Below are 57671 nucleotides of genomic sequence, written 5' to 3' on the forward strand. Positions count from 1 at the left end.
ATAATCGGCTTGATCGGCTCCGACACCAACGCTTGCAGCGGGTGGGATTCGATCGGCAGGCGGAAACCGGCGAGCGAAGCCATGTGACCGGAGTTACCGGCGGTGACCACACCGACGCGCTTGGCGCCGATAAAGCCCTTGTTGGTTTCCACACCGATGCACACGCCGTTTTCCTTGCGGAAACCGATCACTTCGGTCTGCTGGATCAAGTCCACGCCGAGTGCGTCGGCCGCACGGGCAAAGCCCCAGGCCACGGCATCGTGACGGGCCACGCCGCCGCGCCGTTGCACGGTGGCGCCGAGTACTGGGTAGCGGGTGTTTTTCGAGCAGTCCAGGTACGGAATCTCGTCGGCCACTTGCTTGGCATTCAACAGCTCGCCATCCACGCCGTTAAGGCGGTTGGCGCTCACACGGCGCTCGGAATCACGGATGTCCTGCAGGGTGTGGCACAGGTTGTAGACGCCACGCTGGGAGAACATCACGTTGTAGTTCAGGTCCTGGGACAGGCCTTCCCACAGTTTCATCGCGTGTTCGTACAGGTGCGCCGACTCGTCCCACAGGTAGTTGGAACGTACGATCGTGGTGTTGCGCGCGGTGTTACCGCCGCCCAGCCAGCCTTTCTCGACCACGGCCACGTTGGTGATGCCGTGCTCTTTGGCCAGGTAGTAAGCCGTCGCCAGACCATGCCCGCCGCCGCCGACGATGACCACGTCGTAGACCTTCTTAGGGGTCGGCGTGCGCCACATCTTCTGCCAGTTTTCGTGGTGGCTGAGGGAGTGCTTGAAGAGGCCGAAGCCCGAGTAGCGTTGCATAGTCATTACTCCAAAACCGCGCTCAGCGATAAACCGGGAAATCAGCGCACAGGGCAGACACGTGCTTGGCCACGTTGGCCTCGACGTCGGCGTCGCCGAGGTTGTCGAGGATGTCGCAGATCCAACCGGCCAACTCGATGCACTGCGGCACTTTGAAACCGCGCGTGGTCACCGCCGGGGTGCCGATGCGCAGGCCCGAGGTCACGAACGGCGACTGCGGGTCATTCGGCACGGCGTTCTTGTTGACGGTGATGTGGGCGCGACCGAGGGCGGCATCCGCTTCTTTGCCGGTGAGGCCCTGACGAATCAGGCTGACCAGGAACAGGTGGTTATCGGTGCCGCCGGACACTACATCGTAGCCGCGTTTGATAAACACACTGGCCATGGCCTGGGCGTTATCGATCACTTGCTGCTGGTAGGCCTTGAAGCCTGGCTCCTGGGCTTCCTTGAAGCACACGGCCTTGCCGGCGATCACATGCATCAGCGGGCCGCCCTGGGCGCCAGGGAATACGGCGGCGTTGAGTTTCTTTTCAATTTCTTCGTTGGCCTTGGCCAGGATCAAACCGCCACGCGGACCGCGCAGGGTCTTGTGGGTGGTGGTGGTGACCACATCGGCGTAAGGCAGCGGGTTCGGGTACAGGCCGGCGGCGACCAGGCCGGCGACGTGGGCCATGTCGACGAACAGCAGCGCACCGACCTTGTCGGCGATCGCGCGAAAGCGTGGGAAATCCAGGGTCTTGGAGTAGGCGGAGAACCCAGCCACGACCATCTTCGGCTTGTGCTCCACGGCCAGGCGCTCGACTTCGTCGTAGTCGATCAGGCCGGTGTCGGTGTTGATGCCGTATTGCACCGCGTTGTACAGCTTGCCCGAGGACGACACCTTGGCACCGTGGGTCAGGTGACCACCGTGAGCCAGGCTCATGCCGAGGATGGTGTCGCCGGCGTTCAACAGCGCCAGGTACACCGCGCTGTTGGCGGAGGAGCCGGAGTGCGGTTGCACGTTGGCGTAATCGGCACCGAACAGTTGCTTGGCGCGCTCGATGGCCAGGGCCTCGACCTTGTCCACGTGCTCGCAGCCACCGTAATAGCGCTTGCCCGGGTAGCCTTCGGCGTATTTGTTGGTGAGGCCGCTGCCTTGGGCTTCCATCACGCGCTTGCTGGTGTAGTTCTCCGACGCGATCAGCTCGATATGATCTTCCTGACGCTGCTCCTCGGCATTCATGGCTGCCAGCAGTGCGTCGTCATACCCTTGGATCTGGTCTTGTTTGCTGAACATCGCGTCTCTCCCAGCCTTTCGTATTGTTGAGGCCCATGCAGGGCCCTTTGATGCGATGGTAGGGCTGGCGCAGACAGGCCAAATGCCTACGGACGCCACGCAAAGGTGCGTTTACGACATTGCCGAAACAACACCGAACAAATGTGGGAGCAAGCCCCCTCCCACAGGGGTTAGGCGATGATGTGGCGGAGCAGTAGCAGCAGGAGGAAGTGCATGGGATACAGGGCATACGCCCAGCGGCGCATGGCTGGTGGCCCAGCGCTTTTTGCGTGTCGCAACAAGACCATACCGAGCAATGGCGCAATCAGGCAGGTCGCCAATCCCAACAACGCCACCGGCGTGCCGCTATTGAGCAGGACCTGCCATTGGTTGGCGGCCACGCAGACCAATCCCGGCAACACACTGAAATACCAAGGCCGACGAAACACCAGCAGCATCGCCAGTGGCAGCAATACCCCAAAGAAACCGAACATTAACTGCGACGAAAATACCGCCGCCATCGTGACGGCGATCAACGCCAATCCTCGATCAATAAACGTCTTCTGCTGCCATCCTCGGGCAACCAGCAGCCCCAACGCCAAGGTGGGCAGCACGTTCAACGTATCGGCATCCTCGATAAACAGCCGATACGGCACCTCGCTGATCACGCTGAACAGCAACAGCCAGCCCAGGTAGCGCCACCGGCCGCTCACCGCCAGGTCTCTGGCCCGGTGCAGGTTCGCCGCAATCGCCAGGCAAAACCACGGGAACGCCAGGCGCCCCGGCACATACAGGCCATCCAGGTCCAGACCGACATAACGCAGGTGGTCCAGCACCATGCTCAGCAGCGCCAGCCACTTGAGCAAATCCAAAGCGCCATCACGGACGCGTCCGACAGGCATCGTTTCAGAACCGTGCATAATTCCCCAGTGACTTTGCATTTACAGTGCGTGCGCACGCCCGACAATCTTGGTTAAAGTGCGCACCAACATCGACCACAGGAATGGGCCATGACCGACAAGAGCCAACAATTCGCCAGTGACAACTATTCGGGCATTTGCCCGGAAGCCTGGGCCGCCATGGAACAAGCCAACCAGGGTCATCAACGCGCCTACGGTGATGATGAATGGACCCACCGCGCCGCCGACGGTTTCCGCAACCTGTTCGAAACCGACTGCGAAGTGTTCTTCGCCTTCAACGGTACGGCCGCCAACTCCCTGGCGCTGTCCTCCTTGTGCCAGAGCTACCATAGCGTGATTTGCTCGGAAACCGCCCACGTCGAGACCGACGAATGCGGCGCGCCGGAGTTTTTCTCCAACGGCTCCAAGCTGCTCATCGCGCGCACCGAGAACGGCAAGCTGACCCCGGAATCGATCCGCGAGATCGCCCTCAAGCGCCAGGACATCCACTACCCCAAACCCCGCGTAGTGACCCTGACCCAAGCCACCGAAGTCGGCAGCGTCTACACCCCGGAAGAAATCCGCGCGATCAGCGTCACCTGCAAGGAGCTGGGCCTGAACCTGCACATGGACGGCGCGCGCTTCTCCAACGCTTGCGCGTTCCTCGGCTGCTCGCCGGCCGACCTGACCTGGAAAGCCGGAGTGGACGTATTGTGCTTTGGCGGCACCAAGAACGGCATGGCCGTGGGTGAAGCCATCCTGTTCTTCAACCGCGCGCTGGCCGAAGACTTCGACTACCGCTGCAAACAGGCCGGCCAGCTGGCCTCGAAAATGCGCTTCCTTTCCGCCCCGTGGGTGGGACTGCTGGAAAACGACGCCTGGCTCAAACATGCGCGCCACGCCAACCACTGCGCGCAATTGCTCAGCAGTCTGGTGGCGGATATTCCGGGTGTGGAGTTGATGTTCCCGGTACAGGCCAACGGCGTGTTCCTGCAACTCTCGGAACCGGCGATTGCCGCGCTGACCGCCAAGGGCTGGCGCTTCTACACCTTCATCGGCAAAGGTGGCGCGCGGTTCATGTGTGCGTGGGATACCGACGAAGAGCGCGTGCGGGAATTGGCAGCAGATATCCGCGAAGTCATGGGTGACTGACAATGACTCACTGATGTACATAAAAAAATGTGGGAGGGGGCTTGCTCCCGATAGCGGTGGGTCAGCTTGCACATACAGTGGCTGACACTCTGCTATCGGGAGCAAGCCCCCTCCCACATTTGGATTGTGTTGTGCCTGCTCGAGCAATCAGAAATCGATGCGCACATCCCCCTTCGGCACACTGCAGCACGAGAGGATGTAGCCTTCGGCTTCGTCTTCTTCGGTGATCCCGCCGTTGTGCTCCATCTCCACCTCCCCGCCCAGCTTCATTACCTTGCACGTCCCGCAAATGCCCATGCCGCAGGCTTTCGGGATCATCAGCCCAAGCTTGGCCGCCGCTGCGTGGACGGTCTCGCCCGGCGCGACGCGAATGCTCTTGCCGGAGGCAAGGAATTCCACCTGGTGCAAATCCGCCAGGTCGATTTCCGGCGCATCCGCCGCTTGCTCGGCCTGCTCCACCGCGTCGGCGCGGGCTTCCGGCGGCGTGGCACCGAAGGATTCCTCGTGGTACCGCGCCATGTCGAAACCGGCCGCCTCCAGCAGGCGCTTCACCGCATTCATATACGGCGTAGGACCGCAGCAGAATACTTCGCGCTCAAGGAAGTCCGGCACCATCAGTTCGAGCATCTTGTGGTTCAGGTAACCGCGATAGCCGGCCCAAGGTTCACCCAGGCCGTGTTTTTCGCAGATCAGGTGCAAGCTGAAGTTGTCGATCCGCGACGCCATATGCTCCAGCTCGCGGTGGTAGATGATGTCTTTGGGCGAACGCGCGCTGTGGATAAACGTCATGTCGACATTGGCGTTGGTGTCGTAGAACCAGCGCGCCATGGACATCACCGGGGTGATACCGACACCGCCGCTGAGGTACAAGACTTTCGGACTCGGGAAGTCGATGGCATTGAACAGCCCGACCGGCCCGTGCACCGCCAATTCCTGCCCTTCGTGCAGCGTGTCGTGCAGCCAGTTGGACACCTTGCCGCCCGGCACGCGCTTGATGGTCACCGAGAAGCTGTAGGGCACCGACGGCGAACTGGAAATGGTGTACGAGCGCATGATCGGCTGGCCGTCGATTTCCAGCTCAAGGGTGACGAACTGCCCCGGCTTGAAAAAGAACAGGATCGGCTGGTCGGCCATAAAGCAGAAGGTGCGCACATCCCAGGTTTCCTGGATGACTTTGACGCAACGGACGATGTGCCGACCATTGGCCCAGGTCTGGGTGGTTACCGGATTCAGGAAGCTGTTGGACATGCTGTTCTCCACCGCCGATAGTCGGCCTTATGGTGGCAATTCTGCGTAACGCGAGAACCACCCATTTACCTATCTGCGACATTCACATACTTATCGCGACCAGCCCCCATACCACGGGGGTTGCGCGTCGGGAACAGAGTGGGCCATGTCGCTCATGGATAAGGTTCCGTGCATCAGCAGCCCCACACTCGCTCCCAACAACGACGCTTTCTTTACGCCTTGCTGCAAACCTGATCAGCCACTATTCGCCGGCCACACAGAATGGCCATGAGGACACACACGATGGACGTCACCGCAACCTTAAGCTTGGGCGATCCGCTGGAACCCGCACGCAAGGCCACCGCGCAAATGCTCCAAGAGCGCGAGCGCACCTTTTCGCTGCCGCAGCCGTTCTACTCTGATGAGCGGTTGTTTGATATCGACATGCAGGAGATCTTCCACAAAGAGTGGTTGATCGCCGGCATGACCTGCGAAATCCCCACCAAGGGCAACTACCTGACCCTGCAAGTGGGCAAGAACCCGATCATCGTGATCCGTGGCGCCGAAGGCGTGGTGCATGCGTTCCATAACGTGTGTCGCCACCGGGGTTCGCGCCTGTGCACCAGCGACAAAGGCAAAGTCGCCAAGCTGGTCTGCCCCTACCACCAGTGGACCTACGAGATCGACGGCCGCCTGCTGTTCGCCGGCACCGAGATGGGCGCCGACTTCGACATGAAGCAATACGGCCTCAAACCGGTGAATGTGAAGACCGCCGGCGGCTACATCTTTATCAGCCTGGCCGAGAACCCGCCGGCCATCGATGACTTCCTGTCGACGTTGAACCATTACATGGAACCCTACGACATGGAAAACACCAAGGTGGCGATCCAGACCACCTTGTTCGAAAAAGCCAACTGGAAGCTGGTGCTGGAAAATAACCGCGAGTGCTACCACTGCAACGCGTCGCACCCCGAGTTGTTGAAAACCCTGCTGGAGTGGGACGACGTTACCGACCCACGCGCCGACCAGGCGTTCAAGGACCACGTCGCGGCGTCGGCCGCTGCCTGGGATGCCGAGAAGATCCCTTACGCCCATGCCAGCTTCGGCCTGCGTAACCGTATCGTGCGCATGCCGCTGCTCAAGGGCACCGTGTCGATGACCCTGGACGGCAAGCAGGGCTGCGCCAAGCTGATGGGCCGGATCAAGAACCCCGACCTGGGCTCGATGCGCATCCTGCACCTGCCGCATTCGTGGAACCACTGCATGGGCGACCACATTATCGTGTTCACCGTGTGGCCGATCAGCGCACAGGAAACCATGGTCACCACCAAGTGGATCGTGCACAAGGACGCCGTGGAAGGCGTGGACTACGACGTGGAGCGCATGCGCAAGGTGTGGGACGCCACCAACGACCAGGACCGTCGCCTGGCCGAAGAGAACCAGCGCGGGATCAACTCCACCGCCTACCAGCCTGGCCCGTATTCCAAGACCTATGAGTTCGGCGTGGTGAACTTTGTGGACTGGTACAGCGAGCGCATGTTGAACAACCTCGGTGCAGCCCCGGCGCCTTACCTCAAGGGTGTGGCCGCCCACGAATAACCGATACCCACAGCTCAAAAAATGTAGGAGGGGGCCAGTCGCATCGTCGCACCGCCCCTCCCACACTTGAACCTTACACTGCTTAATATTTGATCAAATCTCTCGCAGACCTCTGCCAGCCTGCCCTCCAGCCTTTACCCAACAACTTATCCACAGAGCCACCCACAGCAATTGTGGGCAACTCCGCTACCCAACCAAAATTAATTGAAGAAAATCCGTGACTTATTCAAGTTGACGGTTCCCAAGCCACATTGATCATTTATTGATCAAAACCTTGTAAGCCACGTAAATCGTGACCTGTAGCGGTACGCAAACACCTTATCCACAGAACAGCCAACAGACTTTGGGGGCAACTTCTACAGCGCTGTGGAAAACCATGCCAAACCGTCATAAACCGAGGGTTTCAGCTGTATTTTTCGGTTTCCGGGGCAATTTGATCAATAAACAACCAAACGATTGAAAGCCTTTATCTATAAGGCCTGTAGCGGATAGCAAACATCTTATCCACAGAAACGCCAACAGACTTTGGGGGCAAGTCCAACCGTTGCTTCAAGCTTATCCACACAAAAAAGCACCAAAAAACCGTGACTTAGCTTGATCAATTTTCGTACAGCGGCTTTCAGGCCTTGATTCACGGGGCTCTTGGACACCCACGAACACCTTATCCACAGCTACGCGCACAGCGTTTGTGGGTAACCGTGCAACCTGTACAAAAACACTCAGCATCTACACTCACCCGTGCATTCAATTCCATGGCCTGGGTTAACGCGCACGTCCTTGGCAGCCTGATCGGGAGGTAGAACGGTGATGTGGCAGGGCAAGCCCAGCCATCACTGCGCCAAAGGTTTTACGCTGATTGAATTACTGCTGACGCTGGCCCTGCTGGCCACGCTTGCGACAGTGGCTTATCCGCTGACAGCATTGATGGGTAAACGTGATCGAGAACTGGACCTGCAACGTTCGTTGCGGGAAATCCGGCGGGCGATCGATGCGAGATCATCCTGTTGCTGACGCCGAGGATCGAACGCAACCTGGACCTGCCTTGGCAGCCGCTGCCGCCACCGCTGCCGGATCTGGTGCCCAAGCCTGCGCCAGCCCCACCTTAATCTCAGAACCTGATGGAGATAAAAATGTGGGAGGGGGCTTGCCCCCGATTGCAGTGTGTCAGTCTCAGTATCTTTAACTGAAGCACCGCTATCGGGGGCAAGCCCCCTCCCACATTGGTTTTGCAGTGTTGGTGGGTTAGCGCACGACGCCTTCTTCGATCAGCAACTTGAGAATGGCCTGGGCGCCTTCCTCGGCGCTCACACCCTTGAGCACCTGCCCACCGCCACCACTGGCCTTGGCCGTGGCGGCTTTCATGCGGTCGGCACCACTCTTGGCCTTGATCACCTTGAGGCGCTTGGGACGAGGCTTGGCCGGTTGCAACACCGCGCCTGTGAATAACTCATCGGCTTCAACCTCGACCTCATGGGCCGCCAACTCACCGCGCTGTGCCGGGCCGTAGGCGCTCTGCCGAGGCTTCGGCGCGGCGTTGTCCACCGTGGCCAGGAATGGCAGGCGCACCTTCAAGCGCCGCCGCTGCCCACGCGGCAAGGCTTGCAGCACATGAGCGACGCCGCCGTCGATGGACTCCACCTGCGCCAGCCCGACAATCAACGGCCAGCCCAATTGCTCTGCGAGCAGGAACGGCAACATCCCCGAGCCTTCACCGGTTTCGGCCTGGCTGCCGGTGAGCACCACCTGGGCACCTGCCTCGCGCAGATAATCACTGAGTACCGGCAAGGCATCGGCACCCTCCGGTTGTTCGAGCACATGCAGTTGCGGCAACCCCATGCCCAAGTAGCTGCGCAGGGTCGGTTCGGCGATATTGCCCGCGTGCAGCACCTGCAACTTATCCCCAGCCATTTGCAGGCCCAGCTCGACCGCGCGCGCGTCCTGTTCGGCGCGGCGTGGCCGGCCGGAGGTGGGGTGGGCGCCGATGGACACCAGGCTGATTACATTCGTGGTCATGGTCATGTCCTCAAGCCGCATCGCGCTTGGCGCCGTTGCGGTAGGCCTCGACCGCATCGATCAAGGCTTGCAGAATCGCGGCGCTCTCGCCGATCACCGACAGGTCGGCACGCTTGATCATGTCGCAGCCCGGGTCGAGGTTGATCGCCACCACCTTGTCGCAGGCGCCAATGCCTTGCAGGTGTTGAATCGCCCCGGAAATCCCCACGGCCACATACACCCGCGCCGTCACCCAGGTACCGCTGGCGCCGACCTGGCGATCACGGGCCATAAAGCCGTCGTCCACGGCCACCCGCGAGGCGCCTTCGGTGGCGCCCAGGGCAGCGGCGGTCTGGTGGAACAGCGCCCAGTCCTTCACGCCGTTGCCGCCGGAGAAAATGAATTCGGCCTCGGCCATGGGAATCGCCGCCGGGTCCACCGCCACCGCGCCGAGATCCTCGATACGCGGCAGACTGCGCGCCAGGCTTGTGGATAACTCCACGGGCAGCACTTCATGGCGTGTGTCGCTGACCGGATCGGCACATTCGGCAGCCGCAAGAATCAGGCGTGGCAGCGGCCGCGCCAAATCTTCCCGGCCCGCACCCGCGCGGCCGATGCACTCGTCGCCCTTGATCTGCCACACCCGTGTGGCCGGGCGCTCCTTGAGGCTGGCGGCAAAACGCCGACCCAGCTCGCCGCCACCACTGCGGCTGTCGGGCAGCAACCAATGGCGCGGGTTGAACTGGTTATCCACAGCGCGCAAACCCTGCACGCGTTGCTCCGGTGAGTAACCGTCGAATTCGTGGCCGTCCAGCACCAGCAGGCGATCGACACCGGCCGTGGCAAACGCGCTTTCCTTGTGCTCGCCAAACACCACCGCCAGCACCGCACCGTCGCTGCCGGCGAGTTGTCGCGCCAGGCCGAGCAGGTCGCGGTCGTGGCTGCTCAAGCGGCCGCCGACCATGTCCGGCACTACGTTGATGTAGAACGCGGGCGCAGGCACCTGATGCAGCGGCAACTGCACTTCAATCGCTGCCGTACGCTTGGCCGCGCCGCCCTGCTGGGCACCGCTGCGGTCGATGCGCTTGATGCCGTTGGGGCCGATAAAACCGACGCCATGTACATTTTTGCGGATAACACCGTTCGGCCCCATCCAGCTGTGTTGCACCGGCTGCATCGCCGCGTGCAGCGGGTGCAGGCGGTTACGGGCGATCCATTCGGCCCGTGGGTCGCGGCGGATAATGTCGCTCATCAGTGCACCTCCGCAGGTTCACGCTTGTTGGGAGCTTTGGCCGGTGCGACGTCTTCGAGCAATGCATCGGCCACCAGCTCGGCGATGTCTTTGATCAACGGGCGCGGTTCAACCACACCTTCGAGCATCGCCGTGCATTGCGGGCAACCGACCGCTACCAGTTCGGCGCCGGTCTCGCGGATGTCTTCCATGCGCATGTCGGGGATCCGTTGCTTGCCGGGGATGTCGGTAATCGGCGCGCCGCCACCGCCGCCGCAGCAGCGTGAGCGGAAGCCCGAACGTTGCATCTCCTTGACCTCGATGCCCAAGGCACGCAGCACTTGGCGCGGGGCCTCGTACTCACCGTTGTAGCGGCCCAGGTAGCACGGGTCGTGGTAGGTCACGCTGTTGCCTTTGTGCTGGCCCAGGTTCAACGCGCCTTCGCCGATCAGCTCGGCCATGAAGGTGCTGTGGTGCTGCACAAGATAGTTGCCGTTGAAGGCGCCGTATTCGTTTTTCAGCACATGGAAACTGTGCGGATCGCAGGTGACGATGCGCTTGAAGCTGTACTTGGCCAGCGTCTGAATATTGCGCGAGGCCAGCAGTTGGAACGTCGCTTCATCGCCCAGGCGTCGCGCCACGTCACCGCTGTCGCGTTCTTCCAGGCCGAGCACCGCGAAGTCGACCTTGGCCGCTTTCAGTACTTTGACGAATGCGCGCAGGGTGCGCTGGTTGCGCATGTCGAAGGCACCGTCGCCGACCCAGAACAGCACGTCGGCACTGCCTTTTTCGCTGAGCAGTGGCAGGTTCAGATCCGCCGCCCAGTTCAGGCGGCCGCCCGGGGCAAAACCGCCGGGGTTGTCGGTGGCGATCAGGTTTTCCAGGACTTCGGCGCCCTTGTTCGGCGTGGCGCCTTTTTCCAGAGTCAGGTGGCGGCGCATGTCGACGATGGCGTCCACGTGCTCGATCATCATCGGGCACTCTTCCACGCAGGCGCGGCAGGTGGTGCACGACCACAGGGTCTCGGCGTCCACCAGGCCGTTGACGATCGGCTGATGCGGATTGCCGCCGTGTTCGCCAATGGCTTTGCCCGGATACGGGCTACCGGCGAACTTGGCATCGGTGCCGCCCGCAAGGCCGACCACCATGTCCTGGATCAGTTTTTTCGGGTTCAGCGGCTGGCCGGCGGCGAAGGCCGGGCACGCGGCTTCACACTTGCCGCACTGCACGCAGGCGTCAAAACCGAGCAGCTGGTTCCAGGTGAAATCCTTGGGTTTTTCCACGCCCAGGGGCGCGGTTTTGTCGCTCAGGTCCAGGGGTTTCAAACCGGTGGAGCGGCCGCCGCCGAAGCGCTCGGCACGGCGGTGCCAGGCCAGGTGCAGGGCACCGGCGAAGGCGTGTTTCATCGGGCCGCCCCAGGTCATGCCGAAGAACATCTCGGACACACCCCACAGCACACCCACGCTCAGCAGCGCAGCCAGCAGCCAGCCGCCGAAGTCCGCCGGCAGAATCCCGGCCACCGGCAAGGTCACCAGGAAGAAGCTCACCGAGAACGCCAGCAGGCTTTTCGGCAGGCGCATCCACGGGCCCTTCGACAGGCGCGCGGGCGGGTTGCGGCGGCGCAGGTACATGAAGATGGCGCCGACAAACATCAAGGTCGAGGCCAAAAGCAGCGCGTAGCCGAGGATGCGATTGTGCAGGCCGAAACCGTGCACCAGGATCGCCAGCAGCGCCGACAGCACAAAGCCCAGCGCCGTGGCGACGTGGGTGTTGGCGATGTATTTGTCGCGGGCGACCACGTGGTGCAGGTCGACCATGTAGCGCTTGGGCATGGCCAGCAGGCCGCCCAGCAGGTCGACCTTGGAGGCACGGCCACGGCGCCACATGTTCACCCGGCGCAGGGCGCCGAGGACGGCAAGGCCCAGGGCGGCGAATAAGAGAATAGGCAGCAAGGTGTTCAACATGGTGAAGCTCCCACAGACCACACAGGTCTACTGTGAAACTGGCCCGAAATTGAGAGGGGGCTTGCCCCCGATGGCGGACTGTCAGTTGATACAGCTGTCGCTGAACCACCGCTATCGGGGGCAAGCCCCCTCCCACATTTGACCGAGTTCACCTCATCAAAAGTCTTTGCAAAGGCGCAGGGCGTCATAGATGGCAGCGTGGGTATTGCGCTGGGCCACACAGTCACCGATGCGGAACAGCAAGTACCCCTCACCCGCCTCGCTCAGGCACGGCTGCGGCTTGATCGCGAACAGGGCTTCAACGTCGATCTGGCCCTTGTTGCGCGAACCTTCCTTGAGCCCGTAGTAAATGGCTTCGTCCGGACGCACACCGTTCTCGACCACCACCTGATCGACCACCCGCTCCTCTTTGGCGCCGGTGTATTCGTTCTCCAGCACCGCCACCAGCTTGTCGCCCTCGCGGTAGACCTTTTCCAGCATCATGTCGCCGGTCATGATCACTTCCTTGGGGTACATGCTGCGGTAGTAGGTCGGGAACGACGTACCGCCGATGGCTACGCCCGGTTTGATGTCATCGGTGACGATTTCCACCTGGCAGCCTTTGTCGGCCAGGAAGTCCGCCACCGACATGCCGGTGAATTCGCAAATGGTGTCGTACACCAGCACGTTCTTGCCCGGCGCGACTTTGCCGTCGAGCACGTCCCAGCTGCTCACCACCAGGCCTTCGGCAGCGCCCCAGTGTTCGTTCTGTTCGATAAACGGATGCCCGCCGACCGCCAGCACCACCACGTCCGGACGCAGGTCCAGAATCGTCTCGGCATCGGCGGCCACGCCCAGGCGCAGGTCGACTTTCAAACGCGCCAGCTCCAGCTGGAACCAGCGCGTGATACCGGCGATCTGGTCGCGCTGCGGGGCCTTGGAGGCGGTGGTGATTTGCCCGCCGATAAACTCTTTTTTCTCGAACAGGGTCACGTCGTGACCACGTTCGGCGGCCACCCGCGCGGCTTCCATCCCGGCAGGGCCGGCGCCCACCACGACCACCTTGCGTTTCGGCCCGGTGGATTTCTCGATGATATGCGGCACGCCCATGTATTCACGGGAGGTCGCGGCGTTCTGGATGCACAACACGTCCAGGCCCTGATACTGGCGGTCGATGCAATAGTTGGCGCCGACACACTGCTTGATCTGGTCGATCTGGCCCATCTTGATCTTGGCGATCAAGTGCGGGTCGGCGATGTGCGCACGGGTCATGCCGACCATGTCCACATAGCCGCCTTCGAGGATGCGTGTGGCCTGGTTCGGGTCCTTGATGTTCTGTGCGTGCAGCACCGGAACCTTGACCACTTCCTTGATACCGGCCGCCAGGTGCAGGAACGGCTCCGGTGGATAGCTCATGTTGGGGATCACGTTGGCCAGGGTGTTGTGCGTGTCGCAACCCGAGCCGACAACGCCGATGAAATCGAGCATGCCGGTGTCGTCGTAGTACTTGGCGATCTGCTTCATGTCCTCGTGAGACAGGCCGTCCGGGTGGAACTCGTCACCGCACAGGCGCATGCCCACGCAGAAGTCATCACCGACTTCGGCGCGCACGGCTTTCAACACTTCCAGGCCGAACTTCATGCGGCCTTCGAAGGTGCCGCCCCATTCGTCGGTACGCTTGTTGACCCGTGGGCTCCAGAACTGGTCGATCATGTGCTGGTGCACGGCGGACAGTTCCACACCGTCCAGGCCACCGGCCTTGGCGCGGCGCGCGGCCTGGGCGTAGTTGCCGATCACGCGCCAGATTTCTTCCGGCTCGATGGTTTTGCAAGTAGCACGGTGCACCGGCTCACGTACGCCGGACGGCGACATCAGGGTCGGCCAGTTAAAGCCATCCCAACGCGAGCGACGACCCATGTGGGTAATCTGGATCATGATCTTGGCGCCATGCTTGTGCATGGCGTCGGCCAGGTTCTGGAAATGCGGGATGATGCGGTCGGTGGACAGGTTCACCGAACTCCACCATTCCTGGGGGCTGTCGATGGCGACTACCGAGGAACCGCCGCAGATCGCCAGGCCAATGCCGCCCTTGGCTTTTTCTTCGTAATACTTCACATAGCGGTCGGTGGTCATGCCGCCGTCGGTGGCATACACCTCGGCGTGGGCAGTACTGAGTACGCGGTTGCGGATGGTCAGTTTGCCGATCTGGATCGGCTGGAACATTGCTTCGAAAGCCATGGCACGGTCCTCGGCTTACAACGGCTTGACGGTGAACAAGCCGTCATCGTGGCCCTCTTCGGAGCCTCCGTAGACTTGTTCGGCCACGGTGCGGATGTTGCTGCCACGCGCTTGCAGAATCTGGTCCATGGCGCCGGCAAACCAACCGGTGAACATGTAGTCCACTTTGCGCCCGACCTTGCCGTACACATAGACGAATGCCGAGTGTTCGAGCTTGACGCTGGCGGTGCCTTTATCCAGGTCGATGTCCTGGATCTTGAACAGGCCCCAGCCGCGCTGCGACAGGCGCTTCATGTAGTGCTCGAACACCGCGACGCCTTCCAGGCCGTGGCATTCAGCTTCTTTTTCACACCAGTGCCAGGCGGACTTGTAGCCGGCCTTGTAGAGGATTTCGGCGTAGGCGTCGGCGCCCAGCACTTCTTCGATGCCCATGTGGTTGTTGACGAAGAAATGACGCGGTACGTACAGCATCGGCAGGGCGTCGGAAGTCCAGACACCGGTTTCGCTGTCGACTTCGATAGGCAATTGAGGGGCGATCTTGGCCATGGAAACTTAACTCCAGAAAATTCGTTTGGATGCCCCAGACCTGGGTGGCCAGGGGAAAAGAAGTGTCAGCGGTGGCTTATTCGCCCCAGACGTCCTTGAGCACGTTGACCCAGTTCTCGCCCATGATCTTGCGCACCACACGCTCAGGGTGGCCGCGCTTGAGCAAGGTCTCGGTGAGGTTGGGGAACTCGCCCACGGTGCGGATGCCCAGCGGGTTGATGATCTTGCCGAAGCTGGTCAGGCGGCGGGCGTAGCCCTTGTCATGGGTCAGCATTTCAAAGAAATCCTGGCCATGGCCCTGGGTAAAGTCGGTGCCGATACCGATGGCGTCTTCGCCGACGATGTTCATGGTGTATTCGATGGCTTCGGCGTAGTCGTCGATGGTCGAATCGATGCCCTTGGCCAGGAACGGCGCGAACATGGTCACGCCGACAAAGCCACCGTGGTCGGCGATGAACTTCAGTTCTTCATCGGACTTGTTGCGCGGGTGTTCTTTAAGACCGGACGGCAGGCAGTGGGAGTAGCACACCGGCTTTTTCGATTCGAGGATGACTTCTTCGCTGGTCTTGGAGCCGACGTGGGACAGGTCGCACATGATGCCGACGCGGTTCATCTCGGCGACGATCTCACGCCCGAAGCCCGACAGGCCACCGTCGCGCTCGTAGCAACCGGTGCCCACCAGGTTCTGGGTGTTGTAGCACATCTGCACCACACCGACGCCGAGCTGCTTGAAGATCTCGACATAGCCGAGCTGGTCTTCAAATGCATGGGCGTTCTGGAAGCCGAAGATGATGCCGGTCTTGCCCTGTTCCTTGGCCTTGCGGATGTCGGCGGTGGTTTTCACCGGGATCACCAGGTCGCTGTTCTCGCGGATCAGGGTCTGGCTGGCGACGATGTTGTTGATCGTGGCCTGGAACCCTTCCCACACCGACACGGTGCAGTTCGCGGCGGTCAGGCCGCCTTTGCGCATGTCCTCGAACAGGTCGCGGTTCCACTTGGCAATGATCAGCCCGTCGATAACGATGCTGTCGGCGTGCAATTCGGCTGGGCTCATCAGGCGTCCCCTTATTGGCGATTCATGCGCCGAATCGTCTGCCGGCGCTTTGGGGCCAGCATATGCCCAGGGGACGACCGAGCCGGGTGCAAAAACGACAGGGGAATTGCCGAAAGCGTCAATCCACGACAAAGGCTGTTAAGAGGTGTCTGACTGGCAGCTGTTATTTGTCTTACGCTTGAGCCAGAATTCCCGCATCAACTGATATGAGACGGCGCAATGAAATCGATTTTCCTGGCTTTGGCACTCATCGCAACCGGCGTCCACGCGGCCGAAGACACCGACAGCACGCCATGCGATGGCATCGAAAACGACAAGCAAACCCTGGAATGCGCCACCTACAACAAAACCACTGCCGAGCAATTGCTCAAGGATAATTATCAGAGTCTGCTGGAACGTATGCATTCCACCTATGGCAGCGACAAGACCAAGCTCGCCGACATTACCGCTCGTCTGAAGGATGCCCAGCAAAAGTGGGAAAAACTGCGTGACGCCGATTGCGCGGTGGACACCTTCCCGGCAGTGACCGGCACCAAGGCCTACGCCATTGAGCAGAATGACTGTTTGGCGCGGATGAGTGATGAGCGGTCGGAGTTTTTGGAGTCGATTGGGCAGGAATAAGCGACAATCCCGCCACTTTCTCTTTGAACCAAGGCCTTTCATGACTATCTGTGGCATCGAAATCAAAGGCAGCGAAGCCATCATCGCTGTCGCTTCCCTGGACAACCAGGCGCTGACCCACGTCGCCCTGGCGACCAAGAAAATCGCTCTGGAAGACGACGATGACGCGGCCAACGTCAAAGCCTTTGCCGCCCAGGTGAAGGCATTTGTGCAGGAAAACGCCATCCAGCGCATCGCTATCAAGAAGCGCAGCAAGAAAGGCGAATTCGCCGGTGGCCCGACCACGTTCAAGATCGAAGGGGTGTTTCAGTTGCTGGAGGGGGTTGAGGTGACGCTGCTGTCGCCGCAGACCATCAACGCCCAGAACAAGAAGCACAACTTCGAACTGCCAGCGACGTTGAACAAATATCAGCATGAAGCGTTCAAGGCGGCCTGTTCGAGCCTGATGAAGAAGTAGTCCGCATCAACTTCTGACGCAGTGTTCCAACCCGTGACCGCCGCCTTCATATTCGGGGCCGTAATAATATTTGGTAAAGGCGAGTTTACCTTCCGGTGTTGGAACGACTTGCGCAACACCGACTCCATAATCTTTCAGTGCCGAGTCGGTATGTGCAAAGTAAATCGCCAGCGTATCCGAGGTGCCAGCGGCAAAACCGTTATAGCGGGAGTTGTCTTCCAACGTCAGGGTGAAGATATAGGCGCCGTACTTGCCGGTACTTTGCCTGGCGTTGAGCTGCATATCGACAACCCCCTTGAAGGCGCCGATATGGCTATCACGACCAGTACACTCATAACGCCCGCTGTAATCGGCACCCGTGAAGGGGACGGAGGCGGGGGCCTTGGCAGCCCAGGCGGGGGCAGATGCAAAAGTAATGACAGCAAGCATTTTCCTGAACATACGGACCTCTTGTCGCTTAACTTAAGTAGTGAAGTGCGAACTTTAAATATCAGTTGATTAATGGTTAGTTTGGGTGTCAGCCGCAATGGACTTTTACATTAGCAGCCCCTCTACCCACGACATAGCCGACACCACAGAAAAGGATAATCCCTACATCAGATCCGCCCCTGTCAAAACACTCGACATAACAATGAAACTTGCTCAGGGCACTCCACTGGTCTGAAGCGAACCTTGAGTTTCACGCACTCACCTAGGCTGAAATCACTGTTCATTCGAGCAGTGACAAGCAACGTATTGCGAGCAATTCAAGGAGATGATCATGGCATGGTTCCCATCCCTGGCTGCCCTGGGAGGCAGCAGTGGCACACGTACAATGGCCGGTCCGCAAACGATAGGCCAACTCAAGTCAGGTACTTCACGCCTGGTGGACGCTTACCCTTATGACTACGCAAGTATCCTTCGTGCCTCCAGCCCCGAATCTGGCTGGCTGGCCCAGCCTCTGGAGGGTGTAGAGAAAGACGCGCGTGTCGTAATCATTGGCGCAGGCATGTCCGGGTTGCTGACGGCAAGAGAGCTGCTGCGCGCAGGCTTGAATGTGGTGTTGTACGAACGCAACCAGCTGGAACAGGTCGATGACGACTGGCACCGCTATATCCACGGCCGCACATGCAGTTTCGTGCGCAAGCTGGAAACCGACACAGTGTGTGAACTGGGGGCCATGAGGTTCCCCGCGAAGGCCAAGGTCACCTGGGAAGTCTTCGGGGATATCCTGGGAGATGACACATTGCTCCAGCTGTTCCCCAACCCAGGCCTGGTACCCACTGTCCTGTGCCAGGACGGTATCGCCCATCGGTGGTTGGCAGGCAGCATGCAAGCGCCCGACCTGCCCCCACAGTTCATCAAAGTCTCCGCCGATGTGCGCGATGCCATCAACGACATACAAGGCGGCGGCTCCAACATTCTCCAAATTCTGCGGTTGCTTGAACAACCCCGGCTGTCCGCCGAAGAAGAAAACCGCATCCAGGCTTTCTGGACGGCGATGATCGAGCGCTTCGACAAACTGGACCTGGGCACCTGGCTGCTTGGCAACGTAGCGGAGCCCAAGGGCTGGACGCCAGAACAGTTGGCAATCTTCGTCAACGTAGGCTTCGGCACGGGTGGCATGGGTAGCATGTTTTCCATGGGGTTCCTGGAGATGCTGCGAATCTGGCTGTGGGATTACCTGGATGAATATGCTCTGCCGGCAGGCATTGGCTCGGGCATGATCGCGCATGCCATCCTGAAAAAGCTCAGGGACGAATTCGGTCCAGCCGGCAAGAACACCTTTACCGTGCATGAACGCCATGAGGTACAGGAAATGGGAATCTTCGTATCGACCGACGGAGGGTCAGCCCAAGCCGGCCTGCTGGTACGCAACCTCAACGGAGAAGGGGCCGAAGACGTCGCATTAATACCGGTGAACACCGACCATATCGTTGCCGCCATCCCTCATACGGCCCTGCTGACGATGATGTCGCTGGCCAGCGAACTGAGCTATCCGCGTAACGGCTTACGGGTAGAAATCCCGATCAATGGCGTACCTCACGCCTTTCATAGCTACTTCGACAAAGCCTGGCCTTCGGCAATCTATAAAAGCCATATAGCGCCACTGAAAAGCGCCTTGGCGCGGCTCAATATGATGAACGCCAGCAAGTCTTTTTATGTTACGCCCCAAGCACCATGGGCACAGGGTTCCGCACTGGCCAGCACTTGGACGCACATCGACGGCAGGCCCATACGCTGCCTGATGAGCGAGGGCTGGACCCGCGCCAGCTACTTCATCCCGGCAATCGCGGAGGATCGGCCCGGCCCTGTTGCCGTATTGCTTTCGTACACGTGGAACCTGGACTCAATCATGGCACGCAGCGTGCTGGATATAGCACCCTCCCGGGAAAATGGCACGCTGGGCATTGCTGATTTCACTGAAAGCCCGGCCTGGTTCGGGCCTGGATTTCCCCAGGAGTGGTGGCGAAGCTACAGGGCGTGGGCCAGCGTACTGCCTTATGTACAGAACCCGACCCGCCAGGTTCGCACCACGGTGTACTTCCACTCTTTGTTGGGTAACAGGCAAGACGACCCCAATGCCATCGGCATTGACTGGCAAGATCAGATCGGTACAGGTGGGTTCAAGCTCGACGCACCTGGAGACTTCGCGACTTCCAATGCGTTGTGCAACCTGTACCTGTTCACCCAGGAACCCGCATTCAACTCACAGGCAAGGGACCGAGTCTATCGGCAAATATTCCTGTCTTCGGACAGCGCCAGTAACTATCCAGGTTGGTGTGAAGGGGCCTTTATGTCCGGGATGAATGCCGCCATCGGTGTATTGGCGAGTATCAATCAGGACAAACTCAAACCCGAGCCTGCACAGTTGCTGCAGGGCAATCCTTTGGCGGCCGTCAATCGACTGGTCCCCCTCAAGCCTTACGTCAGACAGCCGTAGCACACTTTTCGAATGGGATTAACGTCATGAAGGTTGTCGCTGAAGTGAGTAGTAGCCCCCACCACGCTAGCTTTTCCCTACGCCGTATCGAATAAGCCAAACCAGTCTTTGGGCTGGTTTGGCTTTTCTGTCCTCCTACCTGCTGGCCGCAATACCGGCCGCCTTGCTTCGTTTGACATGGCGCAGCCACTCGCCGAACGATTTGTCTTCGAGCGCATACCCGCCGCGACTCGACTTCCACACCAGCTCCTTATCGCGCAACGCATCGATACAGGCCTGAATGGTCTGGGTGCCCGGCACCACGTCGCTGCCCATGGCTTCCAGCGCCTTGCTGACAGCGGTGAGGGTGCTGTCGGTGAATGGCGCGAAGGGTTCGTTGTTTTGAGAACGCTCCACCATCACCTCCAGCACGGCACGCTGCGGGATGGTCAGGGCGTTCCAGGCGCTTTCGAACTCGGTCCATACACCCGCGCGCAGCAACTCGGCGCGGCTGTGCAGCAGTTCGCCCAGATTGCTCGCCTCGCCCAGCTCCAACGCGACTTCACCGATGATCGTGCGCAACATCTCGGGACGCCGACCTACCAGCTCAAACGCCTCATCAATATCCGCCGCGTTGAACTGGTTGGTCTCGGCCAGATGCGCGTTGAGGTGCACGGTGTACGCCTGGGTGAACTCTTTGCCCAGCAGCGGAAATGGCGTGATGCTGGAGCCGAAGAACGGCTGGCTTTTGCCGAGCACCAAGTGGGCCAACTTGTCGCGGTTGGAGCCGGTAAACACCAGGCGCAAGCCGCTGCCCTCCTCGTCACGGCCTTGGTTGAGCTGATCCCGGGCAGCCTTCAACGCGAACATCGCATTGATACCCGACTCGGTGGTTAAGGCGTGCTGCGCTTCGTCAATCACCAGCACAACGGGTTTTTCTGCAGCGCTGTGGAGCAATTCCAACGCTTGGGTCAGCGTCGCACCGACAGGCAATTGTGGCTTGGTAAAGTCCCAGGAGAGCGTACGCAGAAAGCTGAGTTTCTCGATGCCAATGTTCTTGGCCAGTTTGCGAATGCCCTTTTCATAGGGAACCAGAGCAGCAGCAATAGCACTGGCAATCAACTCTGCAGGATCTTTCTCTTTGTCAGCCCAGAGATCCACATACACCGCCAGCCAGCCCCGGAGCTGACATTCCGGGATCAAGTCTTCGCGCAAAAACGTGCTTTTGCCCGTGCGACGGGGTGCCGCGAGAAACAGGCCAGAGGTGAAATCCTGAATACCGGCCCCCACCAGGCCATCGGCAATACTGCTTGCCAGGGTGGGGCGGCGAAACACAAAGCCGCTGTGCTTGGACATGGTTTTATACTCAATTATGGAAAGGACTATAAATTATAGCGTCGAGTATAATTGACTATAATTGCCCGTCAAACCACCTCCCGTCGCCGATCCTCCCTCGGACACTTGGCAAACCGCGCCCGATAACTCCGGGTGAAATACGACGGCGATTCAAACCCGCACGCAATGCTCACCTCCAGCACGCTCATATCGCTCTGGCGCAATAACTGCCGGGCTTTTTCCAGGCGCAGGCCGAGGTAGAAATTGCTGGGCGTGTCGTTCAAATGCAGGCGAAACAGCCGTTCAAGCTGGCGCCGGGTAACCTTGATCGCATCGGCCAACGCCAAGGTGCTCAGGGGCGGTTCGGTGTGCTGCTCCATCTCGCCGATCACTTGCACCAGTTTCTTGTTGTTGATGCCGTAGCGCGTGGCGATCTGCATGCGCTGGTGGTCCTTGCGCGGGCGGATGCGGCCGAGTACGAACTGTTCGGAGACCTGGATCGCCAGGTCCGCGCCGTGGGCCTGGGCGATCAGGTCGAGCATCAAGTCGATGGAGGCGGTGCCGCCGGCGCAGGTGATGCGGCGACGGTCGATCTCGAACAGTTCCTGAGTCACGCTCAGGTGCGGGTACGACTCCTTGAAGGCGTCGATGGCTTCCCAATGCAGGGTCAGGCGGTGGCCGTCGAGCAGGCCGGCTTCGGCGAGCACGCAGGCGCCGGTGTCGATGGCGCCGAGGGTCACGCCGTCATTGTCCAGACGGCGCAGCCAGTGTTCCAGCGCCGGCGTGGCGAACTGCAGCGGTTCGAAGCCGGCCACCACCAGCAGCGTCGCGCCCTTTTTCAGCGGTTCCAGCGCGGCGTCGGCGTTGACCGACATGCCATTGCTCGCCAGCACCGCGCCGCCATCGGCGCTCAGCACATGCCAGCGGTACAGCTCGCCACGAAAGCGGTTGGCCACGCGCAGCGGTTCCAGCGCAGAAATAAAGCCAATGGCCGAGAACCCCGGCATCAGCAGAAAGTAGAAATCCTGGGACATGGTGGCGCTCTCGTAGGACGGGCAGCGTGGTCACTGTGATACGCCAGTTCAACGGGCCATTCAAGAGCACAGGTCGCTGCAGTGCAAGAGCTGGTCGCCGCCGTGCGTTTCGGCGGGCCTAAAGCTCCGTAACGTGATCCCACGGCGCACAAAGACGCCGGACCCCACAATAACGACCTGCCGAGGGATCCACCATGAACCGACTGATTCGCCACTGCGTGCTTGCACTCAGCGCCAGCGCCATCTTGAGCACAAACGTACTGGCGGCCGACGCGGCATCTTGCCAGAACGTACGCATGGGCGTGGTGAACTGGACCGACGTCATCGCCACCAGCGCCATGACCCAAGTGTTGCTCGACGGCCTCGGCTACAAGACCAAACAAACCAGCGCCTCCCAGCAAATCATCTTCGCCGGGATCCGCGACCAGCGGCTGGACCTGTTCCTGGGCTACTGGAACCCGTTGATGACCCAGACCATCACGCCGTTCGTCGACGCCAAGCAAATCAAAGTTCTCGACAAACCCAGCCTGGAAGACGCCCGTGCCACCCTGGCGGTGCCGACTTACCTGGCGGACAAGGGCCTGAAAACTTTCGCTGACATCGCCAAGTTCGAGAAGGAGCTGGGCGGCAAGATCTACGGCATCGAGCCAGGCTCGGGGGCCAACACCCAGATCAAGGCGATGATCGCCAAGAACCAGTTCGGCCTGGGCAAATTCCAACTGGTGGAATCCAGCGAGGCCGGCATGCTTGCCGCCGTGGACCGTGCGGTACGCCGCAAGGAAGCCGTGGTGTTCTTCGGCTGGGCGCCGCACCCGATGAACGTCAATATCGCGATGACTTACCTCACCGGCAGCGAAGACGCCCTGGGCCCGAACGAAGGCATGGCCACCGTCTGGACCGTGACCGCGCCGACCTACGCCGAACAGTGCCCCAACGTGCACAAACTGCTGACCAACCTGACCTTCACCGCCGCCGACGAGAGCCGGATGATGCAGCCGCTGCTGGATCACAAGGACGCGCTGGAATCTGCCAAGCAGTGGCTCAAGGATCACCCGCAGGACCAAGCCCGCTGGCTGGAAGGTGTGACCACCTTCGACGGCAAACCGGCGGCGGCCAACCTGCAATTGACCAGCAAATAACCTTCTTCGAACCACCGTTTCGCGGTCACTGCCGACCGCGAACGGCATCACCACGCCTGTAAGGAACCTGCCTCATGAACCACGACGTCATCATCACCTGCGCACTCACCGGTGCTGGCGACACGACCGCCAGAAGCCCACACGTGCCGGTCACTCCCAAACAAATCGCCGCCGCCGCCGTGGAGGCCGCCAAGGCCGGCGCTACCGTGGTGCACTGCCATGTGCGCGACCCCGAGACCGGCAAGTTCAGCCGCGACGTCGCCCTGTACCGCGAAGTGATGGAGCGCATCCGCGAGGCTGACATCGACATCATCGTCAACCTCACCGCCGGCATGGGCGGCGACCTCGAGATCGGCGGCGGCGAGAACCCGATGGAATTCGGCCCCAATACCGATCTGGTCGGCCCACTGAACCGCCTGGCCCATGTGGAAGAACTGCTGCCGGAAATCTGCACCCTGGACTGCGGCACCCTGAACTTCGGCGATGGCGACACGATTTACGTCTCCACCCCGGCGCAGCTGCGGGCGGGCGCCAAGCGCATCCAGGAATTGGGCGTAAAGGCCGAGCTGGAAATTTTCGACACCGGCCACCTGTGGTTCGCCAAGCAGATGATCAAGGAGGGTCTGCTCGACAACCCGCTGTTCCAACTGTGCCTGGGCATCCCATGGGGCGCGCCGGCCGACACCACCACGATGAAAGCCATGGTCGACAACCTGCCGGCCGACGCGGTGTGGGCCGGGTTCGGGATCGGCCGCATGCAAATGCCCATGGCCGCGCAAGCGGTGCTGCTGGGCGGCAACGTACGGGTCGGCCTGGAAGACAACCTGTGGCTGGACAAGGGCGTACTCGCCACCAACGGCCAACTGGTGGAACGCGCCAGTGAAATCCTCAGCCGCCTGGGCGCGCGGGTCATGAGCCCGGCGGAAGGCCGCATCAAGATGGGCCTTACCAAACGCGGCTGACCCCCTGTCGAAACCGAATTAAAAAATGTGGGAGGGGCTTGCCCCCTCCCACAGGGAATCACCGAACGCTTTAGGAATTTGCCATGCGCTTTATCACTGAGATCAAAACCTTCGCCGCCCTCGGCAGCGGTGTCATCGGCAGCGGCTGGGTGTCCCGCGCCCTGGCCCACGGCCTCGATGTGGTCGCCTGGGACCCGGCGCCGGGTGCCGAAGCGGCGCTGCGCAAACGCGTCGCCAATGCCTGGGGCGCCCTGGAAAAACAGGGCCTCGCGCCCGGCGCATCCCAGGACCGCCTACGCTTTGTCCCCACCATCGAAGAATGCGTGAAAGACGCCGACTTCATCCAGGAAAGCGCCCCGGAACGCCTGGAGCTGAAACTGGAATTGCACAGCAAGATCAGCGCAGCGGCCAAGCCCACTGCATTGATCGGCTCGAGTACCTCCGGGCTGTTGCCGAGCGAGTTCTACGAGGGCTCGACCCACCCGGAACGCTGTGTGGTCGGCCATCCGTTCAACCCGGTCTATCTGTTGCCGCTGGTGGAAGTAGTCGGCGGCAAGCACACCGCGCCGGAAGCGATCCAGGCCGCGATCAAGGTGTATGAATCCCTCGGCATGCGCCCGCTGCATGTGCGCAAGGAAGTCCCCGGCTTTATCGCCGACCGCTTGCTCGAAGCGCTGTGGCGCGAGGCGCTGCACCTGGTCAATGACGGCGTGGCCACCACCGGCGAGATCGACGATGCGATTCGCTTTGGCGCCGGCCTGCGCTGGTCGTTCATGGGCACCTTCCTCACCTACACCCTGGCGGGCGGTGATGCGGGCATGCGGCACTTCATGGCGCAGTTCGGTCCGGCATTGCAGTTGCCGTGGACCTATCTGCCGGCACCGGAGTTGACCGACAAGTTGATTGACGATGTGGTCGATGGCACCAGCGATCAACTGGGCAAACACAGCATTTCGGCGCTGGAACGCTATCGTGATGACTGCCTGCTGGCGGTGCTCGACGCGGTGAAAACCACCAAAGCCAAGCACGGCATGACCTTCGCCGAATAACGGAACCCTCACCATGCCTGCACTGACCACCTACACCACCCCAGTCCTCGCCGACTGGGTGGACTACAACGGCCACCTGCGCGATGCGTTCTACCTGCTGATCTTCAGCTACGCGACCGACGCGCTGATGGACACCCTCGGCTTGGACAGTGAAAACCGCGAAGCCAGCGGCCATTCGTTGTTCACCCTGGAACTGCACCTGAACTACCTGCACGAAGTGAAACTCGGTGCCGAAGTGGAGGTGCACACCCAACTGATCGCCCACGACGCCAAGCGCCTGCACCTCTATCACAGCCTGCATTTGGTGGGCGATGAGAAAGAACTGGCCGGCAACGAACAGATGCTGCTGCACGTTGACCTGGCAGGTCCGCATTCGACGCCGTTTACCGAGGCGACGCTGGAGAAACTCGCTGCCATCAGTACCGAGCAAGCCGATCTGCCAAGGCCCGCCCTCCTCGGCCGAGTGATTGGACTGCCACCGAAAAAATAAGGAGCCATCATGCAAACCGCCGCCGCTGTTGCCGATTTCCGTAATTACCCCAAGCTTTGCGACCTCGCCGATACGCAGGTGCTGGACGATCAGATTCGCGTGCAATGGGCCGATGGCCGGGTCAGCCCGTTTCATCATCAGTGGTTGCGGGACAACTGTCCGTGCACGCAATGCGTGTACAGCGTGACCCGCGAGCAAGTGCTGGAAATTGTCGATGTGGATGAAAATCTCGGCGCCATCAGCGCGCGTATCGACCAGGGTTTTCTCAGCGTGGAATGGCGCGGCGGTCATCACAGCCAGTACGATCCCGGCTGGCTGCGGGCCCATGCCTATGACGATGAATCGCGCGCCGAACGCCGGGCCGCCAAACCCGAAGCCCGACTGTGGGACAGCAGCTTCGACCTGCCGGTATTCGATTACTCAGCCGTGATGCAAGACCCGAAAGCCCTGCTGCAATGGCTGTTGGCACTGCGCGATGGAGGCCTCACCCAAGTACGTGGCGTACCCACCGAACCCGGCTCCCTGGCGTGTGTTGCCGAGCGCATTTCGTTTATCCGCGAGAGCAATTTCGGTGTGTTGTTCAACGTGCAATCCAAGGCCGATGCCGACAGCAATGCCTACACCGCTTTCAACCTGCCCTTGCACAGTGATTTGCCGACCCGGGAGCTGCAACCGGGGCTGCAGTTTCTGCATTGCCTGGTCAACGATGCCGACGGCGGCGAGAGTATTTTTGTCGATGGGTTTGCCATCGCCAATGCCCTGCGCCAGGAGGATCCCGAAGCATTTCGTGCGCTGTGTGAAATACCCGTGGAGTTTCGCAACAAAGACCGCTACAGCGACTACCGCCGCCTCGCGCCGATCATCGCATTGGACGCCTTGGGGGATGTGGCAGAGATTCGCATGGCCAATTTTCTGCGCGGGCCGTTCGAGACATCGGTGGCGCAGATGCCGTTGCTGTATCGGGCTTATCGGCGGTTTATCGCGATGACGCGCGAGGCGCGCTTTCGGCTGGTCAAGCGCCTGAACCCGGGCGAGCTGTGGTGCTTCGATAATCGCCGCACGTTGCATGCGCGCAATGCGTTTGATCCCACTTCGGGGGCGCGGCACTTTCAGGGTTGCTATATCGACCGGGACGAACTGCTTTCACGAATCCTGGTGCTGCAGCGCTAAAAAAGCCCCGGTCCAGCCGTGACTGGATCGGGGCAGAGTGCCTTGTGTGAGCCGTACATCCCGAGGGTGACCAAACCTTCAAGCTGTTTGCTGGTAGCCAGTGTGCCTATTACTGCAGCGGGTAAATGACCCGAAAACGACACGTTCATAGCCATCTGAGCCATTCGTGCATTCTGCCCTTGCCGACCGGCCGGGGGCCTACCAGAATCCAAGTCAATCCCCGCTCCCTTCACCAGGATAAACGTCATGATGCATGCGGATTTGATTGATCAGGATGACCTGCTGAGCCAACTGCGCTCGCTGGGTTTCGAGGTATCCAGCGGCGCCAGCGCCGAACAGGCTTGCGAGTGCGCGGTACGCGGTTTGAGCGAAGCGCGGGCCAAGGCGCTCAAGGGTATGGTTGAGCAGATGTACACCGGCAGCGCGACGATTTTGCCGGCGGTGCGTCAGGCGATCGATAAGCAGTTGCTGCCGGCGCTGATGCAGTTCAAGCAGAACTCTGGCGCCTGACAGACCGCTATCGGGGGCAAGCCCCCTCCCACATTTGCCCCGTGTTCGCGGTCAGTGTGGGAGGGGGCTTGCCCCCGATGCAGTCAACTCGGTTTAAAGCCGTACACTCGCGAACGTCGACTCATTGCGCGCCTGACTCAACGCCGACATCGGCCCCGACAACGGTGACAACACGAGCGCCTGCGGAATCGGCATCATCGCCACCTGCTGGGTGGTGTTGGAGCCTACGCGCTCATCCCGTGGCGGAATGCCGAAGTATTCGCGGTAGCACTTGGAGAAGTGCGGCGTGGACACAAAACCGCATACCGATGCCACTTCGATGATCGACATCGGCGTTTGCTTGAGCAACTGCCGCGCGCGAATCAGGCGCAGCTTGAGGTAGTAGCGCGACGGCGAGCAGTGCAGGTATTTCTGGAACAGCCGCTCCAGCTGGCGACGCGACACGGCGACGTACACCGCCAGTTCGTCGAGGTCGATCGGCTCTTCGAGGTTGGCTTCCATCAGCGCGACGATTTCCTGCAGCTTCGGCTGGTTGGTGCCAAGCATGTGCTTGAGCGGCACACGCTGGTGATCCTGTTCATTGCGGATGCGCTCGTACACGAACATTTCGGAGATCGCCGCCGACAGTTCACGGCCGTGGTCGCGGCTGATCAGGTGCAGCATCATGTCCAGCGGCGCGGTGCCGCCCGAACTGGTGAAGCGGTTGCGGTCGAGGGTGAACAAACGGGTGCTCATCGACACGCGCGGGAAGGCTTCCTGCATCGACGCCAGGCACTCCCAATGCACGCTGCAATCAAAACCGTCGAGCAGGCCGGCACAGGCCAGGGCCCAGCTGCCGGTGCACACTGCCCCCAGGCGACGGGACTGGCGCGCCTGGCTTTGCAGCCACGACACATGCTCACGGGTCACGGTACGCTGGATACCCACGCCGCCGCACACAATCACGGTGTCCAGGGCCGGGGCTTTGTGCATGGAGGCATCGGGGGTGATTTGCAGACCGTCGCTGGCCCACACCTGGTTGCCGTCGACACTCAGGGTTGTCCAGCGATACAGCTCGCGGCCGGACAGCTGGTTGGCCATGCGCAGCGGTTCCACGGCCGAAGCCAGGGAAATCAGCGTGAAATTGTCCAGCAGCAAAAAGCCGATGGATTGAGGCGCACGGTTCTGGGGTTGGGCCCCGGAGTTGAACGACGTCATGGCGGTATCTCCTCACACAAAGCAGGTGATGGCCTCAGGCGAGGCTCTTGTTATTGCGCTCTTCATCCGGCAAGGCGAGAGGCTTTGAATTGGTAGAGCAAATGCCATGCCTAAATTTGAATGGCCATTCAACAAATCCTGAAAACGACCTGATGACGCGTCTAAATAAGCCCGCGCGAGGAGTGCGGGATATGGTTGAAATAGACGTCGGAGCGGCCCTGCTCAAGGTGTGTGAGCAGTTCGGTATCACTTGTGGGAAGGCGCTTTCAGCCCGTAGGAAAAGTCTGTCACCGCACGCACAGGTGACGGGTGGTCGGAGGGAAAATCGTTCGGAAGCTACTTATCTGTTTGCGACGCGCTAAAAGGTGGCGCTTTTGGTTGGAGTGTTCACTTTTTGAGCAGCATCGTCTGGATGACAGCCATCGGGGGCAAGCCCCCGATACCGGCGACTCGGTCTCAGCACTCCACCGCACTGACCGCCAACCCACCTCGCGACGTCTCTTTGTACTTGTCATGCATATCCGCCCCGGTATCGCGCATGGTGCGGATCACCCGGTCCAGGGAGATAAAGTGCTGGCCATCACCGCGCAGGGCCATCTGCGCCGCGTTGATCGCCTTCACCGCTGCAATTGCATTGCGCTCGATGCACGGCACTTGCACCAACCCGCCCACCGGGTCGCAGGTCAGGCCGAGGTTGTGTTCCAGGCCGATTTCAGCGGCGTTGCACAGCTGCTCCGGGGTTGCGCCGAGGATCTCGGCCAGCCCGGCAGCGGCCATGGCGCAGGCCGAACCCACTTCACCCTGGCAACCGACTTCGGCCCCGGAGATCGAGGCGTTCTTCTTGCACAGGATCCCCACCGCCGCAGCGCTGAGCAGGTAGTCGACCACGTTGGCTTCGGTGACTTCGTCGCTGAACTTCATGAAGTAGTGCAACACCGCCGGAATGATCCCCGCCGCACCGTTGGTGGGCGCCGTGACCATGCGTCCACCGGCGGCGTTTTCTTCATTCACCGCCAGGGCGAACAGGTTGACCCATTCCATCGCACTCAAGGTCGAGCCGATCACATTGGGTTTGTTCAACTCCTGCAGACTGCGGTGTAACTTGGCGGCGCGACGGCGCACGTTGAGGCCGCCAGGCAGAATGCCTTCGTGCTTGAGGCCCTCCTCCACGCACGCCTGCATGGCGCGCCAGAGCTTCATCAGGCCACTGCGGATTTCGTCTTCGGAGCGCCAGACCTTTTCGTTGGCCAGCATCAGTTCGGCGACGCGCAGGTTGTGGGTCTTGCACAGCTGCAACAACTCCACGGCGCTGGAAAAATCATACGGCAATTCGGTGCGGTCCATGTCCGCCACGCCGCTCTGCGCCTGGGCTTCATCCACCACGAAACCACCGCCCACTGAGTAATAGGTGTCGCGATGCAGCTCGCCATCAGCGCCAAACACCACCAGGGTCATGGCGTTGGGGTGGAACGACAGGTTTTCGTCAAGCAGGCGCATGTCGCGGGCCCACAGGAACGGCACGGGCAAACGCCCGTCGAGCAGCAGGGTGTCGGTCTCACGCAGGGTGTGAATGCGCAGGCCGATTTGCGACGGATCGATCGCGTCCGGCCACTCGCCCATCAGGCCCATGATGGTGGCGGTGTCGCTGCCGTGACCGATGCCGGTGGCCGACAATGAGCCGTAGAGCTGAACTTCGACGCGCCTGACCTGTTCCAACAGTTCACGTTCACGTAACCCTTGAACGAACAACGCCGCGGCGCGCATGGGGCCGACGGTGTGAGAACTAGAAGGCCCGATGCCGATCTTGAACAGGTCGAAAACACTGATAGCCATTGCGGTAGAACTCCTCGATAAGCACGGCCAGGCTTGAACGAGGTGCTACGCTCAGATCGCCCAGATGGCGGCATCATCAAGGTTTTATTCGCTGCCACGGCGTCTCACACCGACGCACCCATGCTCACCAGCGTCGCTCCCGTGCGATCGCCTGTTTTGGCCGTTTTCAGCGGTGCAGATGGGCAAAAACAGCGGTTTAACCGTGGGAAAAACCTGTAAGCGACGTCACCGACACTGGATACGACCCTCCCTGTACTGGATACGACGCCCCCTGTAGGCGTCAGATTTTCACTGGTACATGATCAGTCTCGACTCGTTTGCAAGGCACCGTGGCAGAGCTGTTGCCGCACGCTCCAACCGCAACACTTATAAAGCGCGGCAAATGCCGCCAGAAAAACACAGGAGTCTACCCAGATGAAAGGTTCACCCTCGTTGTTGTTGGCCGCCATGCTGAGTCTGCCAGTCATGGCGCACGCCGCAGAACCGGAACAGTGCAAGACCGTCAACTTCTCCGATGTCGGCTGGACCGACATCACTGTCACCACCGCGACCACCAGCGAAATCCTCAAGGGCCTGGGCTACAAGACCAAGACCACGATGATTTCCGTTCCAGTGACCTACAAGTCCCTGGCCGACGGCAAGAACATGGACGTGTTCCTCGGCAACTGGATGCCGACCATGGAAAACGACATCAAGCAGTACCGTGATGCCGGCACCGTGGAAACCGTGCGCGCCAACCTGGAAAACGCCAAGTACACCCTGGCGGTACCCGAGGCGCTGTACAACAAAGGCCTGAAAGACTTCGCCGATATCGCCAAATTCAAGGAAGAGCTGGGCGGCAAGATCTACGGCATCGAGCCGGGTAACGACGGCAACCGCACCATCCAGACCCTGATCGACAAAGACGCCTTCGGCCTCAAGACCGCCGGCTTCAAAGTCGTCGAATCCAGCGAAGCCGGGATGCTCTCCCAGGTGGAACGCGCCACCAGGCGTGACCAGGCCATTGTGTTCCTTGGCTGGGAACCGCACCCGATGAACACCCGCTTCAAGATGAAGTACCTGACCGGGGGTGACGACTCGTTCGGCCCCAACTACGGCCAGGCCACCATCTACACCAACACCCGCAAGGGCTACACCGAGGAATGCAGCAACGTCGGTCAGTTGCTGAAGAACCTAGTGTTCACCTTGAACATGGAAAGCACCCTGATGGGTAATGTCCTGGACGACAAGATGAAGCCCGACGCCGCGGCGAAAGCCTGGCTGAAGAAGAACCCGCAAGTACTCGACACTTGGCTCGCCGGTGTCACCACCGTCGATGGCAAACCAGGCCTGGAAGCCGTCAAAGCGTATCTAAACAAGTAACTGCTGACCCCGGGGCGGTACGCTGCCCCGGGATGTTTTCCCTCTTCGCATGTGGACATTCACTACCATGCTGACTGAACAGAAAATCCCACTAGGCCAGTACATCGCTGCCTTCGTCGAATGGTTGACCCAACACGGCGCCAACTACTTCGACGCAATCGCATCGACACTGGAAACGATGATCCACGGCGTGACGTTTGCGCTGACCTGGTTCAATCCGCTGGCATTGATCGGTCTGATTGCGCTGCTGGCTCACTTTATTCAACGTAAATGGGGACTGACTGTTTTTGTCATCGCCTCTTTCCTGCTGATCCTGAACCTTGGGTACTGGCAGGAAACCATGGAAACCCTCGCCCAGGTGCTGTTCGCCACCCTGGTCTGCGTGGTCATTGGTGTGCCGCTGGGCATTGTTGCCGCGCACAAACCCATGTTCTACACCCTGATGCGGCCGGTGCTCGATCTGATGCAGACCGTACCGACCTTCGTCTACCTCATCCCTACCCTGACCCTCTTCGGGCTGGGTGTGGTGCCTGGTTTGATCTCCACGGTGGTGTTCGCGATTGCCGCGCCCATCCGCCTGACTTACCTGGGTATCCGTGATGTACCGCAAGAGTTGATGGACGCCGGCAAGGCCTTTGGCTGCTCGCGCCGTCAGTTGCTCTCGCGCATTGAACTGCCACACGCCATGCCGAGCATCGCTGCCGGTATTACCCAATGCATCATGCTGTCGTTGTCGATGGTGGTGATCGCCGCCCTGGTGGGCGCCGACGGCCTCGGCAAGCCGGTGGTCAACGCGCTGAACACCGCCGACATCGCCCTGGGCTTTGAAGCCGGCCTGGCGATTGTGCTGCTGGCCATCATGCTCGACCGCATCTGCAAACAACCCGACGCCAAAGTAGGGGGTGATGCATGAGCATTATCCGATTCGACAATGTCGACGTAATTTTCTCCAAAGACCCACGCGAAGCGCTCAAACTGCTGGACCAGGGCATGAGCCGTAACGAAATCCTGAAAAAAACCGGGCAGATCGTCGGCGTTGAAAAAGCCAGCCTGGATGTGGAAAAAGGCGAGATCTGCGTGCTGATGGGCCTGTCGGGCTCCGGCAAGTCGAGCCTGCTGCGCTGCATCAACGGCCTCAATACCGTCAGCCGTGGCCAGCTGTTCGTGGAGCATGAAGGTCGCCAGATCGACATCGCCTCCTGCACCCCCGCCGAGCTGAAAATGATGCGCACCAAGCGCATCGCCATGGTGTTCCAGAAGTTCGCCCTGATGCCCTGGCTGACGGTGCGCGAGAACATCAGCTTTGGTCTGGAAATGCAGGGCCGTCCGGAAAAAGAACGGCGCAAGCTGGTGGATGAAAAACTTGAGCTGGTGGGCCTGACCCAGTGGCGCAACAAGAGGCCGGATGAACTGTCCGGCGGCATGCAACAGCGCGTCGGCCTGGCCCGCGCGTTGGCGATGGACGCCGACATCCTGTTGATGGACGAGCCCTTCTCCGCCCTCGACCCGCTGATCCGCCAAGGCCTGCAGGACGAATTGCTGGAACTGCAAAGCAAGCTGAGCAAGACCATCGTGTTCGTCAGTCACGACCTCGACGAGGCGCTGAAGCTGGGCAGCCGTATCGCGATCATGAAAGACGGCAAGATCATCCAGTACAGCGTGCCGGAAGAGATCGTGCTGAACCCGGCGGACGACTACGTACGCACCTTCGTCGCCCACACCAACCCGCTGAACGTACTGTGCGGCCGCAGCCTGATGCGCACGCTGGACAACTGCAAACGCGTCAACGGTTCGGTGTGCCTGGATCCAGGCGGCGACTCATGGCTGGACCTGGCCGAAGGCAACACCATCCAGGGCGCGCGGCAGAATGGCGTGGTGATGAATTTGCAGAACTGGGCACCGGGGCAACCGGTGGAAGGTTTGGGCCGGGTGCCGACACTGGTGGATTCGAATATCGGCATGCGTGATGCGCTGCAGATTCGTTATCAGACGGGGAACAAGCTGGTGTTGCATGACAACAACCAGGTGGTGGGGATCCTGGGCGACAGCGAGCTCTACCACGCCTTGCTGGGCAAAAACCTGGGCTAGCAGCCATTAGAGAAACTGGGTCAAAAATGTGGGAGGGGGCTTGCTCCCGATAGCGGTGGATCAGTAACAGATGGACTGACTGACACACCGCTATCGGGAGCAAGCCCCCTCCCACATTTAAAGCACCACCAGGCTCAACTATCAGCTATAGACACGGCCAAGGAGCTGCCGATGGCTTTCAAACTGATCGAGCACGTCCCGGGTGATCTGTTCCTGGGCGAAGCCCATCAGGTCGTATTCCTGAGGCCCGTTGTGCAGGTACACCTCGGCACGGTAATAGCGGGTGCGCTCTTCTTCAGGCAAGTCGCTCGGCGCCGACGAGTAGGCATCCAGGCTCACTTCGTAAACAAACGGATTGCCCTCTTCCATCTCGATGCGCACACCGATGCAGCGCTTGGACTTACCCAACAGCGTCTGCACTTCCAACCCTTGCTCACGCAACGCGACCGCCGCCTCTTCCAGCGCCGGCGTGACGTGCTTGTCCATAAAGCGCTGCACAGTGCCCTGGCTCGGTTGCAGGTCGAGTGCCGTCAAACGCTCGCTGAAGCCACGACGCCCGCGTTCAGCCAGTTGCGCCTGCTCCTGTTCGATCGCCACGTCCTGGCGCATCGCCTTGTGCAAACCGAACATAAAGACAATCAGCACCACCGAGAACGGCAGCCCCGCCAGCACCACCATGGTTTGCATGGCTTCGAAGTTGCCGGCAAACAGCAGGCCGATGGTAACCAGGGTGATCACCGCCGACCAGAAGATGCGCAACCAGTGCGGCGCATCTTCATCCACATTGCCGCCCTTGCAGGAAAGGTTGGCCATCATCACCGCGCCGGAATCCGCCGGGGTCAGGAACAACACAAAGCCCACGAAGATCGACACGCCGATGACGATTTTCGACGCTGGGTAATGCTCCAGCAATTGGTAGATAGACATGGACGGTTGTTCCAGCGCCGTCTTGCCCAGCTCCACCGCACCGTGGTTGAGCACCAGGTCCAGCGCCGAGTTACCGAAGATCGACAGCCACGCCAGGGTAAAGCCCAGGGGAATCAGCAGCACGCCGGCCACCAGTTCACGCACCGTGCGGCCACGGGAAATACGCGCGATGAACATGCCCACGAATGGTGCCCAGGAAATCCACCAGGCCCAGTAGAACAGGGTCCACAGGCCCATCCAGCGTTCGGTCTTGTCACCGTCGCCTTCGTACACATAGAGGTCGAAGGTTTTCAGCACGATGCCGTTGAGGTAGTCACCGGTGTTCTGCACCAGGCCGTTGAGCAGGTGCAGGGTCGGGCCGAACAGCAGCACGAAGATCAGCAAACCGCTGAACAGCACGATGTTGAGGTTGGACAGGCGGCGGATGCCGTTCTCCACACCCGACACGGCGGCGATGGTCGCCACGGTGCTCATCACAATGATCACGATCAGCAGGTTGGTGTTGCTGTGCGCCATGCCGAACAGGTTTTCCAGGCCGGACGACACCTGCATCGAACCGATGCCCAGGTTAGTCACCAGGCCCAGCAGGGTCACGAACATGCCGAAACCATCCACCGCGTGACCAGCCGCGCCCTTGACCCAACGCTCACCCACCAGCGGGTACAACGCCGAACGCAAGGCCAGCGGCTGGTTATGCCGGTAGGCGAAGTACGCCACGGCCAGGCCGACCAACGCATAGATCGCCCAGCCATGCAGGCCCCAGTGCAGGAAGGTCAACTGCAGCGCCTGACGTGCCGCGCTGTTGCTGGCGGCGGCGCCTTCCGGCGGGTTGAAGTAGTGATCCAGCGGCTCCGAAGCGCCGAAGTACAGCAGCGAGATGCCGATGCCCGACGAGAACAGCATGCCGGCCCAGGCGCCGTAGCTGAAGTCCGGGGTGTCGTCCTTGCTGCCCAGTTTCAATTTGCCGTAGGACGAAAACGCCAGGCCGACCACAAACACCAGGTAGGCGGCGATGACCACCATGTAGTACCAGCCAAAGCTTTTGGAAAGCCAGGCCTGGGCTACGCCGAGCATGCGCCCGGCCTCCTGCGGGGCGATGATCAGAATGGCGGTCAACAACAGAATCAGCGCGGTGGAGGTGTAGAACACCCAACCGTTGACCCGCACCTTTTCCGGCGGGGTCTTTATAAGAGAGGCAGAACTCATGGCGCAGATGCTCCAGGCAGTGCGAGAGAGAAACACAAGGCAACGGTTATCCCGACCTATCGATTTTTCGGCAGTCGACGGACGGGTGTTATAAAGACACCCCGAAAATCCTTGAGCCCCACCAGGCAGTGGGCAGGCCTTGATACCGCCTGTTTCAAAGGTTTTTGCAGGTGTCAGATGTCGTCGCCCTCAAGTAGGAAATACCTGTAGGCAGCGACCATTTGTCGCAGAGCTTATTCTTTGTTGATTGAACGTTCAATCAAAACAAAATAGACTGGCCTTCAAGTCGACGAACGTTCATCGCCCGTCGGCAGGCCTAAGGAGAGGTGCTAGATGCCCAAGGTCGGTATGCAACCCATACGCCGCCAACAGTTGATCGAAGCCACGCTGACGGCCATCGATCAGGTCGGAATGGGAGATGCCAGCATTGCGCTGATCGCCCGCTTGGCCGGGGTCTCGAACGGCATCATCAGTCACTACTTTCAGGACAAGAACGGCCTGATCGCCGCGACGATGCGGTACTTGATGAATGTGCTGATCGAGAACGTCCACGAACGCAGGCTTGCGCTGAAGGACGACAGCCCACGGGCGCACCTTCGGGTGATCATCGAGGGCAACTTCGACGCCAGCCAGGTCAATGGCCCGGCAATGAAAACCTGGCTGGCCTTCTGGGCCACCAGCATGCATCACCCGTCATTGCACAGGTTGCAGCGGATCAACGATCAACGTCTGTATTCCAACCTGTGCTGCCAGTTCCGCCGAGTGCTGCCGCTACCGCACGCACGCAAAGCAGCCAGAGGCCTGGCGGCCCTGATCGACGGTTTGTGGTTGCGCGGTGCCCTGTCGGGAGACGCTTTCGACACGGCGCAGGCGCAACGGATCGCTTACGAATACATGGATTTCCAATTGGCCAAGCAGGTGAGTTAGAGCCCTTATAAACGCTCAACCCCTGAACGTCCGCCACTCAGTGTTGCCACACCCTTATGGCCCACTGTGTGGCGGGTAACGCCAACCACTTATGCACTTGCGAGGACTTTATGGCCCGTTTCGACCTGCAAAAACTCTACATTGACGGCGGCTACAGCGACGCTGGCAGCGACGCCACCTTCGAAGCCATCAACCCGGCTAACGGTGAAGTTCTCGCCCAAGTGCAACGCGCAACGAAAGAAGACGTTGAACGTGCCGTGGTCAGCGCCGAAAAAGGCCAGAAAATCTGGGCTGCGATGACCGCCATGGAGCGTTCGCGCATCCTGCGTCGTGCCGTCGACATCCTGCGCGAGCGCAACGACGAGCTGGCCGCCCTGGAAACCCTGGACACCGGTAAAGCCTTCTCCGAAACCCAGTACGTCGACATCGTTACCGGCGCTGACGTGCTCGAATACTACGCAGGCCTGGTGCCGGCCATCGAAGGCGAGCAGATCCCACTGCGCGACACTTCCTTCGTCTACACCCGCCGCGAGCCGCTGGGCGTGGTCGCCGGTATCGGCGCCTGGAACTACCCGATCCAGATCGCCCTGTGGAAATCCGCACCGGCCCTGGCCGCGGGTAACGCGATGATCTTCAAGCCAAGCGAAGTCACCTCGCTGACCACCCTGAAACTGGCCGAGATCTACACCGAAGCCGGGGTTCCAGCAGGCGTATTCAACGTCTTGACCGGCAGCGGCCGTGAAGTCGGCACCTGGCTGACCGAGCACCCACGCATCGAGAAAGTCTCGTTCACCGGCGGCACCGACACCGGCAAGAAAGTCATGGCCAGCGCGTCGAGCTCTTCGCTCAAGGAAGTGACCATGGAACTGGGCGGCAAATCGCCGCTGATCGTGTTCGAAGACGCCGACCTGGATCGTGCCGCCGACATCGCGATGATGGCCAACTTCTACAGCTCCGGCCAGGTCTGCACCAACGGCACTCGCGTGTTCGTGCCCAAGCACCTGCAAGCGGCGTTCGAAGCCAAGATCGTTGAGCGTGTTGCCCGTATCCGCGTCGGCGACCCGCAAGACGCCAACACCAACTTCGGTCCGCTGGTCAGCTTCGCCCACATGGAAAGCGTGCTGGGCTACATCGCCAAAGGTAAGGAAGAAGGTGCCCGCGTACTGTGCGGCGGCGACCGCCTGACCGACGGCGATTTCGCCAAAGGCGCCTTCGTGGCCCCGACCGTGTTCACCGACTGCACCGACGAGATGACCATCGTCCGTGAAGAAATCTTCGGCCCGGTGATGAGCATCCTCACCTACGAAACCGAAGAAGAAGTGATCCGCCGCGCCAACGACACCGACTTCGGCCTGGCCGCGGGCCTGGTGACCAAGGACCTGAACCGCGCCCACCGCGTGATTCATCAGCTGGAAGCGGGCATCTGCTGGATCAACGCCTGGGGCGAATCCGACGCGAAGATGCCGGTCGGTGGCTACAAGCAATCCGGTGTGGGCCGTGAGAACGGCATCAGCTCGCTGAACAATTTTACCCGCATCAAATCGGTACAGGTTGAGCTGGGCGACTACGCCTCGGTGTTCTAAGACCCGAGCCTTGCGTTGCCTTTGAGGCCGCCATCGGGGGCGAGCCCCCTCCCACCTTTGACTGTGTAAACCCGGTCAAATGTGGGAGGGGGCTCGCCCCCGATGAGGCCCGACCTGACCACACATCAAAGAGGGTGCATTTATGTCCCAAGAATACGACTACATCATTGTGGGTGCCGGCTCCGCCGGTAACACCCTGGCGACCCGTCTGACCGAAGACGAAGGCGTCACCGTCCTGCTGCTGGAAGCCGGCGGCCCCGACTACCGCCTCGATTTCCGTACCCAAATGCCGGCCGCCCTGGCCTTCCCGCTGCAAGGCCGCCGCTACAACTGGGCCTACGAGACCGATCCGGAGCCACACATGGACGGCCGCCGGATGGAATGCGGTCGCGGCAAGGGCCTGGGTGGCTCTTCGCTGATCAACGGCATGTGCTACATCCGTGGCAACGCCATGGACTACGACAACTGGTCGAAGCTTCCGGGCCTGGAAGACTGGAGCTACCTCGATTGCCTGCCGTATTTCCGCAAGGCCGAAACCCGCGACATCGGCCCGAACGACTGGCACGGCGGCGATGGCCCGGTGAGCGTGACCACGCCTAAAGCGGGCAATAACCCGCTGTTCCACGCCATGGTTGAAGCAGGCGTGCAGGCCGGTTACCCGCGCACCGAAGACTTGAACGGCTACCAGCAGGAAGGCTTCGGCCCGATGGACCGTACCGTCACGCCTAACGGCCGTCGCGCCAGCACCGCGCGCGGTTACCTGGACATAGCCAAGAAGCGCTCCACACTGACCATCGTCACCCACGCCCTCACCGACAAAGTGTTGTTCGAAGGCAAGCGTGCCGTTGGCGTGCGTTACCTGATCGGTGCCGCCGAAGAGCGCGTTGAAGCCCGTGCGCGTAAAGAAGTGCTGGTGTGCAGCGGCGCAATCGCTTCGCCGCAACTGCTGCAACGCTCCGGCGTGGGCCCGGCCAAACTGCTGGAAAGCCTCGACATCCCGGTGGTCCACGACCTGCCTGGCGTCGGCGAAAACCTGCAGGACCACCTTGAGCTGTACCTGCAATATGCGTGCACTCAGCCGGTGTCGCTGTACCCGTCGCTGCTCTGGTACAACCAGCCGGCCATCGGTGCCGAGTGGCTGTTCAACGGCACCGGCATCGGCGCCAGCAACCAGTTCGAAGCGGGCGGTTTTATCCGTACCCGTGAAGAATTCGAATGGCCGAACATCCAGTACCACTTCCTGCCGGTCGCGATTAACTACAACGGCAGCAACGGTGTGAAAGAGCACGGTTTCCAGGCGCACATGGGCTCCATGCGCTCGCCGAGCCGTGGCCGCGTGCAACTGAAGTCGAAGAACCCACGGGACTACCCGAGCATCCTCTTCAACTACATGGCCACCGAGCAGGACTGGCAGGAATTCCGCGACGGCATCCGCCTGACCCGTGAAATCATGCAGCAGCCGGCACTCGATCCCTACCGTGGCCGCGAAATCAGCCCGGGCATCGAGGTGCAAACCGATGAGCAGTTGGACAAGTTCATCCGCGAGCACGCCGAAACCGCGTTCCACCCGTCCTGCTCGTGCAAGATGGGCGACGACGAGATGGCCGTGGTCGATGACGAAGGCCGCGTGCACGGCATGCAGGGTCTGCGCGTAGTCGATGCGTCGATCATGCCGATCATCACCACCGGCAACCTGAACGCGCCGACGATCATGATCGCCGAGAAAATCGCCGACAAGATCCGTGGCCGCCAGCCGCTGCCGCGCAGCACTGCCGACTACTACGTGGCCGGCGATGCGCCGGTGCGTGGCAAGCCGTTGCGTGAAGTGGGGCCGACTGCGCAGTAACTGATTCACTGCGGTGCCTTCATCGGGGGCAAGCCCCCTCCCACATTTGAATGTATTCACAAATCAAGTGTGGGAGGGGGCTTGCCCCCGATAGGGCCCGATCAGGCACTGCAAACCTTGCCTCTACACTTTCCTTGATCAGCCCCCAGCCCAGGCCTACTCTGTTTGCCTGCCCGCGCTGAGCCGCCCACAAGGAAGGCCCCATGTTCGAACACCACGCCACACTCAAAAAGCATTTCAGTGCCCTGCGCACCACCGCCGACTTCTTCTCCCTGCGCTACGTGCGCGAATCCGGCCAGTACCTGTCGGTGCGCAAGAACGTCGCCGAACCGCCCCACCTGAACCACGACGAAGGCGTCATGCTCACCGTGCGTGTCAACGGTGCGGAGGCCTACGCCGCCACCCACGATATTTCCCTTGCCGGCTTGCAAGCCGCTCTTGGACGCGCCGAGCAGCAAGCCCGCCTGATAAAACCGCACGCCCTGCTCGACCTGCGCGACCAACCGGTGTCCAGCGACATCGCCGACTACCTGTCGCCAAACCTCGAGCACGCCTTCCCGTCCCTGAGCGACTGCTATCAACTGCTCGGCGATGAGTCCTCTGCGGTGCCCCAGGACGAGCGCCTGGTGAACTGGGAAGTCAGCCTCGGCCTGACCCATGTCGAGCAGATCTACCTCAACAGTGCCGGCGCCGAACTGCGCCAGGCCCAGCGGTTTGTGTTCCCCGGCGTCAATGTCACGGCCTATGACGGCAACGACAGCCAGTCGCGCACCCTCGGCGGCAGCAACTTCGGCCAGCAAGGCGGGTTTGACGTGATCAGCCGCTTCGGCCTGGTCGGCGCCGCGCCGCGCATTGCCGACGAAGCCCTGCAACTGCTGCTGGCGCCAAATACGCCCCAGGGCCCGCGCGACCTGCTGCTGATGCCCGACCAGATGATCCTGCAGATCCACGAGTCCATCGGCCACCCGCTGGAACTCGACCGCATCCTCGGCGATGAGCGCAATTACGCCGGTACCAGTTTTGTGAAGGCCAGCGACTTCGGGCAGCTGCAATACGGCTCCAAGCTGTTGAACGTGACGTTCGACCCGGACATTCCCGAGCAACTGGCCAGCTACGGCCATGACGACGACGGCACCGCGGCCAGCAAGCAATTCCTGATCCGCGAAGGGCTGCTGCTCAAGCCGCTGGGTGGGGCGTTGTCGCAGTTCCGCTCGGGCATGGGCGGCGTGGCCAACAGCCGCGCCAGCAGCTGGAACCGCCCGCCGATCGACCGCATGGCCAACCTGAATATCGAAGCCGGCGACAAGAGCCTTGCGCAACTGATTGGCGGCATCGAACACGGCATCCTGATGTCGACCAACCGTTCGTGGTCCATCGACGATGCCCGCAACAAGTTCCAGTTCGGCTGCGAGTGGGGCCAGTTGATTGAAAACGGCGAACTCAAGGGCGTGGTGAAAAACCCCAACTACCGGGCGATTTCCGCGCAGTTCTGGCGCAACCTCAGCGCCGTGGGCGACGCCAGCACCTTCAAGGTATTGGGCACGCCGAACTGCGGCAAGGGCGAGCCCAACCAGGTGATCCGCGTCGGCCATGCGTCGCCGGCCTGTGTGTTCAGCAACGTTGACGTATTTGGAGGAGATGCCTGATGAACACCTTCAAGGCATTGGTGCAGTGGCTCAAGCAGGCCATCACCGACAAGGAACAATTCCACTTGGGCTACGCGGCAGAATCGTCCGAGTTCGTGCGCTTCAACCACGCCAAGGTGCGTCAGGCCGGCCAAGTGCAACAGGCCAGCCTCAACCTCAAGCTGATCAACGATGGCCGCCATGCCGACCTCGGCATCACCCTGGCCGGCGAGCCCGAGCTGGATCGCCAGCGCCTCGCCGACGGCCTGCAGCAACTGCGCGAAACCCTGCCGCTGCTGCCGCATGACCCGTACCTGTTGCTCAACCACAACGCCTGGCAAAGCCACAACGAACAGGCCCGCCCCCTGCCCGACCTGGCCCAGGTGCTGGAAGAAATCAGCCAGGCGGCCGATGGCGTCGACCTGGTCGGCTTCTATGCCGCCGGCCCGATCAGCCGGGGCTTTGCCAGTTCGGACGGCGCGTTTGGCTGGCATCAGGCCAATAGCTTCAACTTCGATTTCAGCCTGTTCCACGCCAATGGCGAGGCGGTAAAAGCCAGCTACGCCGGCGACGCCTGGGACAGCGCCGAGTTCGCCCGACGCTTCCAGCTGGCGCGTGAACAGCTGGAATTCCTCGGCCGCCCGCTGCACCCATTGGCGCCCGGACAGTACCGCGCCTACCTCGCCCCGGCGGCATTGGAAGAAATCCTCAGCATCATCACCTGGGGCGGTTTTTCCGCCCAGGCCATCGCCAGCAAAAGCAGCTCGTTGCAACGGCTGTATGCCGGCGAGCAGTCCTTGAGCCCGCTGGTGACGGTGAAAGAACACATCACCGACTCCCTGAGCCAGGCGTTCTCCAGCGAAGGCTACCCGCGCAGTGACGTCACGCTGATCAACGCCGGCCAGGCCGACGGCCAACTGGTGAACTCGCGCAGCGCCGCCGAATATGGCCTCAGCGCCAACGGCGCCAGCGGCGACGAATCACCCAGCGCCTTGCAGATCGCAGCGGGCAACCTGGCCCAGGCCGATATCCTCAAGCAACTGGGCACCGGGCTCTACATCAGCAACCTGTGGTACCTGAACTACTCCGACCTGCCCGCCGCACGCCTGACCGGCATGACGCGCTTCGCCACGTTCTGGGTGGAAGACGGCGAGATCAAGGCGCCGGTCAGCACCATGCGTTTTGATGACAGCGTCTACCAGTTGCTCGGTTCGCAACTGGAAGCGCTGACCGCTGAGCGCGAACTGCTGCTGTCGGCCAGCACCTATAGCCAGCGCAATACCGCCTCCAACCTGTTGCCGGGGGCCTTGGTAAAACGCCTGACCCTGACCCTGTAAATACAACCCCCCTGTGGGAAGGGGCCTTGCCCCCTCCCACATTGTCCTGTGCTGATTTCAGACACCTCGGTTTCGGCCCTTCCTACCGTAAATTCTCTTCCTCCCAGTCTGCACGGGCAGCCTGTTGTCGCCTGTGAAAAACCTCGTTATAACGGTTAGTGGCCCCCCGCCACCCCACCCACGAGAGCATGACCTTGCCCGGGAAGGGCAAGCTGGAGCGTTGACATGAACCATGGAAGTTTTGTCATAGAAAAGCTGTTCAAGCACTACAACGTTCATGTTGAGCAGCTGGGAAACGATTCGGAAAAGAAGACCATCCTGATGGTCAATGGCGCACTGTCCACCACACGTTCATTCGCGCGTACCAGCAAGTGCCTGGCCGAGCATTTCAATGTGCTGTTGTTCGACCTGCCCTTCTCGGGTTATTCCCGCGAACACAACACCGACCTGGACTTGGTGACCAAGGACGACGAGGTGCAAATCCTGCGCGCCCTGGTGGAGCGCTTCCAGGTCAACCATCTGGTCTCGGCCTCCTGGGGCGGTATCTCGACGCTGCTGACCCTGGCGCACAACCCGCCGTCTATCGAAAGCTCGGTGGTGATGGCCCTGGCGCCCAACCTCAACCAGGCAATGCTCGACTATGTAGAGCGCGTGCGTGTGCTGATCGAGGCCGATGACAAATCCGCAGTCGGGCACCTGCTCAACGAGACCGTGGGCAAATACCTGTCGCCCCGGCTCAAGCGCAACAACCACCGGCACCTGTCGAACATGGCCACCACCGAGTACCGCCAGGCGCGCTTTCATATCCACCAGGTGCTGGCATTGGGTGATGGCAACTACTTGCCGGCGCTGCGACAGATCGAAACCCCGGTGCACTTTCTCAATGGTGCGCTGGACGAATACACCCCCGCCGCCGAGGCCCAACTGTTCAAACACTACGTCGACCGCAGCAGCTTTGCCGTGGCCGAACACACCGGGCATTTACTCGACCTGGAGTCCCGCGAGGCGGCTTTGGCGGTGCACCGTGCGTTGTTGGATTTCCTGGTGGGAGAGCACGCGAACTTGTCGGACTTAGACGAACCGCCAGTGGGAAAAGGAGCGACGAATGGCGCATAATCGCCGACACATAGCCGGCTAACAAAAAGGTACCCCATGCCAGATCGTGCCCCTCTCGATGCCAAGACCGCCCGCTGGCTCCCCTGGGTGGTAGCGATTGCCTTCTTCATGCAATCGCTGGATGGGACGATTCTCAACACGGCACTGCCAGCCATGGCCCGAGACCTGGCGGAAAACCCGCTGCGCATGCAAGGGGTGGTGATCGCCTACATGCTCACCGTCGCCTTGCTGATCCCGGCCTCGGGCTGGATCGCCGACCGCTTCGGCACCAAGAAAATCTTCTTCGGCGCGATCATGCTGTTCAGCATCGGCTCCTTGCTGTGCGCGCTGTCCAGCAGCCTGACCATGCTGGTGGGCGCACGGGTCATCCAGGGGCTGGGTGGTGCGCTGATGCTGCCGGTCGGCCGACTCGTGGTTCTACGCGCCTACCCCCGCTCCGAGCTGGTGCGGATCATGGGCTTCATCACCATCCCCGGCCTGCTCGGGCCCTTGCTCGGCCCGACCATGGGCGGCTGGATGGTGCAGTACCTGACGTGGCACTGGATCTTCCTGATCAACCTGCCGGTGGGCATGATCGGTTGCTACGCCGTGTGGAAGTTCATCCCCGACCTGCGCGGCAGCGAACGTACGCGCTTCGATGGCATCGGTTTTCTATTGTTCGGTGCGGCGATGGTGCTGATCACCATTGCCATGGAAGGCTTGGGCGAGCTGCACCTGCCGCACCTGCGGGTGATGTTGCTGCTGTTCGGCGGGTTGGCGTGCCTGGCGGCGTATTGGCTGCGCGCCGGACATATCGATAACCCACTGTTCTCACCGGCGCTGTTCAAGACCCGCACCTTTGCCGTGGGCATCCTCGGCAACCTGTTCGCGCGCCTGGGCAGCGGCGCCTTGCCGTTCCTGGTGCCGTTGCTGCTGCAAGTGGCCCTGGGTTATTCACCGTCCCAGGCCGGCATGAGCATGCTGCCCCTGGCGGCGGCGGCGATGTTCGCCAAGTCGGTGGCGCGCCCGTTGATCGAGCGCCTGGGTTATCGCGTGGTGCTGACCGGCAACACCCTGGCCCTGGGCATCATGCTGGCGAGCATGGGCCTGGTCAGCGAACAGACGCCCTACCCGCTGCTGCTGGCCATGCTGGCGGTGCTGGGGGCGATCAACTCGCTGCAATTTACCGCGATGAACACCGTCACCCTGATCGACCTCGACGACGCCCAGGCCAGCAGCGGCAACAGTTTGCTGTCGGTGGTGGCGCAACTGTCCCTGAGCCTGGGGGTGGCCTGCGCCGGTGCGCTGCTCGGCGGGTTTACCGCCGAAGCGGGCAACGACGGCGTGAGCACGGTGCTCGGCGCGTTCCAGCTGACCTTCCTCACCGTGGGCATCATGGCGATGCTGGCGGCGGCGATCTTCCTGCAACTGTCGCCCCAAGACGGCAAACGGGCGGCCAACCCGGAACAGCATATCGAGCATTAACGGGCGTCTCGTCTAGAACTTGCAGGGAAATTCCCACAGGGCTGGTACACTGCGCGACATTTTGTTTTGCAGAGCCAGTCCCGTGACTACCATCGCCACCGCTTTTAATACTTTGCCCCTGTCCGCCGCCATGCTGGCTAACCTCGACTCGCTGGGTTATGTCGAGATGACGCAGATCCAGGCGCAAAGCTTGCCGGTGATCCTCAAGGGGCTGGACCTGATTGCCCAGGCCAAGACCGGCAGCGGCAAGACCGCTGCGTTCGGCATCGGCCTGCTGAACCCGATCAACCCGCGCTACTTCGGCTGCCAGGCCCTGGTGATGTGCCCGACCCGTGAGCTGGCCGACCAGGTCGCCAAGGAAATCCGCCGCCTGGCCCGCGCCGAAGACAACATCAAGGTCCTGACCCTGTGCGGCGGCGTGTCCCTCGGCCCGCAGATCGCCTCCCTTGAGCACGGCGCCCACGTGATCGTCGGCACCCCGGGCCGTATCCAGCAACACCTGCGCAAAGGTTCGCTGGTGCTGGACGGCTTGAACACCCTGATCCTCGACGAAGCCGACCGCATGCTTGACATGGGCTTCTACGACGCCATCGAAGACATCATCAGCAAGACCCCGCCGCGCCGCCAGACCCTGCTGTTCTCGGCCACCTACCCGGTGAGCATCAAGCAGCTGGCCTCGAAGTTCATGCGCGCGCCGCAGCAAGTGAAAGCCGAAGCGTTCCACTCCGACGACCAGATCGAGCAGCGTTTCTACGAGATCTCCCCGGAAGAGCGCATGGACGCCGTGACCAAGGTGCTGGCGCATTTCCGCCCGGCTTCCTGCGTGGCGTTCTGCTTCACCAAGCAGCAAGTGCAGGAAACCGTGGATCACCTGACGTCCAAGGGCATTTCCGCCGTCGGCCTGCATGGCGACCTGGAACAGCGCGACCGTGACCAGGTGTTGGCGATGTTTGCCAACCGCAGCACCTCGGTGCTGGTGGCCACCGACGTCGCCGCCCGCGGCCTGGACATTGACGCGCTGGACATGGTGATCAACGTCGAACTGGCCCGCGACTCGGAAATCCACATCCACCGCGTGGGCCGTACCGGTCGCGCCGGTGAGACCGGCATCGCTATCAGCCTGGTGGCGCCGTCCGAAGCGCACCGCGCCCAGGCCATCGAGCAACTGCAGAAGTCGCCGCTGAACTGGGACCAACTGGACAACCTCAAGCCGCAAAGCGGTGGTCCGCTGCTGCCGGTGATGAGCACCCTGTGCATCGCCGCCGGCCGTAAAGACAAGGTGCGCCCAGGCGACATCCTCGGCGCATTGACCGGCGACGCCGGCATCCCCGGTGCCCAGGTCGGCAAGATCGCGATCTTCGACTTCCAGGCCTTCGTGGCCGTGGAACGCGGCATCGCCAAGCAGGCGTTGCAGCGTTTGAACGACGGCAAGATCAAAGGCCGTTCGTTGCGTGTGCGGATCCTGTAACACGATCTCCGATCTATATGGAGATCCAATGTGGGAGGGGGCTTGCCCCCGATTGCAGTGTGTCAGTCAGTACATCTGTCACTGATACACCGCCATCGGGGGCAAGCCCCCTCCCACATTTGACTGTATTCCAATTCAGAATTTGTATGAGGACATTGCTGTGCGCTCGACCGAAGTTGTGATCATTGGCGCCGGCGCCGCAGGCTTGATGTGCGCACTGACCGCCGCCGGGCGTGGGCGCAAGGTGATGTTGCTCGACCATGCGAACAAGGCCGGCAAGAAGATCCTGATGTCCGGCGGTGGCCGCTGCAATTTCACCAACCTGTACACCGAGCCGGCCAACTTCCTGTCGCACAACGCGCACTTCTGCAAGTCGGCCCTGGCCCGCTATACCCAGTGGGACTTTATCGGGCTGGTGGCCAAGCACGGCGTGCCGTACCACGAGAAGAAACTCGGCCAGCTGTTCTGCGATAACAAATCCAGTGACATCCTCGGCATGCTGTTGGACGAGTGCATCCAGACCGGCGTAAGCCTGCACCTGGACACCTCGATTGAAGAAATCGCCAAGGTCGACAGCGGCTACCAGTTGCAGACCACCTTGGGTGAACTGCGCTGCGAATCCCTGGTGATCGCCACTGGCGGCCTGTCGATCCCGACTCTGGGCGCCACCGGTTTTGGCTATCAAGTCGCCAGGCAGTTCGGCCATGAGCTGTTACCGACCCGCGCCGGGCTGGTGCCGTTCACCATCACCGACCAGCTCAAGGACTTGTGCGGCGAGCTGTCCGGGACCTCGGTGGATTGCCTGGTCAGCTGTAACGGCCAGAGCTTTCGCGAGAACCTCCTGTTTACCCATCGCGGCCTCAGCGGCCCGGCGATTCTGCAGATTTCCTCCTACTGGGAGTCCGGCGACACGGTGGAGATCAACCTGCTGCCCGACCACGACGCCCACACCTGGCTGCAACAGCAGCAGGTCGAACGCCCCAACAGCGAGCTGAAAACCCTGCTGGGTGAAATCTTCACCAAGAAGATGGCCAACCTGCTAGCGGAAACCTGGTTCGTGTCCAAGCCCATGAAGCAGTACACCCACGCCGAAGTGGCCGACATCGCGCAAAAACTCTCGAGCTGGCAACTGGTGCCGGCCGGCACCGAGGGCTACCGCACGGCCGAGGTGACCTTGGGCGGGGTAGATACGCGGGAAGTGTCGTCCAAGACCATGGAGTCGCTGAAAAGCCCGGGCTTGTACTTTATTGGCGAAGTGCTGGATGTGACCGGGCACCTGGGCGGGCTTAACTTCCAGTGGGCGTGGGCGTCGGGTTACGCCGCAGCGCAGTACGCCTGAAGAATGTGGGAGGGGGCTTGCTCCCTCCCACATTTTGATTTGCGGTAGGCCTGAGAATAATTTGCTGTCAGATGTGATCACCACCCTTGCCGTGGCGTCACTGATGGCTCAATTTAGCGGCATCGTCCCGGAAGACTCCAGACTTCATGTCATCGACCTCGTTCAAGCAGTCCATGCGGCGCCTGTGGGCGCTGGATAAATTCAGCTACAGCATCCGGGTGTTCATCGCCCTCACCGGCAGCATGACGCTGTGCTGGTATCAGGATGAGATGACCCTGCTGATCCCGCTGTTCTTGGGGATTATCGCCAGCGCCCTGGCCGAGACCGACGACAGCTGGCAAGGCCGCCTCAACGCCCTGGCAGTGACGCTGGTGTGTTTCAGCATCGCCGCGCTGTCGGTGGAGCTGCTGTTCCCCTACCCCTGGATTTTCGCCATCTCCCTGGCCCTGGCCACGTTCTGCCTGACCATGCTCGGCGCCTTGGGCGAACGCTATGGTGCGATTGCTTCTGCCACCTTGATCCTGTCGGTCTACACCATGATCGGTGTGGACCAGCGCGGCGGCGCCGTCAGTGATTTCTGGCATGAGCCGTTGCTGCTGGTGGCCGGTGCCGCCTGGTACGGCGCGTTGTCGGTGCTGTGGCAGGCGCTGTTTTCCAACCAGCCGGTGCAGCAGAGCCTGGCGCGGTTGTTCCGCGAGCTGGGGCGTTACCTCAAGCTCAAATCATCGTTGTTCGAACCGATTCGCCAACTGGACGTGGAAGCTCGCCGCCTGGAACTGGCCCAGCAAAATGGCCGGGTGGTGGCGGCGCTGAATGCGGCGAAGGAAATCATCCTGCACCGTGTAGGCAATGGCCGACCGGGCTCGAAGGTCAGTCGCTACCTCAAGCTGTACTTCCTGGCCCAGGACATCCACGAACGTGCCAGCTCGTCCCACTATCCTTACAACGCCCTGGCCGATGCGTTCTTCCACAGCGATGTGCTGTTCCGCTGCCAACGCCTGCTGCGTCAGCAAGGCAAGGCCTGCCAGGCCCTGGCCGAGTCGATCCAGCTGCGCCAGCCGTTCATCTATGACGACAGCTTCGCCGAAGCCCTCAGCGACCTGAATGCCTCCCTGGAACACCTGCGCATCCAGAGCAACCCGGCCTGGCGTGGCCTGCTGCGTTCGTTGCGCGCCCTGGCGGCCAACCTGTCCACACTCGACCGCCTGCTCGGCGACGCGAGCAACCCCGATGCCCTGGCCGACGCCACCGACAGCAACCTGCTGGACCGCGCCCCACGTAACCTGAAGGAAATGTGGACGCGCCTGCGTACGCAACTGACGCCGACGTCGCTGCTGTTCCGCCATGCGCTGCGCCTGTCCCTGGCGCTGACCGTCGGCTACGGCATGCTGCATGCGATCCACGCCTCCCAGGGCTACTGGATCATCCTCACCACGCTGTTTGTTTGCCAACCGAACTACGGCGCCACGCGGCGCAAGCTCGGCCAGCGGATCATCGGCACCGCCATCGGCCTCACCGTGGCGTGGGCGCTGTTCGATCTGTTCCCAAGCCCGCTGGTGCAGTCGATGTTCGCCATCGCCGCCGGCCTGGTGTTCTTTATCAACCGCACCACCCGCTACACCCTGGCCACGGCAGCCATCACCCTGATGGTGTTGTTCTGCTTCAACCAGGTGGGCGATGGCTACGGGCTGTTTTTACCAAGGCTGTTCGATACCTTGCTCGGCAGTTTGATTGCAGGCCTGGCGGTCTTCCTGTTCCTGCCGGACTGGCAAGGTCGGCGCCTGAACAAGGTGCTGGCCAACACCCTGACCTGCAACAGCATTTACCTGCGCCAGATCATGCAGCAATACGCCGCCGGCAAGAGCGACGACCTGGCTTACCGCCTGGCCCGGCGCAATGCCCACAACGCCGATGCGGCGCTGTCCACCACCCTGGCGAATATGCTGATGGAACCTGGTCATTTCCGTAAGGAAGCGGATGTGGGCTTCCGCTTCCTGGTGCTGTCGCACACCTTGCTCAGCTACCTGTCGGGGCTCGGCGCACACCGCGAAACCCAGCTGCCGGCCGAGGTGCGTGAACACTTGATCGATGGCGCCGGCAATAGCCTGGCGGCGAGCATTGATGAAATCGCCACGGGGCTGGCGAACAAGCAGCCGATTGCGATTCAGAGCGATGCCGAGGAGGCCTTGGCGGCGGACCTGGAACAGATGCCGGATGAGATTGATGAAGGGCAGCGGTTGGTGCAGACGCAGTTGGCGTTGATATGCCGGCAGTTGGGACCGTTGCGCACCTTGGCGGCGCATTTGATCAAGGACACCAGCGCGGCTTAGTCCGCTATCGGGGGCAAGCCCCCTCCCACATGTTGACTGTGTTCACAAATCAAAACTGTGGGAGGGGGCTTGCTCCCGATGAGGCCCACAGGCATTACATGCCATGGGCCTTCATCAACCGCGCATAACTGCCATCGGCCTTCATCCTGGCAATCTCGCGGTCAAAACCGGCAACGATCTGCGCATGCTCAGGGTGCTTCAGGCTGACCAGAATATGCAGGCTGTTTTCGCTCAGCGGCGTGGGTAAGAATTCCACCGAATTGCGCACCCGGGCCGATTCCCGCGACAGGTAATAGCGCGCCACATACTCATCCTCCACCGTCAGCCGCACCCGCTGCGCCGCCAGCATGCGCACCGCCATGGCGAAGTTATGCACCGGCACTTTCTGCAACTGCACATCCCCATCGAACGCCGCCGAATAGGCATAACCGCGCACCACGGCAATGGGATAGTCGTGCAACTGTTCCAGGTTCTGAAATTCAATGGGATCGTCACGGCGCTTGATGAAACGCACGCGATTGAGCAGGTATTCACCGGAGAACTGCCCCAAATGCGTACGCGCCTCGTCGTACCAGGCGTTGACCAGCACGTCATAACGCCCGTCGCCCACGCCCATCAGCGCCCGCGCCCAGGGCACCTGTTCGAAGTCACTGGCGTAACCCGCGCGGGCCAAGGCCGTGGTGACAATGTCGGTCGCCAACCCACCATTGATCAAGGTGGAATCGGTAAAGGGTGGCCAGGCATCCGCGACCAGGCGCAAACGCTGTGCGTACACAGGCATCGCCAGCAAAAACACTCCAATCAAAGCAACGGCACGAGACAATCGCGGCATGCTCAACGTCCTTGGGGGGCAGGCGGTGGCCTTAGCTCAGGCAGTGCCTGAGGTTCTAACATTAGCTCAGATTACACAAAGAAACGGACGTCGAGAGCACTCAATGATGGCAAATTGATTTCATTCACAAAAATAGTTGATTTAGACACCGCTGCCCGTCGCGCTTACTATCCAGAACAGACATTTACGTGAGAACACACCATGACAGTCGATTGGGTCTGCAAGCATCACACTGACCTGGGCAAGGAGCAGCTGTACGCCATTTTGCGTTTGCGCGGCGAGGTCTTCGTTGTCGAACAGAAGTGCGTCTACCAGGACATCGACGGGCAAGACCTGACGGGCGATACCCACCACCTGATGGCTTGGAAAGACGACGAACTGGTGGCCTACCTGCGCCTGCTGGACCCGGAGTCCCAGGGCGGCGACGTGGTGATCGGCCGGGTGATCGTTGCGCCGGTTGCACGGGGCACCGGGCTGGGGCACCAGATGATGGAAGAAACCCTCAGGCAGATTGAGGATATCTGGCCCGAGACGCCGATCTTCCTGTCAGCCCAGGCACATTTGCAGGGGTATTACGGGCGGTATGGGTTTGTGGTGGCGGGTGAGGAATACCTGGAGGATGACATTCCACATATAGGGATGCGGCGCGCTTAAGGCTGCCATCGGGGGTAAGCCCCCTCCCACATTTTGAATGTATTCACCGTTCAAACTGTGGGAGGGGGCTTGCTCCCGATAGCGTCGGCCCAGCCACCGCTGAACTCAGGGGTAATCCAGAACCCGCTTGATCTGACTGAGATTCACCTCGATCCACCCCCGATCAATCGCGCCCCAGTCGCGAATCCGATAGTGCCCGGCATGGTTGCGGGCCCCCTCTTCCTGCTCGAACTCACACACGATATCCAAGTCGGCCAGCGCCGCAATCGTGTCCTGCGCGGTGCGCCGGGGCATGCCGGTGACGTCGGTCAATGCCGGGACGCTGCTGGCCAACCCACTGTCGATCAGGTACGCCACGTACAGGCGGCGGTAGAAGCTGCTTTTGGTCTTGCTCACATCCATGGTCAGTCGCCTTGTGCGGTCAGGGTTTGCCCTGCAGGTCGCGATACGTGAGGTACACCCGCAGGTCAAATTCCACCTGGTGGTAGCCGGGCATCATGTAGTCGCAGAGTTTGTAGAACGCTTTGTTGTGGTCCGATTCCTTGAAGTGCGCCAGCTCGTGAACCACGATCATGCGCAGGAATTGCGGTGCGGCCTCTTTGAACAGCGAGGCAATGCGGATCTCTTTCTTGGATTTGAGGTTGCCGCCCTGCACCCGTGAAATTGTGGTGTGCAGGCCAAGGGCTCGGTGGGTCAGGTCCAGGCGGTTATCGAACAGCACTTTGTCGATGGCCGGCGCGTTGCGCAGGTGTTCCTGCTTCAAGGCCTGGGCATAGGCGTACAGGGCTTTGTCGCTCTGCACCCCATGGCGGTCGGGGTAACGCTGCTCCAGATAGGCGCCCAACTGGTCCTTGGCGATCAGTTGGCGTACTTGCTCCTGGAGGGCTGCGGGGTAGGCCTGGAGGTATTTCAGCGCGGTCATTGGGGTCTGCAACAGGATTCGAATGGCGCCAGTGTAGCGAATTCAGCGCACGCGAGCGCGCGACCAGTCGAGCACTTCTTCGGCTATCAACGGCTGCGCCGCCCACGGCCCCTGGATAAACGGGCAACCCTGGGCCTTGAGCCACTGGGCCTGCTCCTGGGTTTCTACACCCTCGGCCACCACGACCACCTCAAAATGCCCGCACAGCTCGATAATGCTGCGCGCCATCGCCGCATCCCGCACCGAGCCCGGCAGCCGCGCAACCAATTGCGGATCAAGCTTGAGCGTGTCGAACGCCAGGTCGCGCAAATGCGCCAGGGAACACTGCCCCGAACCGAAGTCATCCAGGGCGATACGCACCCCGATACGGCGCAGCAACTTGAGCTGCTTGGCGGCCTCTTCCAGGTTACTCATCAGGCAGTCCTCGCTGATTTCCACCTCCAGCTGACGCCCCTGCAGCCCATGTCGCTCCAACACCTGCTGCAACTGATTGGCCAGGTTAGGCGTATTGAATTGGCTGCTGCTCAGGCTCACGCTCAGCACCAATTCATCGTCGAACGTCGCCTGCCAGGCCTGGCGCTGGGCCGCAACCTGCTGGTAAATCCAGGCGCTCAGTTGGCTGATCAGCCGCGCCTCTTCCAGCAACGGCAAAAAAAGCCCCGGCGGCACATCGCCGACGCTGGGGTGTTGCCAGCGCAACAACACCTCAACGCCGCGCAGGCGGCCATCCACCAGCGAGACCTGAGGTTGATAGACCAAGGTGAAATCCTTGTTCTGAATCGCCGTGCGCACGCTGTCTTCGAGCATCAGCCGCGAGCGGGCGCGCCCGTTCATTTCCTGGTCGTAATAGCGATACTGCTGACGGCCTGCGCGTTTGGCTTCGTACATGGCGATGTCGGCCGCACGCAACAACCCATTCAAATCCGAGCCACAGTCCGGGAAGGTGGCGATGCCGATACTGACGCCGAGCATGACATCCAAACCATCGACCTGCTGGCACGCAGAAACTCGCTCGATCAGTTTTTCCGAAATTTTTGCCGCCTGCTCCGGGAACTCAAGCTCCAGCAACGCCGTGAATTCGTCGCCGCCCATGCGGCCGAGAATGTCGTAGGAACGCAGACAGCCCTGCAATTGCTCCGAGACCCAGCGCAGAACCCGGTCGCCGGCATCATGGCCCAGGGAATCGTTGACCCGTTTGAAGCCGTCAAGGTCCAGGTACAGCAGCACCAGGGCCTGCTCTGTCCGCTCGCTGCGCAATAACGTGTTTTCCACCGCCTGGTAAAAACCGCGCCGGTTCAGCAGCCCCGTCAGCGGGTCGGTCACGGCCTGGAACTCCAGCTGCTGGTGCAGGTGGCGCACTTCGGACATATCCAGCACCGTCACCACCATGGCCTTCTGCTCAGCCGGCAGCGGCGCGCAGGACAACGCCACCGGCACTTGCTGGCCACGGCCGGTACGCAGGAGCGCATCGTGCAGGCGCCAGGTTTCACCCCGGCGATAGCCGGCGAACATCTGCGACTCCAGCCAGACGGGCACATGGGGTTTTTGCAGGAACCTCAGGAAGTCCTGGCCTTGCAGTTCCTGGATCGTGGCATTGAGCAGGCGCGAAATCGCCGGGTTGGCGTATTCGATCACGCCCTCTTCACTCACCACCAGGATGCCCTCGGCGGCGTTATCCAACACCGACGCATTGAACGCCCGGGCGGACTCCAGGTCATGACTCAGGCGCTGCAAGGCCCGACGGTTGCGCTGGTGCTCCAGCAACGCCTGGACCTTAGGCTTGAGAATGTGCGGGTCGAAAGGTTTGAACAGGTAGTCGATGGCGCCGCTGGCGTAGCCTTCCAGCACGGCGGCGGGCGATTGGGCGTTGGCGCTTAGAAAGATGATCGGGGTCATGCGCGTGCGGTGACTGCCGCGCATCAAGCGGGCAACTTCGAAGCCGTCCATGCCGGGCATCATCACATCCAGCAGCACCAGGTCGACATCATGCTGCAGCAGCAACTCCAGGGCTTCCACCCCGGACGCAGCGGTCACCACCAGCCAATCATCGCGTTGTAGAAGCGCACACATGCTGATCAGATTTTCAGGGTAGTCATCGACCACCAGAAGAACCGAACTGCCATCGCCATGAGGTGGAGCGCATTCCATGCTAGGTCTCTTCCTTAGGTCTACTCCGGTCACTTCTGAGAGAAAACCCGGACAAACATTGAGGCCTCACTCTAGCCCCGGTTCCTGAAAATCAGAAGTGACGTGGATGCCATCATTGCGCCAAAGTTCAGTCAGCCGACTAACGGTCAACCTCTACAGCCCACGTTTCATGGGAAACATGGCTTTTTGGCATTCCTTTGGCGCCAATAAATTGCCAGTAAATGTTTAACAACTGGCCGACCACCGCCTATAAAGAACCTGTCAGGCCCCCGGGCCAAAGCCTTCACCCCCTGTAAAAGGCCAACGCCATGATCGACCTCTCCACCTGGAACCTGAGCATTCCGGTCGGCTCCCCGCCCGCCACCATCGACACCCCAAAACTGATGAGCGGTTTCAACGACCAATACTTCCAGGCCGAAGGCAGCAACGTGCAATTCTGGACACCGGTCACCGGCACCCGCACCGAAAACGCCGTGTACCCACGCAGCGAACTGCGCGAAACCTACGCCGACGGCCGTCTACGCAACTGGACCTACCCCGAAGCCGATAATTTCCTGCGCGCCACCCTCGCGGTCAACCAGGTGCCCTCCAGCGGCAAGATCGTCATCGGCCAGATCCACGCCTACGACAGCCAGAAACCGCTGATCAAACTCGAATACCAGTTCAAGGAAAAGACCCAGACCGGCAACATCGTCGCCAAGGTGCGCATGCGCCCGGATGAAAATGAAAGCCGCGTGATCATCGTCGCGTCCAATGTGCCGCTGGAGAAAAGCTTTACCTACGTGATCAACCTCAACAAAGCCGGGCTGCTCAGCGTGTACGCCGCCGACAGTGAGTGGAACGAACGCATCGGTGCAGCGTGGGCGGCCAAGCCGCTGTACTTCAAGGCGGGCGCTTATGTGCAGGACAACAGCGGGGACAGCAAGGAAGGCGCAAAGGTGACGTTTGCGAAGTTGGATATTGATCACGAGTGAAGGGACTGGCCTCATTTCGAGCAGGGATTGTCTGATGGCGTCAGAGACTATTCCCCCCTCTTGAACAGCCACTAACCCTGTAGGAGCCTGGCTTACCCGCGATGGCGGAGTGTCGCCACTATTTCCCGCGACTGACACTCCGCCACCCCGCTAAACGACGAGCGCTTTTGCGCCCAACGTTTATTTTATGGTGGCTGTGTGTGGGAGACCTTCGGGTCTGCCGGGTCTTAACTCCTCGGTCTGCGAACCCGCGCACCGCTGCCACCCAATTTGTTTCGCAGCAAACGGTGGTCATTCTTTTCTTGAGTTAAGGATTTGCCATGAACGCCCCACTACCACCCCGTCGCTTCACCCCCTGCACCAAAACCGCCACCGATTACCCCGTACTCCTGATCGACAGCGACGCCCCGCTGCTCGACCTCCACGCCTGCCTGCGCGAACGCCTGAACGCGGCCCTCGAGCACCTCAACCTGATCGCCTGCTCCAGCCTGCCGGACTTCGCCGAGCGCGACCTGAACAACCTGGCTAACCCCGCACGTATTCTGGTGCAGGACGTCAGTGATTTGTTCCGGGTGATTGAGCACCGGGGTTTTGATACACCACCTCAGAGCTGATCCCTTTACGGCCGCAAAAAATAACCTTGAATGTCACTCATACAAGACTTGTTGCAAACAAAGGTATTGAAATGCTGTATTGAACGGACATTTCAAGACCATCAAGTATTCAATTGAAAACAGTTTCCTCACGCATTCGTCTGAGAGGGTTGGATAGACACTGGCTCCTTACAATTTTTTATGCCATGCAACTAAACAACCTGCTTCATGAATGAACTACTCCACAGATCAAATAGCAAGCACAGAGTAGGAAAATTAACTA

Annotated in this window: 48 protein-coding genes (1 of these 48 cut by a window edge); 28 read left to right on the plus strand and 20 right to left on the minus strand. The window is 60.9% G+C overall.

The annotated features are described in order from the left end of the window. The 3 genes from FBY10_RS05775 to FBY10_RS05785 all read right to left on the minus strand — a co-directional run. Nucleotides 1–812: the 5' portion of a sarcosine oxidase subunit beta gene (locus tag FBY10_RS05775; RefSeq protein ID WP_010207084.1), read on the minus strand. The gene continues 439 nt to the left of window position 1, outside the view; the window shows 812 of its 1251 coding nt (coding positions 1–812); its start codon is at nucleotides 810–812; its stop codon lies off the left edge, out of view. 22 nt (nucleotides 813–834) lie between these two features. Further along, nucleotides 835–2088, minus strand: coding sequence for a serine hydroxymethyltransferase (glyA, locus tag FBY10_RS05780; RefSeq protein WP_090401748.1), 1254 nt, complete (start codon nucleotides 2086–2088; stop codon nucleotides 835–837). A 170-nt stretch (nucleotides 2089–2258) separates the two neighbouring features. Then, nucleotides 2259–2987: a TraX family protein gene (locus FBY10_RS05785; protein ID WP_131699077.1), complete on the minus strand. Its 729-nt coding sequence runs from the start codon at nucleotides 2985–2987 to the stop codon at nucleotides 2259–2261. Nucleotides 2988–3077: 90 nt separating this feature from the next. Between FBY10_RS05785 and FBY10_RS05790 the strand changes: the two genes are divergently transcribed. Further along, nucleotides 3078–4118 (plus strand): low specificity L-threonine aldolase, encoded by a 1041-nt coding sequence (locus FBY10_RS05790; RefSeq protein ID WP_145336859.1) that lies wholly within the window; start codon nucleotides 3078–3080, stop codon nucleotides 4116–4118. A gap of 147 nt (nucleotides 4119–4265) precedes the next feature. Here FBY10_RS05790 and gbcB read toward each other — a convergent pair whose 3' ends face one another. Continuing rightward, nucleotides 4266–5366 carry a glycine-betaine demethylase subunit GbcB gene (gbcB, locus tag FBY10_RS05795; protein WP_090401745.1) on the minus strand — a complete coding sequence of 367 codons (1101 nt, stop codon included), beginning with the start codon at nucleotides 5364–5366 and terminating at the stop codon, nucleotides 4266–4268. Nucleotides 5367–5648: 282 nt separating this feature from the next. Here gbcB and gbcA point away from each other — a divergent pair, with 282 nt between their 5' ends. Both gbcA and FBY10_RS05810 read left to right on the plus strand, forming a co-directional pair. Next, the gene (gbcA, locus tag FBY10_RS05805; protein WP_131699075.1) at nucleotides 5649–6944 is read left to right on the plus strand and encodes a glycine-betaine demethylase subunit GbcA; all 1296 of its coding nucleotides are present in this window, start codon (nucleotides 5649–5651) and stop codon (nucleotides 6942–6944) included. 807 nt (nucleotides 6945–7751) lie between these two features. Next, on the plus strand, nucleotides 7752–7955 hold the full coding sequence (locus tag FBY10_RS05810; protein WP_237683157.1) for a prepilin-type N-terminal cleavage/methylation domain-containing protein: 204 nt from the start codon (nucleotides 7752–7754) through the stop codon (nucleotides 7953–7955). 231 nt (nucleotides 7956–8186) lie between these two features. On the opposite strand, the gene FBY10_RS05815 is transcribed toward FBY10_RS05810, so the two are convergent. The 6 genes from FBY10_RS05815 to FBY10_RS05840 all read right to left on the minus strand — a co-directional run bounded on the left by FBY10_RS05815 (nucleotide 8187) and on the right by FBY10_RS05840 (nucleotide 15948). After that, nucleotides 8187–8957 (minus strand): electron transfer flavoprotein subunit beta, encoded by a 771-nt coding sequence (locus tag FBY10_RS05815; RefSeq protein WP_145336860.1) that lies wholly within the window; start codon nucleotides 8955–8957, stop codon nucleotides 8187–8189. 10 nt (nucleotides 8958–8967) lie between these two features. Next, complete coding sequence (locus FBY10_RS05820; RefSeq protein ID WP_131699072.1) at nucleotides 8968–10188, minus strand: electron transfer flavoprotein subunit alpha/FixB family protein; 1221 nt, start codon at nucleotides 10186–10188, stop codon at nucleotides 8968–8970. Beyond that, the gene (gene dgcB, locus FBY10_RS05825) at nucleotides 10188–12131 is read right to left on the minus strand and encodes a dimethylglycine demethylation protein DgcB (RefSeq protein WP_145336861.1); all 1944 of its coding nucleotides are present in this window, start codon (nucleotides 12129–12131) and stop codon (nucleotides 10188–10190) included. Before dgcB ends, FBY10_RS05820 begins: the two co-directional genes overlap by 1 nt. Nucleotides 12132–12287: 156 nt before the next feature. Next, nucleotides 12288–14348, minus strand: a complete 2061-nt coding sequence (gene dgcA / locus FBY10_RS05830; protein WP_098480801.1) for a dimethylglycine demethylation protein DgcA — start codon at nucleotides 14346–14348, stop codon at nucleotides 12288–12290. A 15-nt stretch (nucleotides 14349–14363) separates the two neighbouring features. Continuing rightward, nucleotides 14364–14894: a DUF5943 domain-containing protein gene (locus tag FBY10_RS05835; RefSeq protein WP_003194877.1), complete on the minus strand. Its 531-nt coding sequence runs from the start codon at nucleotides 14892–14894 to the stop codon at nucleotides 14364–14366. A gap of 76 nt (nucleotides 14895–14970) precedes the next feature. Then, nucleotides 14971–15948, minus strand: a complete 978-nt coding sequence (locus FBY10_RS05840; protein ID WP_010207105.1) for a dipeptidase — start codon at nucleotides 15946–15948, stop codon at nucleotides 14971–14973. Between the two features lie 219 nt (nucleotides 15949–16167). Between FBY10_RS05840 and FBY10_RS05845 the strand changes: the two genes are divergently transcribed. Together FBY10_RS05845 and FBY10_RS05850 are read left to right on the plus strand one after the other, a co-directional pair. Beyond that, nucleotides 16168–16569, plus strand: coding sequence for a lysozyme inhibitor LprI family protein (locus FBY10_RS05845; RefSeq protein ID WP_131699070.1), 402 nt, complete (start codon nucleotides 16168–16170; stop codon nucleotides 16567–16569). Between the two features lie 40 nt (nucleotides 16570–16609). Beyond that, the gene (locus FBY10_RS05850; RefSeq protein ID WP_131699069.1) at nucleotides 16610–17026 is read left to right on the plus strand and encodes a DUF3010 family protein; all 417 of its coding nucleotides are present in this window, start codon (nucleotides 16610–16612) and stop codon (nucleotides 17024–17026) included. Nucleotides 17027–17032: 6 nt separating this feature from the next. Here FBY10_RS05850 and FBY10_RS05855 read toward each other — a convergent pair whose 3' ends face one another. Beyond that, nucleotides 17033–17467, minus strand: a complete 435-nt coding sequence (locus tag FBY10_RS05855; RefSeq protein WP_145336862.1) for a hypothetical protein — start codon at nucleotides 17465–17467, stop codon at nucleotides 17033–17035. 319 nt (nucleotides 17468–17786) lie between these two features. Here FBY10_RS05855 and FBY10_RS05860 point away from each other — a divergent pair, with 319 nt between their 5' ends. Beyond that, nucleotides 17787–19949, plus strand: coding sequence for an FAD-dependent oxidoreductase (locus FBY10_RS05860; RefSeq protein ID WP_178116726.1), 2163 nt, complete (start codon nucleotides 17787–17789; stop codon nucleotides 19947–19949). A 135-nt stretch (nucleotides 19950–20084) separates the two neighbouring features. On the opposite strand, the gene FBY10_RS05865 is transcribed toward FBY10_RS05860, so the two are convergent. Both FBY10_RS05865 and FBY10_RS05870 read right to left on the minus strand, forming a co-directional pair. Next, a complete protein-coding gene (locus FBY10_RS05865) occupies nucleotides 20085–21284 on the minus strand; it encodes an AAA family ATPase (RefSeq protein WP_131699066.1) in 1200 nt (399 codons plus the stop codon). 68 nt (nucleotides 21285–21352) lie between these two features. Beyond that, entirely contained in the window at nucleotides 21353–22297 is a 945-nt protein-coding gene (locus FBY10_RS05870) for a GlxA family transcriptional regulator (protein WP_145336864.1), read from the minus strand. A 194-nt stretch (nucleotides 22298–22491) separates the two neighbouring features. Here FBY10_RS05870 and FBY10_RS05875 point away from each other — a divergent pair, with 194 nt between their 5' ends. From FBY10_RS05875 to FBY10_RS05900, 6 genes are all read left to right on the plus strand, one after another. Continuing rightward, nucleotides 22492–23436, plus strand: coding sequence for a choline ABC transporter substrate-binding protein (locus tag FBY10_RS05875; RefSeq protein ID WP_145336865.1), 945 nt, complete (start codon nucleotides 22492–22494; stop codon nucleotides 23434–23436). A 74-nt stretch (nucleotides 23437–23510) separates the two neighbouring features. Further along, a complete protein-coding gene (locus FBY10_RS05880; RefSeq protein ID WP_145336866.1) occupies nucleotides 23511–24398 on the plus strand; it encodes a 3-keto-5-aminohexanoate cleavage protein in 888 nt (295 codons plus the stop codon). Between the two features lie 83 nt (nucleotides 24399–24481). After that, nucleotides 24482–25447, plus strand: a complete 966-nt coding sequence (locus FBY10_RS05885; protein ID WP_145336867.1) for an L-carnitine dehydrogenase — start codon at nucleotides 24482–24484, stop codon at nucleotides 25445–25447. A 13-nt stretch (nucleotides 25448–25460) separates the two neighbouring features. Continuing rightward, nucleotides 25461–25937, plus strand: coding sequence for a thioesterase family protein (locus FBY10_RS05890; protein WP_131699061.1), 477 nt, complete (start codon nucleotides 25461–25463; stop codon nucleotides 25935–25937). A gap of 9 nt (nucleotides 25938–25946) precedes the next feature. Continuing rightward, entirely contained in the window at nucleotides 25947–27107 is a 1161-nt protein-coding gene (locus tag FBY10_RS05895) for a gamma-butyrobetaine dioxygenase (protein WP_145336868.1), read from the plus strand. A gap of 246 nt (nucleotides 27108–27353) precedes the next feature. Next, nucleotides 27354–27617 (plus strand): hypothetical protein, encoded by a 264-nt coding sequence (locus tag FBY10_RS05900; protein WP_027606014.1) that lies wholly within the window; start codon nucleotides 27354–27356, stop codon nucleotides 27615–27617. A gap of 93 nt (nucleotides 27618–27710) precedes the next feature. Here the strand turns inward: FBY10_RS05900 and FBY10_RS05905 are convergent, their stop codons facing one another. Then, the gene (locus tag FBY10_RS05905; RefSeq protein WP_065938176.1) at nucleotides 27711–28814 is read right to left on the minus strand and encodes a GlxA family transcriptional regulator; all 1104 of its coding nucleotides are present in this window, start codon (nucleotides 28812–28814) and stop codon (nucleotides 27711–27713) included. A 456-nt stretch (nucleotides 28815–29270) separates the two neighbouring features. Further along, entirely contained in the window at nucleotides 29271–30647 is a 1377-nt protein-coding gene (locus FBY10_RS05910) for an L-serine ammonia-lyase (RefSeq protein ID WP_145336869.1), read from the minus strand. 414 nt (nucleotides 30648–31061) lie between these two features. Between FBY10_RS05910 and FBY10_RS05915 the strand changes: the two genes are divergently transcribed. The 3 genes from FBY10_RS05915 to choV all read left to right on the plus strand — a co-directional run bounded on the left by FBY10_RS05915 (nucleotide 31062) and on the right by choV (nucleotide 34097). After that, nucleotides 31062–32009 (plus strand): choline ABC transporter substrate-binding protein, encoded by a 948-nt coding sequence (locus FBY10_RS05915; RefSeq protein ID WP_131699058.1) that lies wholly within the window; start codon nucleotides 31062–31064, stop codon nucleotides 32007–32009. Nucleotides 32010–32076: 67 nt separating this feature from the next. Then, a complete protein-coding gene (gene choW, locus FBY10_RS05920; RefSeq protein WP_015886271.1) occupies nucleotides 32077–32922 on the plus strand; it encodes a choline ABC transporter permease subunit in 846 nt (281 codons plus the stop codon). Beyond that, nucleotides 32919–34097 (plus strand): choline ABC transporter ATP-binding protein, encoded by a 1179-nt coding sequence (gene choV, locus FBY10_RS05925; RefSeq protein WP_131699057.1) that lies wholly within the window; start codon nucleotides 32919–32921, stop codon nucleotides 34095–34097. Before choW ends, choV begins: the two co-directional genes overlap by 4 nt. A 141-nt stretch (nucleotides 34098–34238) precedes the next feature. On the opposite strand, the gene FBY10_RS05930 is transcribed toward choV, so the two are convergent. Continuing rightward, the gene (locus FBY10_RS05930) at nucleotides 34239–36173 is read right to left on the minus strand and encodes a BCCT family transporter (RefSeq protein ID WP_256663483.1); all 1935 of its coding nucleotides are present in this window, start codon (nucleotides 36171–36173) and stop codon (nucleotides 34239–34241) included. A gap of 390 nt (nucleotides 36174–36563) precedes the next feature. Here FBY10_RS05930 and betI point away from each other — a divergent pair, with 390 nt between their 5' ends. The 10 genes from betI to yccS all read left to right on the plus strand — a co-directional run bounded on the left by betI (nucleotide 36564) and on the right by yccS (nucleotide 51265). Further along, nucleotides 36564–37157, plus strand: coding sequence for a transcriptional regulator BetI (gene betI, locus FBY10_RS05935; RefSeq protein WP_053128113.1), 594 nt, complete (start codon nucleotides 36564–36566; stop codon nucleotides 37155–37157). A 110-nt stretch (nucleotides 37158–37267) separates the two neighbouring features. Further along, nucleotides 37268–38740 (plus strand): betaine-aldehyde dehydrogenase, encoded by a 1473-nt coding sequence (betB, locus tag FBY10_RS05940; RefSeq protein ID WP_131699055.1) that lies wholly within the window; start codon nucleotides 37268–37270, stop codon nucleotides 38738–38740. 142 nt (nucleotides 38741–38882) lie between these two features. Then, nucleotides 38883–40586: a choline dehydrogenase gene (betA, locus tag FBY10_RS05945; RefSeq protein WP_145336870.1), complete on the plus strand. Its 1704-nt coding sequence runs from the start codon at nucleotides 38883–38885 to the stop codon at nucleotides 40584–40586. A 203-nt stretch (nucleotides 40587–40789) separates the two neighbouring features. Continuing rightward, the gene (locus FBY10_RS05950; protein WP_145336871.1) at nucleotides 40790–42232 is read left to right on the plus strand and encodes a TldD/PmbA family protein; all 1443 of its coding nucleotides are present in this window, start codon (nucleotides 40790–40792) and stop codon (nucleotides 42230–42232) included. Next, nucleotides 42232–43548, plus strand: a complete 1317-nt coding sequence (locus FBY10_RS05955; protein ID WP_145336872.1) for a TldD/PmbA family protein — start codon at nucleotides 42232–42234, stop codon at nucleotides 43546–43548. The genes FBY10_RS05950 and FBY10_RS05955 overlap by 1 nt, the downstream gene beginning before the upstream one ends. Nucleotides 43549–43773: 225 nt before the next feature. Then, nucleotides 43774–44664 (plus strand): alpha/beta fold hydrolase, encoded by an 891-nt coding sequence (locus FBY10_RS05960; protein WP_145336873.1) that lies wholly within the window; start codon nucleotides 43774–43776, stop codon nucleotides 44662–44664. Nucleotides 44665–44700: 36 nt separating this feature from the next. Further along, nucleotides 44701–46128, plus strand: a complete 1428-nt coding sequence (gene mdtD / locus FBY10_RS05965; protein ID WP_131699051.1) for a multidrug transporter subunit MdtD — start codon at nucleotides 44701–44703, stop codon at nucleotides 46126–46128. A 130-nt stretch (nucleotides 46129–46258) separates the two neighbouring features. Further along, nucleotides 46259–47596, plus strand: a complete 1338-nt coding sequence (gene dbpA, locus FBY10_RS05970) for an ATP-dependent RNA helicase DbpA (protein ID WP_237683213.1) — start codon at nucleotides 46259–46261, stop codon at nucleotides 47594–47596. A gap of 160 nt (nucleotides 47597–47756) precedes the next feature. Then, the gene (locus FBY10_RS05975; protein WP_145336875.1) at nucleotides 47757–48935 is read left to right on the plus strand and encodes an NAD(P)/FAD-dependent oxidoreductase; all 1179 of its coding nucleotides are present in this window, start codon (nucleotides 47757–47759) and stop codon (nucleotides 48933–48935) included. 146 nt (nucleotides 48936–49081) lie between these two features. Beyond that, nucleotides 49082–51265 (plus strand): YccS family putative transporter, encoded by a 2184-nt coding sequence (gene yccS, locus FBY10_RS05980; protein WP_131699049.1) that lies wholly within the window; start codon nucleotides 49082–49084, stop codon nucleotides 51263–51265. 94 nt (nucleotides 51266–51359) lie between these two features. On the opposite strand, the gene FBY10_RS05985 is transcribed toward yccS, so the two are convergent. Then, nucleotides 51360–52097, minus strand: coding sequence for an ABC transporter substrate-binding protein (locus FBY10_RS05985; RefSeq protein ID WP_131699048.1), 738 nt, complete (start codon nucleotides 52095–52097; stop codon nucleotides 51360–51362). 201 nt (nucleotides 52098–52298) lie between these two features. Here FBY10_RS05985 and FBY10_RS05990 point away from each other — a divergent pair, with 201 nt between their 5' ends. Next, nucleotides 52299–52751 carry a GNAT family N-acetyltransferase gene (locus FBY10_RS05990; RefSeq protein WP_145336876.1) on the plus strand — a complete coding sequence of 151 codons (453 nt, stop codon included), beginning with the start codon at nucleotides 52299–52301 and terminating at the stop codon, nucleotides 52749–52751. Nucleotides 52752–52856: 105 nt separating this feature from the next. On the opposite strand, the gene FBY10_RS05995 is transcribed toward FBY10_RS05990, so the two are convergent. The 3 genes from FBY10_RS05995 to FBY10_RS06005 are packed head-to-tail and all read right to left on the minus strand — an operon-like array spanning nucleotide 52857 to nucleotide 55821. Next, the gene (locus FBY10_RS05995; protein WP_145336877.1) at nucleotides 52857–53153 is read right to left on the minus strand and encodes a helix-turn-helix domain-containing protein; all 297 of its coding nucleotides are present in this window, start codon (nucleotides 53151–53153) and stop codon (nucleotides 52857–52859) included. A 19-nt stretch (nucleotides 53154–53172) separates the two neighbouring features. Then, nucleotides 53173–53673, minus strand: coding sequence for a M48 family metallopeptidase (locus FBY10_RS06000; RefSeq protein WP_027606033.1), 501 nt, complete (start codon nucleotides 53671–53673; stop codon nucleotides 53173–53175). A gap of 42 nt (nucleotides 53674–53715) precedes the next feature. After that, the gene (locus FBY10_RS06005; protein WP_131699045.1) at nucleotides 53716–55821 is read right to left on the minus strand and encodes a bifunctional diguanylate cyclase/phosphodiesterase; all 2106 of its coding nucleotides are present in this window, start codon (nucleotides 55819–55821) and stop codon (nucleotides 53716–53718) included. Nucleotides 55822–56129: 308 nt separating this feature from the next. Between FBY10_RS06005 and FBY10_RS06010 the strand changes: the two genes are divergently transcribed. Further along, entirely contained in the window at nucleotides 56130–56795 is a 666-nt protein-coding gene (locus FBY10_RS06010) for a polysaccharide lyase family 7 protein (RefSeq protein WP_131699044.1), read from the plus strand. Between the two features lie 320 nt (nucleotides 56796–57115). Further along, nucleotides 57116–57409, plus strand: coding sequence for a fructose-bisphosphate aldolase (locus tag FBY10_RS06015; protein ID WP_145336878.1), 294 nt, complete (start codon nucleotides 57116–57118; stop codon nucleotides 57407–57409). Nucleotides 57410–57671 lie beyond the last annotated feature (262 nt).

Origin of the sequence: Pseudomonas sp. SJZ103 (assembly GCF_007828335.1) — a bacterium.
Lineage (GTDB): Bacteria > Pseudomonadota > Gammaproteobacteria > Pseudomonadales > Pseudomonadaceae > Aquipseudomonas.

Excerpts from the sequence above, each read along its gene's own strand:
- FBY10_RS05785 (WP_131699077.1), bottom strand. The coding sequence starts at position 2,987 with ATGCACGGTTCTGAAACGATGCCTGTCGGACGCGTCCGTGATGGCGCT.
- choW (WP_015886271.1), top strand. The coding sequence starts at position 32,077 with ATGCTGACTGAACAGAAAATCCCACTAGGCCAGTACATCGCTGCCTTC.
- FBY10_RS06010 (WP_131699044.1), top strand. The coding sequence starts at position 56,130 with ATGATCGACCTCTCCACCTGGAACCTGAGCATTCCGGTCGGCTCCCCG.
- dgcB (WP_145336861.1), bottom strand. The coding sequence starts at position 12,131 with ATGTTGAACACCTTGCTGCCTATTCTCTTATTCGCCGCCCTGGGCCTT.
- gbcA (WP_131699075.1), top strand. The coding sequence starts at position 5,649 with ATGGACGTCACCGCAACCTTAAGCTTGGGCGATCCGCTGGAACCCGCA.
- FBY10_RS05855 (WP_145336862.1), bottom strand. The coding sequence starts at position 17,467 with ATGTTCAGGAAAATGCTTGCTGTCATTACTTTTGCATCTGCCCCCGCC.
- FBY10_RS05960 (WP_145336873.1), top strand. The coding sequence starts at position 43,774 with ATGAACCATGGAAGTTTTGTCATAGAAAAGCTGTTCAAGCACTACAAC.
- choV (WP_131699057.1), top strand. The coding sequence starts at position 32,919 with ATGAGCATTATCCGATTCGACAATGTCGACGTAATTTTCTCCAAAGAC.
- FBY10_RS06015 (WP_145336878.1), top strand. The coding sequence starts at position 57,116 with ATGAACGCCCCACTACCACCCCGTCGCTTCACCCCCTGCACCAAAACC.
- betA (WP_145336870.1), top strand. The coding sequence starts at position 38,883 with ATGTCCCAAGAATACGACTACATCATTGTGGGTGCCGGCTCCGCCGGT.
- dgcA (WP_098480801.1), bottom strand. The coding sequence starts at position 14,348 with ATGGCTTTCGAAGCAATGTTCCAGCCGATCCAGATCGGCAAACTGACC.
- gbcB (WP_090401745.1), bottom strand. The coding sequence starts at position 5,366 with ATGTCCAACAGCTTCCTGAATCCGGTAACCACCCAGACCTGGGCCAAT.
- FBY10_RS05875 (WP_145336865.1), top strand. The coding sequence starts at position 22,492 with ATGAACCGACTGATTCGCCACTGCGTGCTTGCACTCAGCGCCAGCGCC.
- FBY10_RS05870 (WP_145336864.1), bottom strand. The coding sequence starts at position 22,297 with ATGTCCCAGGATTTCTACTTTCTGCTGATGCCGGGGTTCTCGGCCATT.
- yccS (WP_131699049.1), top strand. The coding sequence starts at position 49,082 with ATGTCATCGACCTCGTTCAAGCAGTCCATGCGGCGCCTGTGGGCGCTG.
- FBY10_RS05865 (WP_131699066.1), bottom strand. The coding sequence starts at position 21,284 with ATGTCCAAGCACAGCGGCTTTGTGTTTCGCCGCCCCACCCTGGCAAGC.
- FBY10_RS05860 (WP_178116726.1), top strand. The coding sequence starts at position 17,787 with ATGGCATGGTTCCCATCCCTGGCTGCCCTGGGAGGCAGCAGTGGCACA.
- mdtD (WP_131699051.1), top strand. The coding sequence starts at position 44,701 with ATGCCAGATCGTGCCCCTCTCGATGCCAAGACCGCCCGCTGGCTCCCC.
- FBY10_RS05995 (WP_145336877.1), bottom strand. The coding sequence starts at position 53,153 with ATGGATGTGAGCAAGACCAAAAGCAGCTTCTACCGCCGCCTGTACGTG.
- FBY10_RS05950 (WP_145336871.1), top strand. The coding sequence starts at position 40,790 with ATGTTCGAACACCACGCCACACTCAAAAAGCATTTCAGTGCCCTGCGC.
- glyA (WP_090401748.1), bottom strand. The coding sequence starts at position 2,088 with ATGTTCAGCAAACAAGACCAGATCCAAGGGTATGACGACGCACTGCTG.
- FBY10_RS05990 (WP_145336876.1), top strand. The coding sequence starts at position 52,299 with ATGACAGTCGATTGGGTCTGCAAGCATCACACTGACCTGGGCAAGGAG.
- FBY10_RS05815 (WP_145336860.1), bottom strand. The coding sequence starts at position 8,957 with ATGACCACGAATGTAATCAGCCTGGTGTCCATCGGCGCCCACCCCACC.
- FBY10_RS05820 (WP_131699072.1), bottom strand. The coding sequence starts at position 10,188 with ATGAGCGACATTATCCGCCGCGACCCACGGGCCGAATGGATCGCCCGT.
- FBY10_RS05915 (WP_131699058.1), top strand. The coding sequence starts at position 31,062 with ATGAAAGGTTCACCCTCGTTGTTGTTGGCCGCCATGCTGAGTCTGCCA.
- dbpA (WP_237683213.1), top strand. The coding sequence starts at position 46,259 with ATGCTGGCTAACCTCGACTCGCTGGGTTATGTCGAGATGACGCAGATC.
- betB (WP_131699055.1), top strand. The coding sequence starts at position 37,268 with ATGGCCCGTTTCGACCTGCAAAAACTCTACATTGACGGCGGCTACAGC.
- FBY10_RS05885 (WP_145336867.1), top strand. The coding sequence starts at position 24,482 with ATGCGCTTTATCACTGAGATCAAAACCTTCGCCGCCCTCGGCAGCGGT.
- FBY10_RS05810 (WP_237683157.1), top strand. The coding sequence starts at position 7,752 with ATGTGGCAGGGCAAGCCCAGCCATCACTGCGCCAAAGGTTTTACGCTG.
- FBY10_RS06005 (WP_131699045.1), bottom strand. The coding sequence starts at position 55,821 with ATGGAATGCGCTCCACCTCATGGCGATGGCAGTTCGGTTCTTCTGGTG.
- FBY10_RS05985 (WP_131699048.1), bottom strand. The coding sequence starts at position 52,097 with ATGCCGCGATTGTCTCGTGCCGTTGCTTTGATTGGAGTGTTTTTGCTG.
- FBY10_RS05850 (WP_131699069.1), top strand. The coding sequence starts at position 16,610 with ATGACTATCTGTGGCATCGAAATCAAAGGCAGCGAAGCCATCATCGCT.
- FBY10_RS05955 (WP_145336872.1), top strand. The coding sequence starts at position 42,232 with ATGAACACCTTCAAGGCATTGGTGCAGTGGCTCAAGCAGGCCATCACC.
- FBY10_RS05845 (WP_131699070.1), top strand. The coding sequence starts at position 16,168 with ATGAAATCGATTTTCCTGGCTTTGGCACTCATCGCAACCGGCGTCCAC.
- FBY10_RS05890 (WP_131699061.1), top strand. The coding sequence starts at position 25,461 with ATGCCTGCACTGACCACCTACACCACCCCAGTCCTCGCCGACTGGGTG.
- FBY10_RS05905 (WP_065938176.1), bottom strand. The coding sequence starts at position 28,814 with ATGACGTCGTTCAACTCCGGGGCCCAACCCCAGAACCGTGCGCCTCAA.
- FBY10_RS05790 (WP_145336859.1), top strand. The coding sequence starts at position 3,078 with ATGACCGACAAGAGCCAACAATTCGCCAGTGACAACTATTCGGGCATT.
- FBY10_RS06000 (WP_027606033.1), bottom strand. The coding sequence starts at position 53,673 with ATGACCGCGCTGAAATACCTCCAGGCCTACCCCGCAGCCCTCCAGGAG.
- FBY10_RS05880 (WP_145336866.1), top strand. The coding sequence starts at position 23,511 with ATGAACCACGACGTCATCATCACCTGCGCACTCACCGGTGCTGGCGAC.
- FBY10_RS05910 (WP_145336869.1), bottom strand. The coding sequence starts at position 30,647 with ATGGCTATCAGTGTTTTCGACCTGTTCAAGATCGGCATCGGGCCTTCT.
- FBY10_RS05895 (WP_145336868.1), top strand. The coding sequence starts at position 25,947 with ATGCAAACCGCCGCCGCTGTTGCCGATTTCCGTAATTACCCCAAGCTT.
- FBY10_RS05840 (WP_010207105.1), bottom strand. The coding sequence starts at position 15,948 with ATGAGCCCAGCCGAATTGCACGCCGACAGCATCGTTATCGACGGGCTG.
- betI (WP_053128113.1), top strand. The coding sequence starts at position 36,564 with ATGCCCAAGGTCGGTATGCAACCCATACGCCGCCAACAGTTGATCGAA.
- FBY10_RS05900 (WP_027606014.1), top strand. The coding sequence starts at position 27,354 with ATGATGCATGCGGATTTGATTGATCAGGATGACCTGCTGAGCCAACTG.
- FBY10_RS05835 (WP_003194877.1), bottom strand. The coding sequence starts at position 14,894 with ATGGCCAAGATCGCCCCTCAATTGCCTATCGAAGTCGACAGCGAAACC.